Raw genomic sequence first — 57671 nt, 5'->3', positions numbered from 1 at the left:
GATGTTACAAAAGCCGAACTTATAGTGATCAACTCTGTAGGTATAAAAGCTGCCCTTCTAGTGGATAATGTGTTGGAACAATTTCAAGTTGTTCTCAAATCGTTACAAAAAAACTTTCGCAAGATCGAAAACATATCAAGTGCAACAATACTAGGTAATGGAGATGTGGCATTAATAGTGGACATTCAAAATATTGTACACAACTATGCTACAAAACAAAATGTATAGAAAGTACAATGCTCAACTAAAGGCCAATGTTTTAACAATCTTTGCAGGTGAAACCTATGTTAGTTCCAAACAGGAAATACTTTGTACTGTTCTTGGTTCTTGTGTCTCAGTTTGTTTATATGATCCAGTATCTAAAGTGGGAGGTATGAACCACTTTATGCTTCCAGAAGATAAATCCTCTAGTCTTAAAAATGAAGCTTTAGCTGGAGAATCTTTAGTCGAAAAATCCATGAGATATGGCATTACCGCTATGGAGGTACTTATCGCTGATATGCAGAAAAACGGCGCCAATCGTAATACCTTGCGAGCTAAAATCTTTGGAGGTGGTAATGTAATATCCAGAAATGCCCAGACAGAATCGGTTGGTGACAAAAATATAGGATTTGCCAGGGCCTTTCTTAAGTCAGAGTTAATAGCCATTGATAGTGAGGATGTAGGAAAAGACTTTGGTAGGAAAATATTTTTTTTAACGGGAGAAAACTCCGTATTTGTAAGAAAAGTAGGTCTGGATCAAGCCGTGGCAGAAGAACAGAACTATATGAAAAAGCTACGTGAAATAAAACGAAGTAATGAGAATGTAACACTTTTTTAAGGAATATAGTGATGTTTGAATTATCAGATAAAGATTTTGAATATATTCGAAAAAGAATTTATGACTATGCTAGAATAAACCTCACTGAAAAAAAAAGATCACTTGTTATTGCCAGACTATCTAAAAAGATCCGAAGAATGGGACTTAATAGTTTTGAAGAGTATATTCATCTTATTAAAGAAAATGAGAATGAAGGAAAAGAATTCCAGGATATGGTTGATGCTTTATCAACGAACTATTCAACTTTTTTTAGGGAAGGACACCACTTTCAGTTCCTGGAAGAGGTCATCTATCCAGGCTCAAAAGATAATTTAAAAATATGGTCTGCCGCTTCTTCTTCAGGACAAGAAATTTTCTCCATTCTAATTAGCCTAAAAGAATTTGAAAGAAATCATCATCAGAAGATAAATCATAAATTTTATGCTTCTGATGTTTCCAGTGATATTCTTCGCAAAGCATGCCAAGGCGTTTACAATCACCAGGAAGTAAAAAATATTGAACCCCATGTTAGGGAGCGATATTTTCTTAAGGGTGTCAAGAAATACTCAGACCTTGTAAAAGTTAAATCTGAGTTTAAAAAAGATATTGTTTTTTTTAAGTTAAATCTGATGGATGATGAGTATCGTTTGCCTAAAATGGATGTCATTTTCTTAAGGAATGTAATCATTTATTTCGACCGCCCTACAAAAGTAGAAGTCATGACCAAGATGTATAGGCAGTTAAAACCTGGAGGTTATCTAATATTAGGTCATAGCGAAAGTATGGCTGGATTATCAAGTGATTTTGAACTGGTGGGTAAAACAATCTACAGAAGGAGGGACTAAATGGTTAATGTACTTATTGTAGATGATTCGGCTTTGGTTCGCAAAGTTCTAAGTGAGATCATCAACTCAGTATCTGACTTTAATTTAGTTGGTACGGCTCATGACCCTATCTTTGCTATTGAGAAATTAAAGAAGCAGGAAGTAGATGTTATTATACTAGATGTGGAAATGCCACGTATGGATGGATTGACCTTTTTAGACAAACTTATGAGAGCCAAACCAACAACGGTAATTGTCTTTTCATCTCTTACAGAGAAGAATGCTGCTCTTACTTTACAGGCTTTTGAGTTGGGGGCTTTTGATGTTCTTACAAAACCGGAAAACTTATTGGACCTGTCAAACTTAAAAGATGATATTATTCAGAAGGTTCGAAATGGAGCCAGAAAAGAAGTTAAAAATAAACTGCTTAATCAATTTAGAAAGGGGCTGGAAAGCCTGGACAAGCCGGAAAACCAAAAACCAGTAAAGCTATTCACAACGAACCAAAAAACAACAGACAAAGTAATTGTAATAGGATCTTCTACTGGAGGGACTGTTGCTATTGAAGCAATATTAAAAGCTCTTCCTGTAGATATTCCGGGTATTGTTGTCGTTCAGCATATGCCTGTTCAGTATTCTGCTGCATTTGCCAATAGACTTGATTCAAAAATGGCATTAAAGGTGAAGGTTGCAGAAAATGGTGAGCGTATTATGAATGGTTTCGTTTATTTGGCTGCTGGTGAAATTCATTGCCAAATTAGAGCGAGTGGGGCCAAATATTATATTGAGATAGTGGAGGGGCCTAGGGTTAATTATCATAGGCCTTCAGTAGAACCCCTTTTTAAATCAGCTGCAAAAAATGCCGGGCCTAATGCAATAGGAATTATGTTAACTGGTATGGGGGAAGATGGTTCAAAAGCTATGCGGGAAATGAAAGACGCCGGTAGTTACAACATCGTTCAAGATCAAGATTCAAGTGTTGTGTGGGGTATGCCAGGTAAAGCTTATGAATATGGTGCTGCCTCTGCATTAGTACCATTAAATAAAATAGCTGATCATCTTTGTCGTGTTTTAAAAGGAGAAATAAAATGAGTATTGTTAAAGAACAGAAGGGTACTTATTGTTTATTAAGGGTTGATGCTCAATCCTTGTTAAATTCTGAAGCCACCCAACTAAAAGAAATAGCCCAAGAACTTATACAAGACGGTGTCACCGAAATATCCCTTGATCTTAGTAAAACCCAATACATTGATAGTTCTGGGATTGGTAAAATCTTGTTTATCAATAAAAAACTTACATCCATAAATGGCACATTTGCTATTGAAATAATAGGCAGGAAGCTTTATGAATTTTTTGATTCTCTGGCCATAACAAAAGTAATGGACATAAAAAAAGTAATTGATTCTTAATTAGAGATTTACACTGTTAATCGTTGTTTTGAGAAAATCAGCCGACTGTGCTAACCTCTGTAATTCCTCATTTGTAAGGCTTATTTGAAGGACTTGTTCAATTCCCTTTTGTGAAATAACAGCGGGTAATGCTAGAACAACGTCCTTTATTCCATAAGAGTCTTCTATGTAGACACCAACAGGAAGTATTGATTTCTCATTAACGGCAATAGCTCGAACAATTCGGTATATACTGGCGGCTATTCCATGATTTGTATTTCCTTTTTTGAGAAAGATATCAAAACCAGAATCAATCACATATTTTTCAATTTCTTCTTTGTTCAAGGAAGGAAGATTGTTGTTACTGGTAAATTGGTCAAGGTTATTCCCAAAGATATTACATAGGGACCAAGGAACAAAGCAGGTTTTTCCATGTTCACCAAAGACAAAGGCGTTGATATTCTTTGGGTCTATTTTAAATTGATTGCTCAAATGATAGGCTAAACGTGATGTGTCCAGTAATGTCCCTGAGCTCATAACCCTGTGAGCAGGAAAGGATGATTCCTTAATAGCAAAGTAAGTCACAACATCAACAGGATTCGTTACAAATATGAGAATAGATTGGGGGGTATATTTTTCCAATTGATGAACGATATCCACTACAATTCTAGAGTTTGTTTGAGCAATGCTTTCCCGGGAATCCCCTTTCTTGACCTGAGCTCCAGCAGTGATAATCACAACATCACTATTGGAACAATCTTCATAATGACCATAACTAAGTTTTGTATTCTTTGTGTAGAATAAGCTCTGTGTATGCCTGAAATCCATGATCTCTGCATAGGACTTTTCATTGTTCAAATCTACTAAGACTATCTCAGTAAAATTCCCAACATTGAATAGATAGGAAACAATGTCTGTTCCCACCATTCCAGCTCCAATGACGGATATTTTCATTAATGACTCCTAAAATGAATTTAATCTCTCCAACTAGCGATGCTAGCTTTAACATAAATCATCATTCCGTATAATACAGGTAGATAATATAGATACTCATACACTGCACCATATCTGTAAAAAAGCAATCTAACAAATGAAGGAAGTATTATGATAATCGTAGCAATAACCATTCTTTTCTGTTGCCTGTTGAATTGAAAAGCATGTTTGTCATAACCTGTTGTTGTTATATAGTATCCTTTTCCATAGAGATATACGCTCCATCCTGTAAAGATCAACATTCCCACTAAGGGGATCAAGACGGGAAATCTAATAGCTATATAACTTATGATATCACTATCCAAATTACCATAATAAAAATCCATAACAATTAAATAGCTTTGGTTTGATACAAGTAATATTAGACTGGATATGATAGCTGGAAAGGCTAATTTTGAGCGCATAACCAAAAATAAAGCAGGAGGAATAAAAATAAAAGCACTAATGAATGTGTCAAATATATAGCGGATATTATAATAGCCGTATTCATAAAAATTAGGATAGCCCTTGATTATTCTACCTATCTCTTTTGGCATAAGCTTAGAGATGGCATCTGTTACTTCTGGTGGAATAAAACTAATAAAGGGAATCAGCTTCATAATCACAAAAAGTATCAGGATGAATACATTAATAGTGAAATAATATACCGGAATTTGTTTTACTTCATTAGGATTGTGTTGGTAGGGATATTGTTGTTCTGACCTGTTAAAGTAATTATATTGATCCATTAATCTTTCCTCAATTCAAATGGGAATGAAACTTAGTATACAGGAATAGAATACCGGGAGTCATGGGGGTAAGTTTAATAATATTCATATTATATAACTTTAGGTTTATGGCTTATCCCAGGATATGTCTGTAGCATTATTTCCCTTAAGCGGAATGAAAATAAAAAAGTTTCCTACAATGACACCCTTTTCCAAAACGATATATTTAGAATCAATCTCAAGATATTCGGGAAATACTTACACTATTTTTTAATATAATTATAGTTTTTTAATCCATTGTAATACAAAGCAAATTTTGATTCAGATATTTTTTGGCATCTAATTGTTCGGTCTGGTTCTGGTGCATATATTATATACTCACTATTAGATTTGAAGATTTCCCTTAGTGATGGACTCTCTTCATAATAGCTTACTCCATCCATATAGAAATTATTTGTTGTGAATACCAATTCTATAGAATGTACATCATTAAAGCCATCAGTCCAAGTTCCAATTATCCAGTCAGGAGGGGATATTGTGTTAGTCTCATTATTTATATCGCAACTTATGGTGATGTAAATAATGAAAATCATCGGTATTAATAGTAGTTTTTTCACTTTTTTTCCTTATTCTATGTATACCAATCTATTTATTTTTAGTCTATTAATTTTTTATTATCGTAATTGTCATGAAAATAGTTTCACCTATCACCTCCTTTATTTTACTTCTGAATGGAACTTAGCTCCTTTTCTTTTTGTATATAGGAATAGAAGCCCAGGAGCAATCCGGCTAAGTCTAAATAATATTTTACCTTGTAAACCCATGATGTTATATACTTTCTTTTTGTAAAAAGCCTTCACAATAGCTTTTGCTGTTTTTTCCTGAGTGAAACTTGCTTTGCGTTCATGCCTGACCCAATGCCCCCTGGAATCCATAATGATTTTATCCTTATCATTTTGAGTAAAGCCTGGAAAGAATATAGACCATTTAACTAAAGGTTCTTCATTAATCAAACCTTCAGTTAAGGGAATAAGGGCAGACTTGAAGACACTGTAAGGGATGACATTAGGAAAACCAAACAATGAGCCTTGTGAACTAATGAACATCACTTTTGCTCTTGATTCTCTTAGGAGAGGAAGAGTTGATTGAATAAAACGGACAGGGCCTAGTAGGTTAGATACATACATTTGTTCCCAAACGGCTGTATCTGTATCCTTAAAACTCCCTCTCATTGAATGACCCGCATTAAGTATTATCCCATCAATTTGTGACCACTTTTTTGTTGCAAGATCAATAATTGATTCAATCCCCGATTTATTCGTAGCATCTGCAGCTATACCGATCACTTTTGAACTGTCTAAACTAAGTAGCTGATCTTTAAGTTGATCTTCATTTCTTCCATTAATCAGGACATTATGACCTTGTTGAATCAATAGCTTTGCCGTTTCTCTTCCAATTCCTTTTGTGGAACCTGTAACAATAATGTTCACAGTTTAAATTTCCTCCTCTCACCTTGTCAAAGGAAGTATATACTGGATTAAGGTTTTGACACACAATAAGGTAATGCCTATCTTGAATACCTTATTGAATACTTGAGGGGAGAGGAATCTAACCAGTTGTCCCCCTATCCAATTTCCTATAAACACTAGGGGGAGACTTATCAATAGTTCCATCCAGAATTGAGATAGGGCGAACCCCCAATAGATATACAATATCACTTTAAACAAATGGGTCATCATTTGACAGGCTGCCTTTGTTCCTAATATTTGTCTATTAGTAAATCCTCTATCTGAAAAGAGAGGTGCCAGTATAGGTCCTGAAGATCCAATGATTAACGAAAGCCAAGTGGATCCCATACCTACAGGGAAAAAGAAGGCATTAGATGGCTTTCCTTTAGGTTTCCATGTAATAAAAATAATGAATAGAGCGATGAAGATTTTGAGAAAGTTCTCTGGTAGATTAGGCTTAAATAGGAATCCTAGAAGGGCTCCCAGAATAGCTCCTGCTGTGTATAGACTATAATATTTCCACTTGATTTCTTTAAAGTGGATACTAACTCGAGAGATATTACTAAATAACTGTATCGTTCCATGGAGTGGGATTAAAGTATTTAGCGGATAGAAACCTAACATAACACTCAAGAGAAGAACTCCTCCTCCCATTCCGGCAATTCCTGAAATAGTTGAAGTAATCAATACCATAACGAATAACATAGACAGCTCCTGAAGGTAGTTTCTCAAAAAAATAAATATTAGTAAAATTAATAATACTTATCTGATATATTAGAATTCATTATGTATGTAGATGGTAATAGAATACAGATTTTCCATGAGATTTACAGACTAGGCAGTATCTCAAAGGCTGCAGAAAAGCTATGCCGTACTCAGTCAGCTATAAGCCAGCAGTTAAAGGTATTGGAGGATGAGTTAGGAGGTTCTTTATTTCATAGAGATAAGAAAGGCCTTGAATTAACTATACTGGGACAATCCATTATGGCAGATGTTACTGCTGTTATGTCTTCTTTGGACAGTATAAAAAGGAAGAGCATAGGATATACACAGGGGCAGGCAGGGATTTTATCCATAGGAGCCAGTGATACTTCATTTCTTTATTATTTGAAGGACCCTTTAAAACAATTTAGTCAACTCCATCCCCATATGGAGATGAAAATCATTAATAGTAAAGGGAACGATCTACTCTCAAAGATGGATAAAGGAGAGCTGGAAGCTGTTGTATTAGCCCTTTCCCAAATTCCTCAACACTGTCATGGCCTTGATTTGGGCATACGGGAAGATATATTGATAAGTAATTCAATGGTTAAAAAAAACTGGAAGGACATTGTACGAGAATCTGTTTTCATTTATCCGGATCAAAACTCTAATACACGACAATTTATTGATACTATATTACATCAACATTCCATTGTGCCTGCTAAAACCATTGAGGCAGGAAGCATTGTTGCTATCAAAAGTATGGTTGAATTAGGATTGGGATGCTCGATTATTCCCTGTATTGCTTTGGATAAAAACGATACTGGCCTATATGCCTATTCACTTAAGGGGGAGCAGGCTCGGCATTTGTATTTATTAACAAAAGCTTCTCGACCGCCTTCTCCTCCCCTAAAGGAGTTAATTAATATTTTATCAGTGGGGTAGTTTGGGTTTTAAAAGGGCATAAACCCAAACCCCAAACATGGCTGACAATATGGCAAAGAAGAAGCTATAATAACCAGCTCCCAATAAGGCATATAATGGCCCTGGGCAGGCACCTGTCATTGCCCAACCTAATCCAAAAATAGAACCACCTACTAAGTTACCTACTTTGTTAAAAGGTTTTCCTTCCAGTTTTATTGTTTCTCCTTTTATTGTTTTGAGCTTAAAAACCCTAATAATCGTAGTTGTTAAGATACCCACTGCTATGGCACTACCTATGATGCCAAACATATGAATGGATTGAAAATGAAACATTTCTTGTATGCGAAACCAGGAAACTACTTCTGCTTTAGTAAGCACAATCCCGAAAAACAAGCCCATTATAAAGAATTTTGTCAATTTCATTCCTGTCTCCTATAAACCTAGGATCATGGGAAGAATAATATGACTCATAAGAAGTCCACCAATAAAAAAGCCAATCACAGCCACAAGGGAACCGAAGTTTAGAAGACTCAAACCCATAATAGCATGTCCAGAAGTACATCCCCCCGCATATCTTGTGCCAAATCCCACTAGGAATCCTCCTCCTATTATCAAGATCAAATTCTTTAAATGGACGATTTGATCTAATCCAAAAACAGATATAGGGGATAGCCCTTTGATATCTGTAATATTCCAATTGAGTAACATCTCTTTTGTTTTTAAGGATATATCTGGTGTCTGATTACCCTTTAGAAGAATAACAGCTAGAAGGGCACCCACAATGACTCCTAATACTAGAGCTAAATTCCAGCTATATTCACGCCAATTATAACGAAGATACTCTGGTTTATGTGGTAGAGAAATAGCACAAAGGTGCCTAAGAGAGGATGATATTCCAAACTGCTTATTCCCAAGGAAAAGCAATAAAGGAACCATTAATCCTATAAGGGGGCCAGATACATACCATGGCCAAGGTTGTGATAACCATTCAATCATGACTAATCTCCTTATGATTAAATATTATTAAATAGGTTGAGATTGTCAAGAATATATATAAAAGTTGATATGAGAAGAAATAGTTCTTGAATAGAGGCTAGGGGATTGTTATCTGATCATAATAATAATATATTCCCTGAGAGGTTTTTATAAATGGAAGAAGGACTAAAACAAGAAATAACTGTACTGGAACAGATAGCACTCACTCAGGATGCCTATTACATTAAGTTGCAGAAACCTTCGCAAGCTATACCGGGACAGTTAGTATCTTTGTCTATAAAATCAGAGGAACCTTTTCGGCACTACAGCTTGGCTAGTGGAACCCAAGATGATCATTGGGGGATACTATACAAGGAAGTTGAGGGGGGATGGCTTACTCCCCGTTTGAGTCAGATAGGGGCTGGTGATACTCTATGGGTTACAGAACCTTTTGGAGAGTTTTTACTTCCTCAAGATAATAATATAATATGGATAGGTACTGGAACGGGAGTTGCTCCTTTTAGAGCATTTATTAACTCCACTATAGACAAGAACGTTACTTTTCTTCATGGGGCGCGATCAAAAGAGGATTTCTATTTTCATCAGGATTTTGCAGCTCATCTAGGTGATAATTATATTTGCTGTTCTTCTTTGGATGTTCATCCTGACTATTATCAAGGACGTTTAACCAAATATATAACAGAAGAGTTTGATCTTATTGATGGGACATATATGATCTGTGGAGCAACAGAAATGGTTATTGCTGTCAGAGAAATCCTCTTGGACAAAGGAGTTCCCTTTGATAAGATCCTGTCGGAAATCTACTTCTAAGGAGATGATGTGGAAAGATTATATGGCAAAGATATAGAAGAACTAAAGGCAATAGCTCTAGAAGCAGGTCTCAAGGCTTTTGCTGGAAAACAGTTGGCCACCTGGCTCTATCAAAAACATATTAGATCCTTTGATGATATGACCAACATATCTAAGAATGCTCGAACGTATTTACAAGAGCACTATGAATTAGGTATCTATGATCCTATCAAGGTGGATGCCAGTCAGGATGGAACCAAAAAATATCTTTATCAGGTCGTAAAAGATCATTATGTAGAAGCCGCGTATATTCCCGATGGAGAGAGGGCTACCTTGTGTTTGTCCAGTCAAGTGGGGTGTAAAATGGGATGTCTCTTTTGTATGACCGCCCGTCAGGGATTCCAGGGACATTTAGATGCCGGGGAAATCCTGAATCAGCTCCATAGTCTGCCTGAGTTTGATAACATTACCAACCTTGTCTATATGGGGATGGGAGAACCCTTGGATAATTGGATTCAAGTTAAGAAAAGCATTGATATCTTAACTTCTGATTGGGGATATGCCATGAGTCCCAGACGAATCACCTTGTCAACCATTGGAGTCATCCCTGCTATGAAGCAGTTTTTGGATGATTCTAAGGCCCATCTTGCCATCAGTATTCACAGTCCCTTCGATGATGAGAGACGAAAACTAATGCCCATTCAACAAGTTTTTCCTATTAAGGATGTTATTAAGACATTAGAAGATTATGATTGGAGAGGACAAAGACGATTATCCTTTGAATACATTATGTTTAGTGGCGTCAATGACAGTCCTGACCACGCACAAGAATTAGTCAAACTTCTAAGTCGCTTCAAAAGCCGTGTGAATCTAATACATTTTCATCCCATTCCTGACAGTCCCCTTATAGGAAGTTCACGTGATCGAATGGAAAAGTTTCAAAACATTCTTAAAGATAAAGGCTTGATGACAACAATTCGTAAAAGCAGGGGGGAAGATATCCTCGCCGCTTGTGGATTATTATCGACAAAGGAAAAGGTCAAAAAAATAGAAGTGGACTATTAAAAGTACACTTCTGTCTGTATTCTCTCTCTATCAATACCTTTGGCTACTAATATATCATAAGCCTCATAAATCATATCGCAATTACCACATAGATAATACTGTCCATCAGTGGGTAGCCTCTGATCCGATAAATATTGGGTTACCCGACCGTGAAATTGACCTTCATCACTACGGGATGTACAACTAATATAGCGATCAGTAGGATAATGACCGGCATCATAACTTTCTGATAAAAATCTAATACCATGTAATAAAGTATATTGCAGCTTCTCATCTGTATGGGCAAAGCAATGAAAAGGACTTATTCCTGTTCCTGTACTAATAAAGTAATGATGTGCTTCTGGATCCTCTTGAAGTTGAAAGAATCCGAAGGGACCGTTTATTTCCAGATCATCCCCTTCTTTCAATTTATTAAGCTTAGGAGTCACCTGTCCTTCATCAATTCGCTTAACAAGTACTTCCAGATAGTCATCTTTCGTTCCAGAATAAATGGAATACTCTCTACGATCTGGACTCCCAAAGGGTCCCACTGTTAAATGCTGACCAGGGTTAAACTCTAAGCCATTTCTTTCGAATCTTAAGACAAAGGTGTCATCACTTAGATACCTCTTCTGAAGGATTTTATGCTTCATTTTATACTCCCGGATAAATATTATCAAAAAAGTAGTAAAAATCAAGATTGGTTGGACTTGGACTGCAAAAGTCGTTATGTTAAAAGCATGTCAGATTCGATATTAAGAAAGCCGGAGTGGCTAAAAATAAAGGTAAATACCAACAAAAACTATCAAAGTGTACGTAGAAGTATACAAGAAGGGGGCCTTCATACTGTATGTCAGGAGGCTAAGTGTCCCAATCTGCATGAGTGTTGGAATGAACACAAAACTGCAACATTTATGATCCTTGGAGATACTTGTACCAGACGCTGTCGATTTTGTTCGGTAAAAACGGGCATGCCCGAAGAAGTGGATCCTCTTGAACCTGTCAGGCTAGCCAAAACCATAGTTGATATGGGAGTTCGGCATGCGGTCATAACCATGGTTGACAGGGATGACCTTAAAGATGGGGGGGCTGCTGCCATGGCTGCAACTGTCAAAGCCATAAGACGCACAAAGCATCCTGTATCTATTGAAATCCTTACAGGAGACTTTATGGCCAAAGAAGAATCTTTGGATATTATCGCTGAATCCAAACCGGATATCTTTAGTCATAACCTGGAGACTGTCAGAAGATTGACACCCCTTATTCGAAGTCGATCAGAATATGATCGTTCCTTAAAGGTTCTTAAGATGTATAAAGAAAGGGATCCTAAAGCTGTTGTTAAGAGTAGCCTTATGCTTGGTTTAGGGGAAACAAAAGAAGAGGTGATAGAAGCTCTAGATGATTTATTAGCCCATGGTGTGCAGATGGTCAACTTGGGACAGTATCTTCAACCAACAAAACAACAGATTCCGGTTAAGAAATATTGGTCTCCTGAAGAGTTTCAGGAACTCAAAGAAATAGCTTTGGCTAAAGGATTTAGACATTGTGAAGCTGGACCTCTTGTCCGATCCAGCTATCATGCAGGGGAATCCTTTGATAAATTACGTTCTCATCAGCATTAGGTCAATCTAGGTTCTTTTTCATGAGGATTGTATAGTACAAAGGTTTTGGACTGGGAATACGCAAGTATCCATTACTTCTATGGAAAGCAAGAGTTCCAGGAAAGAGGAGACTTTCCACATAAATCTCTTTCACTCCTTGGGCTTTTGCAGTTTCTTCTCGGAGGCTGTTAATTCTCCGGCCTATGCCCTGGCCTTTATAGTCAGGATCAACATTGAGGTATTTGATTTCCCATCTTTCATTCTGTACCAATAAGCCAAAAGCTATGACTTTTCCTTCTTTATTTTGACAGAAGGCTGTGTAGTTCTTACTGCAAAGGAGAGCAATTTTATCAGTTGACTTCTTAGATATGAGGTATTCTAACTCAGGGTTAGAATAGATCTCCCCATCATTACTTGAACGATAATTACGTGCCAACAGATCTGCCATTTGTTGGCAAATCTCCCTATCAACATTATTAGCCATATCGTTCAGATGATTCCATTCTGTCCATTCCAATGAGTCTATCATTCCGCTGTTCCTTGATTCTTTTTCGAAGGAAATATTCCCAATCGTATTTTGAGATAGTGGAAAATCTCTTTGGCAGCATTCGTATTACAAGCCTGATCTAATCCTTCGAATCCAGGAGAGGAATTGACTTCACAGATTTTAAAGTGGTTACCATCAAATAAAAGATCCACTCCGGCAATATCTAATCCCAATACACGTGAAGCTTCAGAAGCTAGCCATTCTATTTCAGGAGTTAGTTCATAAGCACGCACTTCTCCTCCCGCAGAAAAGTTAGCTTTGAATCCATCAGTGGTACTACTCCTTTCCATACAGGCGACAGCTCTCCCTCCCAGGGTAAAGACTCTTAAATCTCGTCCATAGCTGTCTTTTATAAATTCCTGAAGGATGATGTTTGCTTTAGGATTTGTAGCTTCTATCAATTGAATCAGATCTTCAAAGCTCTTCTTATTTTCTGATAAAAAGACTCCTTTTCCTTGTGATCCTGATAGGGTTTTGAGTATGATGGGAAACCCTATTCTGTCCTCTATTAGGTCAAAATCTACTGGGAATTTCGCTAACATAGTTTTGGGGACCGGTAAGGATTTTTCTGCAAGAATCTGTTGGGTAAAAAGTTTGTCTTTAACCAAATCAATAGGCGCAGATGAGTTGAAACAAGGAACTCCTAAACGCTCCAGGTGTCTAATGACAGCTAAGGCAAAGTAGGTCGTTCCTGCTCCCATTCGGGGTAAAACAAAATCAGGTAAAGGCTCCGTTTTTCCATCAATGAGAATACTTTTCCTATCCTCTTGTGTAACAATAAGGTCAATTTGTTCTGGTTTTAGTATACGAAGTTCAATATTTTGAAGGCTTGCTTCTGACAGAAATGATTGTATTTCATACATTTCCGGTTTGATTTCCGTTTCATTCCGTCGGTAGAGGATCCATCCTAACACTCATAATCTCCTTTAGATTCATGAGGAGATCCCATGGGAGGTGTCCTAACGACATATACCTAAAAACCCATAAGCGATCTTCCTCGCAAGAATTCCTAGGCAGATATCGTTAGCATGACGGGTCCGGCATCTGCAGGTAACTAACTTATAGGAATAAATAGCTAAAAAAGTCAATTCCTTGAGGCTTTGTTATTGTTTTATGGGATTTTTTTCAGTATAAGCATTAATAGAATGGAGAAAGAAGCACGTAAGTTCATAACAACCTTAAGTGATGGACATCAGATTGAATCTGTTATCCTTCCTATGAAAAGCTACAATACCTTATGTGTCTCTTCACAGGTCGGTTGTCAAAGGGGATGTACTTTTTGTTCCACTGCTAAGATGGGTTTTGTCCGTAATTTGACAGTTCAAGAAATCATTAACCAACTAATAATGGCACAAGAGACATATCATGTAAGCATTAGGAATGTGGTGTTTATGGGAATGGGGGAACCAATGGATAACTTTGATGCCCTTGTGAAAGCCATTCAGCTATTCTCAGACCCTCATGGCTTTAATATTCCCAAAGGACGAATCACCATAAGTACTTCTGGAGTGATTCCAGGCATTATGGCCTTAGGAAAGCTTGCCCAGGAGGGAGATCTCTTCCATAGGATTCGATTAGCCATAAGTCTAAATGCTTCCAATGATGGGATTCGTCAGAAACTAATGCCTATTAACCGGATTTACCCACTAAAGGAATTAAAAAAAGCTTTGATGGAATATCCTTTAAGAAAGACTCGTGACAAAATCTTATTAGAATATGTCATTATACCTGGGGTCAATGATAGAATTGAAAATATTCAGGAATTAAAAGAGTTTGTAGGAAACATGCCTATCCTATTAAACTTTATCCCTCATAATCCAAAATGTACCTATGAAGAAGGACATCGCTTTTTTAAATGGGCACAGGAAGCTAAGCTCCCATGCCGGATTAGAGATTCCAGAGGGCGTAAAGTAGGGGGAGGATGTGGACAACTTATTAGACCAGTGAGGAGTAATCATGTCGAATATACCAGGGAAAGATAGAGGATTAGAAGAATCCCTAGATAAATTAAAAACCTTCTTTAAGAATATTGGATTCCATCTCCAAGAAAAGAAACTCATTAATCCTGCACCAGGATTATGGTCTGTTCATCTGGAAGATCCAGATTCTAAACTCTATTCGAATGGAAAGGGAGGTTCTTCTTTGGCTTGCCTTGTGAGCGCTTATGCGGAATTCCTGGAACGTTTAGGCACTGGTTTTTTTCTAGCAGATTATCCGCATTTTGAAGGTTACTCCATCGCTTATAATGAAGAAGTCCATAGTCTTGGTGATTTTACTTTAGACCAATGTTTGAATAAAAAACTTTGGTCTTATTATGATCCTCATCATTTACTGGAACCAAAAGACCTCATTGATCCTGTATGGGATGGAGCTCCTCGTATAAGTTTACTCCCTATGTTAGATGGGGACGGTCATTCGGTAAAGGTTCCAACATCCCTTCTAAAAGAATTATATGTGTCCAATGGATTAAGTATTGGTAATTCCTCATTGGAGGCTAAAGTTCAAGCCTTAAGTGAAATATTTGAGCGTTATGTTCGTTTTGAAATCCTTAAAAATGGTTATTCTCTTCCTGAATTCCCTATAGATGAATTAAGGAAATGGGTTTCCTGGGATGATATTTCCTCTAGCTTTGATAGTCATGGTTATGAACTAAGAGTTCTCGATTCCAGTTTGGGAAAGGGCTATCCTGTTGTTTGTGTGGTATTGATTCACAAGAGCACTGGTAAGATAATGCTGAGTTTTGGTGCTCATCCTAATCCTGCTGTTGCAGTAGAAAGAACTCTAACAGAGTTAATGCAAGGTCGAGATTTTGAAAATCTTGATGATCTGGTTTGGCCCCATTCTGACCAAGAAGCCTGTAGTGATCCTGTTAACTTGGAAAGTCATTTTATCAATTCTGTAGGTCTTGTTCCTTATTCTTTTTTCAATACCAATACAAGCTTTGAATTTGAACAGTGGGGAGTTGTCGGTTCCAGAGAAGAGGAATGGAACTATCTAAGATCATGTTTGGGGGATCATAGCGTATTGTATTGGGAACAGGATATCGATGTCTTCACTTTAATAAGAATGGTAGTTCCGGGTATGTCTGAGATTTATCCCGTAGAAGATTTGTGGGATACTATTAGGGAAGAACGTCTTAGTCTGAGATCTTTCATGGCAGAACCCAAAAAGGGCCTCCTCTCCTGGGGATTGCTTCCTTTTCATCCTGATGACAGAGTTAGTGATGTGACTAATCTCCCACTAGAGGCTTGTGGACAATGGGCTTATTTAACCTTTGGAGAACTTCGTCTCATTGCGGATTTTTATGAGGGGGATACTCCTTCTCTAGAGCTTGAAACTATGGACTTTACAAGTGCAGATAATGTTATAGGCACTTTTTTTACTATATTAAAAGCAAGTTTGTCTGTTGATTCTTCAATTTTGGAAGAATTATTTCCGTCCGGTCTTATAGCACAGGTGAGGGCTCTTGTTGAACAGGGATCCTGGCCGTCCGATCTTCTTCCTCCCTTAGGCAGGACCTATAACTTATCCCGCCTACATGGAGTGAATAGAATGAGGCAAAAAATCACTTCCTATTGGCAAGCTAGAATTTAAGAGATGTTCCTATAAAGATTGACCAGGACAAGGAACCTTCTATGCTTGGGGCAGGATCTATAATATGCGTTCCTAGTTGCGCCCCAAAGAATGGTTGTTGGAGGCCTCTTTTTAGTTGGTGAGGCTCTGCATATAAGAAGGCATAGAGGCTATGAGTATTCATATCGCTAGATAAAGGTATAGTACTATGGTAGTCGAGTCCGGCGAGTATTTCATTTTCCAAAGATGTTTCTGTAAAAGTATAGGCTACCTTAGCATCATTGTAGATAATAGAATCCCGGGACTTCATAATTTTGTTTTCCATATAATTAAACATCCATTCTTTACCAGCTTCTGAGTAGTCATAATATTTGTAGCTAAAAGTGTATTGGACTGCGATAGAACCCATTTGACCTTGTAGTGATGGGGCCATCTCATAGGTCCAACCACCACCATCTTTGTGAGTTGTGTTGTCATATAAGAAATCAGAGTCCGTCCAATCAAAGTTTTTTGTCAAAGACGATTCGTTCTTATACTTTGTATTCCATGCTGTTAAAGCACTATCTGTTAAAGGACGTAATCCTCCTTTGAACTGACTTGTCCAGAAATAGTGATCGTAACCACCAGTTGCACGTATTGTAAAAAAAGCAATAGGAGTAATCTCTGCAAAAACATTGAATGAATTGACAACAAAGCCATAGGTTTCCTTAATACCTAATTTGATATTAGTCTTGTCCCATAGGATTCCCGGTTTTTGAAAAAGTGGCCATGTATGATCAAAGGTAGCATCAACTCCGGCCATTTCGTAATTATCTCCGTAGCCAAAGGCCAAGGAAAGGTCCGATTCTGACTCAGTCTTATTTTGTCCAAAGGACAAAGCTGATACTGCCGTTATAAGTACAATAAACAATAGCTTCCGCATGAATACTCCTCATTTGGTTCATAGTCTAAAAGTTTTGTTAGCTACTGGATAGATCTTTATTATAAAAAGGGTCAAAGTCTATATTTCACTATACAAAATAATATAAATGGTCAAAAATGAAATAAAAATTAAAGAGGTAATAAGATGTTAATTAAATTCATTAAACTAACACTTTGTGTTTCTGTCTTACTATTTTTCTCCTGTGAAATTGTGAATGATGATTCCGCTACTCAGACCGATAAGAGGGACAATGTAAAATCAGTAGTAGATAAACCTAGTGAAGACAAGACTAGTGAAGACAAGACTAGTGAAGACAAGACTAGTGAAGACAAGACTAGTGAAGACAAGACTAGTGAACAAGATACTTTTTCCATTAGTGGGACCATAACCATTGAATCTACTTATGAGAGATTCGATAGAAAAATTCTTTTATCAGTATTGGATATGAGTTTATATGATGATTCAACTGGAGCTTTACCTCCATCTGCAAAGACCATCTCTATTGATTATTCCGGCGAGGAATCTTTAAGTTACACAATTCCTGATTTGGAAACCGGGTCCTATTATATAATGGCAAGCATGGATGATAATCTGAATGGACAGATTGACAATGATGAATTGTGTGGGGGAGTAGGTTTCGACCCATTAACTTACACTGAAGACACTGATAATCAAGATATTTACATGGACTATTATAATAAAACAAAGACTAGTTCGGAAACATATTTATCAAGTAGGTTGAGTATTAAAAGCACTATGTCTGGTGGTGGAGGGACTAAAGATTATCATGGCAGTCGTGATGAGACTGTAGAATTAAAAGGTTCCTTTGACACCTACTATGGAGATGCTGAGCATCCAGATGAGACTATAGAAACTAATATCCATTATTGGTATATCAATGGGGAAAAAGTATCAGAAGAAGAATCTTTTCAAAAAGATTTCTTACCTGGAACATACAAGATAGAATTATTTTCTCAGAATACTGTTGGGAATAAAGATTACCAAACCCATACAGCTTATATAAGCGAGTAAGAGTAGGTCAGACCTTTAATTCAATAAGGTCTGACTTCTTTATTTTCTCCTATTCAAAATCAAAGCCACCATATTTTGTTCATAGTCTAAAAGTTTTGTTAGCTACTGGATAGAGCTTTATTATAAAAAGGGGGTAGAGCTTATATTCTACTATACAAAATAATATATATGAGTAAAATTAGAAAAAAAATAAAGAGGTAATAAGATGTTAATTAAATTCATTAAACTAACACTTTGCTTTTCTGTCTTACTGTTTTTCTCCTGTGAAATTGTGAATGATGATTCTGCAACTCAAACCAATGTGAGGGACAATGTAAAATCAGTAGTAGATAAACCTAGTGAAGACAAGTCTGGCGAAGACAAGACTAGTGAAGACAAGTCTAGTGAAGACAAGTCTAGTGATGAAGGTTCTTTTTCTATTAGTGGGACAATAACTATTGAACCTACTTATGAGAGAGTCGATGGAAAGATTCTTTTATCAGTATTGGATCTGAGCTCATATGATAGTTCAACTGGAGCTTTCCCTCCATCTGTAAAGACCCTCTCTATTGAGTATTCCGGCAAGGAATCTTTAAGTTATACTATTCCTGATCTAAAAACTGGATTCTATTATGTCTCTGCAACTATGGATGATAACAACAATGGACAGATTGACAATGGAGAGTTGATTGGATATGCAGGTTCCAAACCATTAACTTATACTGAAGATACTGATAATCAAGATATTCAGATGGACTCTTATTTCGACGCTACTTCGGAAACCTATTTATCAAGTGCGCTGAGTATTACAGGCACTTGGTCTGGTGGTGGTACTCAAGATTATCATGGTAGTAGTGATGAGACTGTAGAATTAGAAGGTTACTTTGACACCTACTATGGAGATGCTGATGAGCCAGATGAGACTATAGAAACTAATATCCATTATTGGTACATCAATGGGGAAAAAGTATCAGAAGAAGAATCTTTTCGAAAAGATTTCTTACCTGGAACTTACAAGATCGAATTATTCTCTCAGAATACTGTTGGGAATAAAGATTACCAAACCTATACAGCTTATATAAGCGAGTAAGAGTAGGTCAGACCTTTAATTCAATAAGGTCTGACTTCTTCATTTTATCCTATTCGATACCAAAACCACCATAATAGAGGTCATGATAGAAACCCTTTTGTTCTAAAAGCTGATCATGTTTTCCTCGCTCAATGATCTGGCCCTCTTTCATTACTAATATTTTATCTGCCTTTTTGATTGTGCTTAGTCTGTGAGCTATGATGAAGCTCGTACGGCCTTCCATGAGTTTAAGCATTCCTTCCTGTATGTGAATTTCTGTACGTGTATCAACACTGGATGTTGCTTCATCAAGAATAAGTATGGAAGGATTTGTTAGGATAGCTCTTGCTATAGCAATAAGTTGTCTCTGTCCCTGGCTTAGGCTAGCCCCATTTCCTGTGATTAACGATTGATATCCCCTGGGCATACGATGAATGAATTGGTGGGCATTAGCCATTTTGGATGCTTCGATGATTTCTTTCTCTGTGGCCTCCAGACGTCCATAGCGAATATTATCCATGATTGTACCAGAAAAGAGGAAGGTGTCTTGAAGTACTATTCCCAGGGACTGGCGTAGATTTTCTTTCTTTATTTTATGTATGTCCACGCCATCAATGAATATCTCTCCCTCCTGGAAGTTGTAGAACCTGGTGAGCAGATTAATAATTGTGGTTTTTCCCGCACCTGTGGGACCTACGAGAGCTATGGTCTGCCCAGGTTCTGCAGTGATACTGATCCCTTTAATAATGGGAATATCCTGCAAATAACGAAAGTGAAGATCTTTAATGATTACTTCTCCTTTTATTTCTTCCAACTGGATAGCCTCTTCAGGATCACTAAATTCTGGCTTTTGATCGAGTATCTCAAAGACTCTTTCTGCTCCCGCTAATGCAGACTGAAACATCGTATACAGTTGAGCAATCTGATTTAAAGGTCGGGAAAATTGTTTTGTATAGTTGAGGAATGCTGCTATTGTTCCTATAGAAACAACGCCCTGTATAGCTAATACAGCTCCAGCAAAAGCTGTTACCCCATAATTCAGGTTATTCATCGTATTCATCAAAGGGCCCATAATTCCCGAAGAAACATTCGCATGATGGGAAGCTTGTCTTAACTTATGGTTTGTTTCATGAAAGTTTTTAGAGATCTCGTCTTCCTTTGCGAAAGCTTTTACAAGGGAATAGGCGGATATATTTTCTTCAATCATTCCATTCAATTGCCCCAGGTAGTTCTGCTTCGCCCTAAATCCTTTTCGTGTATGAGTTCCAATCCACTTTGTTGACAGGAGAACAAGGGGGATGACTGTGATACAAATCAAAGCCAGTTGCCAATTGAGAAGTATCATAATGAGCGTTACAGCCACGATGCTCAGAAAACCTGAGATCAGATCTAAACAGCTTTGGGATAATGTTGTACTGATGTTATCAATATCATTAGTCATACGACTCATGAGGTCCCCAGAGGAGTGGGTATCAAAGTAACGTATTGTCAGAGTCTGTAATTTGGCAAAGACCTCTGTTCTGAGGTTTTTAATTGCTTTCTGAGCTATATCTATCATGAGTCTTTGTTGTAATAAAACGACAGCAGACATACTTAGGTAAGCTCCTGACATCAACAAAAGTAAGCGTCCCAATCCTGGCAAATTGATTTCGGCTATAATGTAATTATCAATGGCCTCTTTCATTAGATAGGGGCCTAATATATTTAATAAGGTGCTTAGGAACACTAAAATGATTACAATAACCAAAGGACTTTTTTCCTTGTGGAGGTAGGTGATTAATCTCTTTATTGTTCCTTTGGTGTTCTTGGCTTTTTCTTTAGGTCCGAAGTAACGCATATGTCTTCGGCCCATTGTAGGAGGTATTTGTTTATTATCTGTGCTCATTAGGCTACTTCCGTGTCTATTTGGGATTGGAATATTTCTTTATAGATATGGCTTTGGGCTAACAATTCTTCATGAGTTCCTATGGATTCAATAGAACCATCATCTAATACTATTATCTTATCAGCAGACATGACACTTGTTATTTTTTGTGCGATTAAGAGCGTTGTCTTTTTGGTCTTTTGTCCCTTTTTCAAGGCTTCTTTGATGGCATTTTCTGTTTTCGTATCTACCGCACTAGTGGCGTCATCCATGATTATGATGGATGATTGTTTGGCTAGTGCTCGCGCAATAGTAACTCGTTGTTTCTGTCCTCCAGATAGATTCACTCCCCGTTGATTAATATCTGTCATATAAGTGTGGGGTAAATCATCAATAAAATCGCTAACCTTCGCGGCCTGGGCTGATTCTTGCATGATAGGTCGGAGTGATTCTCTTTCTTCCTCAGGATAGTGATAGAGGATATTGTCTTTTATTGTTCCCGAAAGCAAAGTTGTTTGTTGGGGCACATAGGCTATGAGCTCTCTGAGGGATTGGGGATTTATCTGACTAATGTCTTGATCATCAATAGTAATGGATCCTTCATCCAGTGTATAGAAACCCAGTAAGAGCTTGGCGATAGTGGACTTACCTGAACCGGTAGCACCTAATATGGCTATTGTCTGACCAGGTTCTGCGGTAAAGCTAATCTCTTTTAATACAGGTTCTCCTTGTTTCGTGTAGGAAAAGCTAACATTTTTAAACGCAAATTGACCCTTTGTCTTTTCTAATACAGGTAGATCCTCGGTTTTTTTCTCAGGAGTATTAAGGATCTCATAGATACGCTGGGAAGAGGCTTCTGCTCGACTAAATCGAATCATTACCGAGCTCAGCATCATCAGAGAGAACAAAAGTTGTCTTAAATAGTTGGTAAAGGCTATTAAACTACCTACTTTAAGCAAGTTTGAATCTACTAACTTGGCTCCATACCAAAGGGCGAGGATGATGCCAGTATTTAATATTAATTGCATTATTGGATTCATAAAAGCCATTGTTTTAGCTGCTTTGATACTAATATCTGTCAACTCTACATTGACTGTGTGGAACTTTTCCTTTTCAAAATCTTCTCGTACAAAAGCTTTGATAAGTCGTTGGCCTAATAAGTTTTCTTGTATACGGTTGTTTAACTTGTCAATTTGATTCTGTGTTTTATAAAAAAGAGGCTGTGCTACTTTCAATAGTAAAGTCACTAAACAAATAATAATAGGTACAAAAATAAGAAAGAGAAGGGCCAGTCTTTTATTGATCATGATCGCCAGTACTAAGCTTCCTATTACTTGAATGGGAGCTCGAACCATCATCCTGATCAGCATTCCAGATGTATTTTCTATCTGGGTAACATCATTGGTCAATCTTGTTATGATATTACCTGATTCAAGCTTGTCAACTTCTTTATGTTCCAGATTGATCACTTTACTAAAAAGGTCTTCCCTTAGACTAAGTGCCACCCCTGTGGAAGCTTTGCTGGCAAAGTAAGCTGCCAAAGCTCCTCCCATAAAAGATATGATGGTAACAATTAACATTTTGCTCCCCAGGGTAAACACCAGATTAATGTTTTGCTTAGCCACTCCTTCATCTACTATCTGAGCCATAATGGTGGGAAGTAAAAGATCCATGGCTACTTCAATGACCATAGTAAAAGGGGCTAAGAGGGCATAGATCCAATACTTCTTTAGGTAGGTTATGATTAGTTTCAAATATGAACTCCTTTTTGTCTATATTAAGTAAGTCCTCAATTTTTTGCACTTGTCTATTTCAATACTTTTTTCTGTTTGATGCAATTAGGTGATTTGTTGATCGTGAGCTTTCTAATGATTAGTGTGTCAGTTAGTAGGGATGAAGTGTTGTACTCAAGCAAAAAAAATTAACTTAAGTACAACTGTATTTTATCCTAGCCTTGATATTAGGATATTTTTAGTACTCTCATAGAGTTAAGTACTGCAATCAGAGCGACTCCGACATCGGCAAAAATGGCTTCATACATGGTGGCCATACCGAATGCTCCTGCCACAAGAAAGGTTGTTTTCACTAGTAGCGCAAAAATAATATTTTCCATGACAATACGTCTGGTTTTCCTTGCTATGGATTGTGCGTCCAGTAGTTTGGTAGGATCATCGTTCATAATAACTATATCAGCAGCTTCAATAGCGACATCTGACCCTATTCCTCCCATTGCAACTCCTAAATCAGCTCTTGCTAATACAGGGGCATCATTAATACCATCACCGGCAAAGAGAGTTTTCTTCTTGTCATCCATTATTTTTTCCAATATGGATAACTTATCCTGAGGGAGAAGCTCACTATAAACGCCATCAAAACCCAGTTCTTTACCCACAGATTCGGCGATTTGCTTTTGATCACCACTTAACATGAAGATCGATTTAATACCTGTTTTTCTCAGATCTGACGTAAAGTTTGTCATATTGTCTTTAATCTCATCAGCAATATATAGGCTTCCTAAATAGTCTTGCCCATAACAAACGTGAACAACAGAACCAGGGAAGTTTTTATCCCATTCGGATATAGCTATGTCTTTGCTTTCAAGTAATCTATGGTTTCCTACTAAAAGCTCTTTGTTTTCCAGTATTCCCGTCATACCAAGACCGGGAATTTCCTTAATATCAGATATTACATGATCTGATAATGAACCTTCCCATTCTTTTATAATAGATTGTGCGATTGGGTGTGTCGAGTATTGTTCTAATAGGGCTGCCATTTCCAGAGTTTTGGCACCCTCGACTTTTACCACCTTGAAGTTTCCCTTTGTCATAGTCCCTGTTTTATCAAATACGGCGGTGTCTATATTGTTGAGAGCTTCCAGGTAATTGCCACCTTTGATCAGGATCCCTTTTCGACTGGCAGCTCCAAGTCCGCCAAAGTAACCTAAGGGCACACTTAATACAAGAGCACAGGGACAACTGATAACCAGGAAAATCAAAGCTCTAGATATCCATTCCTGGAAGCTACCTAGTCCTAATACGCTTGGTATGATCGCCACAGCTAAAGAGGCAAAAACAACAAAAGGGGTATAATATCTAGCGAATTTAGTAATGAACTGTTCTGTCTTGGCTTTCTTGGAAGTGGCACTTTCTACCAAATTAAGTATACGTGCAACAGTTGAGTTTTTGAAAAGCTTTGTGACTTCAATAGTAATAGTGGAATCTAAATTTATACATCCGCTGAGTACTTCATCATTAATTGTCTTGTAACTTGGCAAACTTTCCCCTGTCAGTGCAGAAGTGTCTAATGTTGAGTTTCCTTCCCGTATGATTCCATCAACAGGAATCTTCTCCCCTGTTTTGACAATAATTTTATCAGCTAATCTTAATTCAGAGGGATCAACCTTTTTGATACCTTCATTTGTGATGAGGTTGGCAAAGTCGGCTTTTATATTGAGAAGAGCCTTGATGCTATCTCTACTTTTGTCGACGGCATAATCTTGAAAAGCTTCTCCCACTTTGTAAAAAAGCATAACAGCCACAGCTTCTGTGTATTCACCAAGGATAAAGGCCCCTATAGTCGCTACGCTCATAAGAAAATTTTCATCAAAGACATTACCCTTTGTTATGTTTTTGATGGCTCGTAGAACAATATCTCCGCCGATCAGAAGATAGGCCATCACAAACAAGCCTGTATTGATAACTTGTGAAAAAACAGAGAGCTTGGCCAGAACCAGGATTATGACTCCCAGTATTAGAGGTATATGTTTAGTGATCTTAAAAGGTTTTGTTTTCTTTATTTCCCCGGAATTATACCAGTCTACATAGACCCCTTCTTCAATCTTATCCACTTCCTTCTGTATATTTTTCTTTAAATCTTCTTGGGGAAGTTCTGAATGAAGGGTCAACTTTTTTGTTGTAAAATTGAATTGAACATCCTTTAGATATTCTTTGGTTTTGAGGGACTCTTCTATTTGAGCTGCACAATTAGCACAGTTAAGGTTTTGTAATTCTAATTCGACCATAACATCACCTCCTTAATCTTTGATGTGTAATCTGGCAATGTCGATAATAGATTCGATATGGGCATCGTCAAGATTGTAGTAGATCATTTTTCCATCTCTTCTTGTTTTAACAATCCTGCTTTTTTTTAGTAAACGTAGTTGGTGAGACACTCCGGATAATGATATTTCCATGAGAGCGGCCAAGTCTCCTACGCATAATTCTTTTATTCGTAATGCTGCAACAATGCGCATTCTTGTAGGGTCCCCTAGTATTTTAAATAATTCTGATATGTCAACGATGTCATCTTCAGGAATGAGCTTATCCTCAACAAAATCTACATTCTCCTTGTTAACACAACACTCTGTTTTCATATAAACACCATCCTTAACACTTGAACAGTTGCTCAAGTGTTGTATGTATGATAACACAAATATAAAAAATGGCAATACCCCTTTTAAGAATTCTATAGGTGTTAATTGATAGTTTATAGCAATATATAGCTTCGATATAAACAATTTCACAAGAGAGATAATAGATAGTATATATAGAGTGTAATGAAGGAGAAACAAATGGAAACAGTGAAAAAAATGAACAGTTATTTGGCGGATTTAGCAGTTATGAATGTGAAGCTTCACAATCTACACTGGAATGTAGTAGGAAAGCAATTTGTAAGCATTCACAAGTTCACAGAAGAGTTGTATGAAGACCTTTTTGAAAAGTATGATGCAGTAGCAGAAGAATTAAAAATGCTTGGTGAGATACCTGCCAGTACAATGGTAGAGTACCTTAAGATTACTGATGTTAAGGAAGAATCTCCCAGGGCATTTACTGTAGAGGAGGTCTTGGATCATTTAGTATCTGACTTAAATATACTCAAGACAAAGGCTCTCCATATAAGGAAATCAGCTTCAGAAGAGGATAGTTTTGCTGTTGCTAATATGATGGAGGACCATAGTAGTGAATACAACAAGAATTTATGGTTTCTTAAAGCCATGTTAGCCGCTTAAAAATGATATAACCTTTGGCCCTCCTTGCTTCTTATGGGGTAAGTGAGGGTCATACTACTTTCTTTAGCTCCGTAGCAAAGGAGGTTAATCCTGAGTTTTTGAGCATCACCAGTTTTTGAAGTTTGTCGTTATAGTATTTCTTAAGACAGTGGCTTGCCCCATGACTGACGCAATCCAAAGCACAGACAACGACATCAGCACTACATGTTAAATTCTTAAGATAATGAAAGGATTGTTCCAGACCTCCATCATGATGAGTAAATTCTCCATTCATAGATTCCACCAATGATTTGCAATAGGGGATCATTGATAATCTCCCTCCTACTAACAAAACCTTTTTACCTTGTAGATCAGAATTACCAAAAATAGGACAACTTTCTTGACAGGAGGATTCCTTCTGTTGGCTTTGAGACCATTCCAACTGTAAAAGCTTATTATATTCTTCCATACTTAGAAGAGTTTCTTTGTATTGAGCTAATTTGTCTTTAAGATGTTGGTTATGTTTTTGACTAAGAGCTAATTGAGATTCTAAATCATTATTAGTCTTAACTTCTTGGTTCAAGTCCGTTAAGGTACGGACTTTATTCTTAAGATTCTGATTTTCAATTATCAATTCCTCTTTATGACAAAAATATTCATTTCGTTCTTTTTGTAATCGATTAAGGCTTGTTTTTAGTTCTTTAATGTCTTCAAGTGTTTTTGATAACTCTGTTTTAAGGGAGATTCTTTCTAATTTGTTTTTCTGAATGTCCGCCCCTGCTTTGTGGGACATCATGTGGACTTCTCCGAAAATAACTTCCTTAATTTTTTCCGTGCAATGGGGATGGGATAATAAGGACCAATACGCCCCTGCAATGTCTCCCCTTTGAAAGGACTCTTCCCAAAAAAAGAGAAGATCATTCTCATTATCGATTCTCATAGATTGAAAGAGAGGAGCTGCAAATTTTTGATTTAACTTGTTTGTTATTTTACCATTGAGCTTTGAATTCTCGCCGAGGCATTTTACCGCTTCACTGTGTATTTGATAATCGGTGTAATCCTTTAGATCTACCTTGTAGGTCTTTTCTAGTAAGCTTTTCGTTTCTCCGATGGAGAGGCAGGTTCCGATGATAGAACAATGAAAAGTTCTATCTATATCTAAAATATTCTTTCTTCTCATGTATTGTCTCTATATTGTTAATCTGTATTAATTATAGGGATTCCTTTGAGAAATTGTCAACTATAAAGAGATGATGATTTTTTTGGTAATATTGATTATTATAGAAAGGAAGGATAATAATGAGGAGGTACAAAGTGTTTTTTTCTAAGAAAAAATATGATTTGGAAGTATCCGTTAAGGATATGTCCTGTGCTCATTGTGAATTACATGTTGGTCAAGCTATTGAAAAACTGAAAGGAGTCAAGAAGGCAGAGGCCAATAGAAAAAAAGAAAAAGCCTATGTGACATTTGAGAACGGTCAGTCTGTTGATCCTCAGACGGTGGTTGATGCTGTTAATGCTACAGGGTATAAGGCTAGCTTGATCTAATACTAAAGTCTGCCCTATTCCTATCCACTATTAGAGGAACAGAGCTTTCATTTATACACACAGTAATTAGATCGATTTTACTGGCAATTCTATACCACATATCCCTTTAATGAGCTTGGCCAAGTCCTCTATGAGTAGGCTTTTAGGATGGGTTGTCCTGTAAAAGAGGCCGATATTCCGTTTAAAGTCAGCTCCACTCACTTCTTTGTAGCGTATTCCTTTTTCTGGAAAATCAGGAATAGCCATGCGGGGAATGAGTGTGATCCCTGAGCCCATTCGAACCATTTGACGTAAAGTTTCTATACCAGTAGCTCTGAATTGCTTCCTTTCTTCAGCTCCATAGCGATAGCAAATTTCTATGGCCTGATCCCTAAAACAATGTCCGTCGTTGAGTAATAGCATATTTTCCCCATTCAGATCGTCAGGATAAATCTCTTCTTTTTGACTCCAGGAATGCTTTTCTGGAAAGGCAGCCCAGAAACTTTCTGAGAACAAAGGGATTTCTTTCATTCCCGGGATGTCTTGAGGAAGAGCAAGAAAGGCTATGTCCAATTCACCATTCTGAAGTTTTTGAATGAGATAGTTACTCTGCTCTTCCAATAGGTGAACCTGAACATGGGGAAACTCTTCAGTAATAGGCTCGCTTAGGCGGGGGAATAACCAAGGTCCCAGAGTGGGGAAGATGCCGATTTTCAGGATTCCCTGATAGGGGTCTTTTAGCGATTCCGCACAGCTTTGCAGTTCTTGCACATTGGCTAATATCTTTTTTGCAATGGGTAAGGCTTCCTCACCAAAGGCTGTAAGAATGACAGAACGGGTATTCCTTTCAAAGAGTGAACTTCCTAATTCTTCTTCTAATTTTTTTATTTGTCCACTTAAGGTCGGTTGGCTAACATAGCATTCTTCTGCAGCTATTCTAAAATGACCGGACTTCGCTACAGCCACGAAATATTCAATGTCTCTTAGATTCATAGTATTTCCTTATTGATAGATAATATCGAATAAACTGATAAAAATAAACGATTTCACAAGCTTTTTAAGAAATGATAAATATGAATCATCAATTAATTAAAGAGGAGTTCACATGGAAACGATCATTAATCAAACATTAACAGAGTTTACTGTTCAAGCCTATCACAAAGGAGAATTCAAAACTTTTACCGACAAGGATGTCCTCGGTAATTGGGCTATATTCTTTTTCTACCCAGCAGACTTTTCTTTTGTTTGTCCTACAGAATTAGGAGAAATGGCTGACAAGTATGATGAATTTCAAAAGATGGGTGTGGAAATCTATTCTGTAAGTACAGACACACATTTTGTCCACAAAGCATGGCACGACACTTCTGATACTGTTGGGAAGATTCAGTATCCTATGTTAGCTGATCCCGCAACAGTTCTGTCAAAAGCATTTGGTGTTTTTATCGAAGAAGAAGGACTTGCTTACAGGGGAACTTTCCTTGTTAATCCTGAAGGTCAGATCAAATTAGCAGAAATCAATGACAATGGAATTGGTCGTAATGCAGATGAATTAATGCGGAAAGTACAGGCCGCACAATTCATAGCTGCCCATCCTAATGAAGTCTGTCCTTCTAGCTGGAAGCCAGGAGAAGCGACTCTTGAACCGGGCTTAGATTTGGTTGGTAAGATTTAATTAAACAGCTATAGGAGGTCAACATGAAGCAAGAATTAATGGATCAATTAAAAGTCCACTTTCAAAGTTTGGAATCCTCCATCACTCTTCAGCTCTATTCTAGCAAGCATGACAAACAAGAAGAGCTAAAGACTATGTTATCTGAGGTGGCCTCCTGTTCGCCTCAGATACAAATGGTGGAAGTTCCTGATTCCAAAGAAGTCCCTAGCTTCACCATCTTAAAAGAGGGGGAATATCTAGGGATTACCTTTCAGGGCATCCCCGGAGGGCATGAGTTCACAAGCCTTATTTTGGCGATTTTGAATGTGGACAATAAGGGGAAGTTACCAGACCAGGGTATGATAAACCAAATAAAAGCCTTAAATGGCCCGGTAAAGATCCGAACTTATATTAGTTTATCCTGCACTAATTGTCCTGAGGTCGTTCAGACTCTTAATTTATTCGCCTATCTGAATCCCTTAATTGATCATACTATGATTGATGGGGGATTGGTTCAGGATGAAATAGCTTCCCTGGGGATATTAGGAGTTCCTGCTGTCTTTATCGGTGAGGAATTGATACATTCCGGGAAAGCCGGACTGGTAGAGCTGTTGTCCGTATTACAAGAAAAACTTGGCTCAAAGGCTGGCTCAGAAGAAGCACAAGAATATGAAGAGCTGGATGTGGCTATCATCGGAGGAGGGCCTGCTGGCTGTGCGGCAGCTATCTATGCTGCCAGGAAAGGACTAAAAACAGGTATCATAGCTGGACGAATAGGGGGGCAGGTCAATGATACTAAGGATATAGCAAATTTAATATCTGTTCCCCTAACGACAGGCTCCTCTTTAAGCCATGCCCTTCGTCAGCATAGTAACGACTATGATATAAGTTTGTGGGAAAACCGGACCGTTTCTGCTTTGGAAGTGGGAGCTGTACATAAAATCAAAACATCCATCAATGAAACCTTTTCTGCCAAACAAGTGATTGTGGCTACCGGTGCCTCTTGGCGGAAAATGGGAATCCCCGGTGAAGAAGAATACATTGGGAAAGGGGTAGCTTTCTGTCCTCATTGTGATGGTCCTTTCTTTAAAGGGAAAAAGGTAGCCGTTATTGGTGGGGGGAATTCTGGTGTTGAAGCTGCGATTGATCTGGCCGGAATCTGTTCCCATGTTGTATTGATCGAGTTTGGAGAGGCCTTAAAAGCAGACACCGTTCTGGTTAAAAGAGCGGAAAGCTTGAAAAATCTTACCATAAAAGTGAATACACAAACTCAGGAAGTGCGCGGCGATGGTTCTAAGGTGACTTCACTCATTGCAGAAGATAGAACGAGTCATGTTCAGGAAGAGCATATTCTGGATGGTGTTTTTGTTCAAATTGGATTGATTCCTAATAGTAAGAATCTATCAGATGAGATTGAGAAAAACAAATTTGGTGAGATTCTTGTGGATAAGAAAGGCAGGACTAATCTAAAGGGCATCTATGCCGCTGGTGATGTAACAGATGTGGCTTATAAGCAAATTGTCATTGCCATGGGGGAAGGAGCCAAAGCTTCATTAGCTGCGTTTGAGGACAGCATACGGCAATAATTAAATCTTAATCCACATTGGATTTTAAGGGTTAAGATATTCTTTATATCTAATATAAAGCCATCTGTTTTATTACAGGTGGCTTTTGTTTATATAAGATATCCGCTAGGGCGAACAAGAAAAATTTAAGTCACAGTAAAAAGTAATAAGTTTGTCTGAGTTTCTTGTAGACCTAGGACCTACTCTGATCAATATAAAAGCTCAGACCTTTTAGGCAAAAAAGTCTGACAAAAATGGGTAAAAGGTCAGACAAAACAGGTAAAAAGGTCTGACGTTTTTATAAAAAAAGAACTGTCACTTAGGAAAGCGACAGTCCCCTTTATTAGTATATAACAATGAACAAAATTAAATAGCAGAAGTATAGAGTTCTTCCACTTTGTCCCAATTGATTACAGCAAAGAAGTTTTCAATATATTCGGGTCTCTTGTTCTGATAGTTAAGGTAATAAGCATGTTCCCATACATCCAAACCTAGAATGGGGGTATCACCTAAGCTAAGAGGACTATCTTGGTTTGCCGTTGAGTAGACTTTAAGTTTTTTGTCGCTTCCTACGACTAACCATGCCCATCCAGAACCAAATCTGGTAGCTGCTGCTTTAGAAAAAGTGTCTTTAAAAGAATCAAAACCACCTAGTTCTGAATCAATGGCTGCCTTAACCTTGCCTACAGGAGCTTTGGCTCCCTCTTTGCTGAGGATCTGCCAGAATAGACTATGATTAGCATGTCCGCCTCCGTTATTCTGAACCGCTGTTTTAATATCAGCTGGTAGCTTGCTTAAGTCGCTTAGTAAATCTTCTATAGATTTTCCTGCTACAGATGATCCTTCTACAGCAGCATTTAATTTGCTAACGTATCCTGAATGGTGCTTTCCGTGGTGTATTTCCATAGTTTTAGCATCAATATGTGGTTCCAATGCATCAAAGGCATAGGGTAATTCGGGTAAAGTAAAAGCCATTATTATTCTCCTTAATTAATGTTTATTCTCTATTCTGAAACTAATAAATATTATCAAAATGGTCAAATTAATCTTTATCAATTAATTAAGGTATTTTGTTCATTATTATTGGAATTAGTAAGTATTTGTAATGTAGGTATTAAGGGTGAGGGGAGATAGCACAGAGTGTCTTTAAATCTCTGTGCTATTATTTGATTTTCAGCTTATAGGAAGGTTTTAATGCCTTCTTCGAAGGAAGTTGGTGTAGATCCAATTAATGTTTCCAAGTCCTTAGAATAGGGGGACAAATTCCCTGCATTAATAGTCTTTTGGATTTCCATGACGAACCAGATTGTATTGTCATCAAGACCAGCTTTCTTCAGGCCTTCATTCATGTCTTCCAGGGATATATCGACAGACTTAATGTCTTTGTTTCCTATCTTGCTTAAGGAGACTGCCATATCTTGATAGGTCATATTTAGTCCTGTTAATTCATAAATCTTTTTTGAATGACCTTCTGTTGTCAGTACTTTTACAGCCGCCTTCGCATAATCTGATCTAGTGGCCGGACTGAATGATTGACCATTGGAAGCGGATATCAGCTGTCCTGTTTCTAATGCTTGTTGAGCATCTTGTAGGAAGTTTTCAATGTACCAGTTATTTCTTAGTAGTACATAGTCTAAGCCGGATTCCTTTAAGGCTTGTTCTGTGGCTTTATGTTCTGGTGCTAGAAAGCTTGTGGAATTATCAGCATCAGTAATACTGGTGTATATTACTTGTTTTACACCAGCCTCTTTTGCTGCATTGATGGCGTTTTTATGTTGATCTGTTCTTTTACCCACTTCACTGCTTGATATGAGTAGTAGTTTATCAGCACCTGTGAAAGCTTTAACTAGAGAGGCTTTGTCTTCATAGCTTCCGTATTGTGGTGTTAGACCTAATTCCTTTAGTGTCTTAGCTTTTTCTTCAGATCTGGCTAGTGGCAATATAGATTCTGGTTTGATACCAGCCTCTAATAGATGTTTAATTACAAAGTTTCCCAGTTGACCTGTTGAACCGGTAATAGCATATGTCATTGTATTCTCCTTATTAATAGTAAGTACTTACTATAATATAGTGCTAACAAATAGTAAGTGACAAGTTATTTTTTTTAATGTATCTTCTAATTAGGATATTTTTTATGAAGAAAGAAGAATTTGATTACAATGTGTTCTATGAAAAATGTATCTCCAGGGGATATTTTGAACAAATTACCAGCCGTTGGGCTGTCCTTATATTAGCTAAGCTTGGGGAAGGGGAGTTCCGTTTTCGTGAGTTATACCGGGCTATTCAGGGGATAAGTGAAAGAATGCTGTCCAAAAATCTCAAGTCATTGGAGCAACTTAAGTTAGTCTATCGTAGTGAGGCTAAAGATGATTCCAACAAAGTGACTTATGGATTAAGTGAATCAGGTAAAAGGCTATCTCAGTCTCTCATGGCTTTCATTGAGCAATTATACACAGAGCTGGATAATATGTGATTGGATCAGGTTCTAGCTTTTATTGTATCCCCTGATGGCAAGGGAAGCTAAGGCCTCTTATGAAAAGGGCCTTAGAAAATCAAGTTATTGTCCATTCTTTGAATAAGCGGCTTCAACAGCGTCTTTCTGTGATCTCCACCATTGTTCATTATTCTTGTACCATTCTATGGTTTTACTTAAACCTTCTCTAAAATCAGTATGAATAGGTTTCCATCCTAATTCTGTCTGTAATTTAGAAGAATCTATTCCATAACGTCTATCATGACCTGGGCGATCCTTGACATGATCATAGGCATTTCCAGGTTGTCCCATCAATTCCAGGATCATTTCCATTACGGTTTTATTATCCTTTTCCCCATCTGCTCCAATAAGGTAGGTTTCACCAATCGTTCCTTTGGTAAGTACTAACCAAACGGCTCGTGAATGATCATCTGTATGAATCCAATCCCTAACATTCTTTCCCTCGCCATATAGTTTGGGTTTAATGCCACAGAGAATATTAGTAATCTGTCTGGGAATGTATTTTTCGATATGCTGATAAGGACCGTAATTATTAGAACAATTGGATATAGTTCCTTTAAGGCCAAAAGACCGTATCCATGCTTTTACTAACAAATCAGATCCTGCTTTGCTGGCAGAGTAGGGGCTTGAGGGATTATAAGGAGTGGTTTCCGTAAAGATTTCTCCCGGCCCTGTCCCACTATGGGGCAATTCTTCACGTAAAGGTAAATCGCCATAGACTTCATCTGTTGATACATGATGGTAACGAACATTGTATTTTCGACAAGCTTCCAATAAGACATAAGTCCCTACCAAATTAGTATGGATAAAAGGATAGGGGTTCTCAAGGGAATTATCATTATGGGATTCAGCTGCATAATGGACAACGGCATCGGTTTCCTTGACAAGACTATCCACTAAGTCTACATCGGCAATATCTCCCTTAACAAAGGTAAACCTATCTTCGGGAAGACCTGAGAGATTCTCTTTATTCCCTGCATAGGTTAATTTATCCAGTACAGTCACATGTATATCTGCATGGTTTGTTATCAGGTAGTGGACAAAATTGGAGCCAATGAATCCTGCTCCCCCGGTAACGATTATTTTCTGCATTTACTTTCCTTATTTTTACTAGGTCAAATATCTGACAATGCTATTCTACAGGGAGAAAGTCTGATCAGGCAACCGTCTTTTAATCTGTTGTAACAGACTTGGCCAAGTTGCGTGGTTGATCCACATCTCTCCCTAGATGATTGGCTATATAATAGCTAAGCAGTTGAAGTGGAATAACATTCAATAGCGGCATTAGAACTTCTTCTGACTGTGGTACAATAAAATAGTCATCTGCCAATGTTTTTATTCTATTATCCTGAGAATCGGTAATGACGATTATTTTTCCCTTTCTTGCTTTTACTTCCTGCATATTACTTAAGGATTTTTCGAAGGTTTCCCCTTCTGAGACAATGAATACACTAGGTGTCTTTTCATCCACTAAGGCGAGTGGGCCATGTTTAAGACCTCCAGAGGAAAATCCTTCTGCATGGATATAGCTAATTTCTTTTAACTTAAGCGCTCCTTCCAGGGCAATAGGATAGTTAAGGCCTCTTGCCAAAAAGAGAAAACTACTGGCTGAAGAATATTTTTCTGCTATCTGTTTGATTTTATGAGCCTGATCCAGAATCTGTTGTACCTTGGCTGGTATATCAGATAGGGCTTTGACTAGAATTTTTCCATAACTTATGGGTACATCTTTTTTTCGTCCTAAGAGCAGCGCTAATAAGGTTAGTGCCATTATTTGTGCAGTAAAGGCTTTTGTACTAGCTACGGAGACTTCCTGGCCTCCATGGGTATAGACTCCCCCTTCTGTAAGACGAGCCAGGGTTGACCCTACCACATTAATGATACCCAGGACTCTTCCCCCTTTATTTTGGATCTCTTTTACTGCTGTGATCGTATCCGCCGTTTCACCTGATTGACTTATGGCTAAATAGAGAGTGTTTTTCTTTACAATGGGATTACTAAAACGTAATTCTGAGGCATCAAGAACTTGTGTCGGTATGCGTGCAAGACGTTCAATGATTTGGGATCCCACCATACCGGCATAATAGGCTGTTCCCATTCCAATTATGTGTATATTTTCTATATCAAAGAAGTCTCGAGTGTCTAAATTTAACCCCCCTAGTTTAGCAGAGCCAAATTCTGCTTGCAAACGTCCCCCTTCTCCCATGGCTCTGCTTAGAGAACGAGGTTGTTCAAATATTTCCTTGAGTAAAAAGTGATCAAAACCTTCTTTGCTGATTGTCGTACTTTGGGCATCAATAGTTTCAGGTTGTTTGAAGACTTCCTTATAATGTCTATCCAGAGTTTTGTATTCTTTTGCTTTGACAACAATCATATCCCCATCATCAAGGTAGATTGCCTGTCGTGATAATCCAATAAAGGCAGAGGCATCGGATGCTAGAATACTTTCTCCATCACCTACCCCTAGAATCAGGGGAGAGCCATTTCTAGCGCCAATAAGAATATCAGGATAATCCTTAAAGAGAGCAATAACACCATAAGTGCCATCAATTCTGTCGAGAGCTTTTTGTACAGCGACTTCAGGATCCTCGTCCAGATAGTAATCAATGAGATGGGCCAAGACTTCAGAATCTGTATCACTAGAAAAGCTTATGCCCTTTTCTATGAGTTCCTCTTTTAAGGAGGTAAAGTTATCGATTATCCCATTGTGTACTATGGCAACCCTTTCTTTGTAGCTAATATGGGGATGGGCATTGGTATCACTAACACCCCCATGGGTTGCCCATCTTGTATGACCAATTCCTAAGGGAGAGTTCAGCTTCTCTGGAACCTCTTGAATGAGATTTGCCAGTTTTCCTTCTTTCTTATAGATTTTAATTTTTTTGTTAGTGAGAATACTAATTCCAGAAGAATCATAACCTCTATATTCTAGTTGTCTTAGTCCTTGCAATAGCACAGATGATGCTTTTCGTGGTCCCAGATATCCAACAATTCCACACATGTTGATTGAACTCCTTATCCGTAAATAATGCGGCGAATTTGCCTTGTAGTGAGGGGATTACCTAAAAATAGACGTTGTTCTATCTCTTTATGAATAAGATCGTAGATTTCATTATTTTTGAGCCCATCCTTTTGAAGTTCATAATGACGTCTCTGGATATATTCCTCCTGATTCTCTGAAAAGTACTCCAAGATATCTCCTATAAGATTCTTCATTTGAGTTTTATCCAGAGGATAGGATTCTAATAGATAGGTTAAGTATTCCTCATGCATAATCTTTATATAGACCTATTAACTGAGAAAAGCAATAAATGTGGAAAAATCTGCCCGATAATGGGCAGGTTATAGGATTTCTTTTAGTTCTTCTTTTGAAAAAGAGTATTCCGAACCACAATTATGACAGTTAAGGACTAAGGGGAATGGTCCTTGAGTCGATATTTCTTTTTTATCTTTCTTAGGTAAGCTTTTGAGAAAGGAGCCAAATCTGTCCTTCGAACAAGGGCAGAAGAACTCTATAGGTTTGTTGCCGATGATTTGGGGGGAGAAATGCTTAAAGTCTTCAAACAATATGTTTACCACGTCTTCCCCATTAGCCATTTGTTTGGCTATGGATATTTTATCAAATAAAAGGGAAGTTATTTCATCCAGCCTTTCTTGACTTGTTCCGGGCATAGACTGTATTAAAAGTCCTCCTGCAGAACTTACATTTCCTTCTTTATCAAAAAGAATGGACAGTTCAAGTGCTGTAGGTAATTGTTCACTTTGTGTGAAATAGTAGGCTAAATCTTTGGCTATTGAACCATATTGCAGTTCTACAGTACCAGTGAATGGCTGGGAATCTTCAGAGACATATTTGGTAAAGGATAAGGTCCCCTTACCTATAAAAGGGCTTGTATCAAAACTTTCCAGTTCCTTGTCTAAGGGAATATTGTCGTTTTTTAAGTACCCACGTACATGTCCATCATAATTGGATTCAACAAATATTCCTTCAACAGGACCATTGCATTTCACATCAAAAGCGACTCTATCTCCTCCTTTTAGGTTTGAAGTCAATAAAGCACCTGCTAAATAGGATTGTCCAAGAATCAATGTTTCCAGGATTCCCAGGTTGTGGTTTTCTTTCATTTCACGAATCATAGCAGTCCCATGAACTATGGCACCTCTGAATTGTCCTTTATCAAGAAAGAAATTGAACATTTTATCCTCGTTATGCTGAGGATCTTCATAGCGTCTAATCATGGTAATCAAAATACTTGACCCCCTCTCTTAAGTCAACAAGAAAGGGGGGTAAGGAAGAAAAGTAAATTTATATGTCTAAATCAATTCGTACAGGACAATGATCTGAACCAAGAACTTGATTATATATGAGACAATCCTTTACTTTTGAAGAAAAAGATTGATTAACACAATGATAGTCAATACGCCACCCTATATTTCTCTCTCTGGCATTCATTCTGTAGGACCACCATGTATATTGGTGAGGTTCTTTGTTAAATAACCTGAAAGTATCTACATATCCCGCTTCCAGGAATTTGTCCATCCAAGCCCTTTCTTCAGGTAAATAACCGGGGTTCTTTACATTACTTTTTGGATTCGCCAAATCAATAGGTTTGTGTGCAATGTTATAATCGCCACAAATGAGCACATTTTTTCCACTGTTGACAATATTGGATGCATATTCTAACACGGCATCCAGATAAGCTAATTTATAATCAAGTCTCTTTCCTTTTTCTTGGGAATTGGGAAAGTAACTGTTAATCAAAATGTAATCTGTAAAATGAAGGGCTTGAAAGCGACCTTCTGAATCAAATTCTTCAATACCCAAATTCTCTACTTTTTGAGGTTCTTCTTTTGTATATGCTACAACACCTGAGTAACCTTTTTTTACCGCACTTGCCCAATAGGTATGATAGCCCTGGCGATTAAGAAAGTTTTCTGTTAACTGTTCTGGTTGGGCTTTTGTTTCCTGGAGAGCCAGAATATCTGGATCTATTTCATCCATCCAATCAAATAGACCTTTTTTTTCGGCAGCTCTGATTCCATTAACGTTCCATGTGTATATACTTTTCATATAGAAAAAGTAAGGTAAAAGAGGGATCTTATCAAGCTAATAAATTTCTCTTGCCAACCTGTTTATGTGTCCTTTAGAATTAGGTGTATTTTTGTCAGAAAATAAAGGGAGTAACTATGATCAAATGGGGAATCATTGGAGCTGGACGTATAGCTCATCTATTTGCTGAGAGTTTAAAATATTCAAAAACAGGTGAACTGTATGCGGTTGGTTCCCGTTCACTAGAAAAAGCCGAAGAATTTGCTGGTAAATATGGCGTTGGGAAAAGCTATGGTAGTTATGAGGATCTCCTTAGGGATCCTGAGGTTAATGCTATCTATGTGGCTACTCCACATAGCTTTCATAAGGAAAACACTTTGTTGTGCCTTAATCATGGTAAACATGTTTTATGTGAGAAGCCTTTTGCTATTAATCATGCAGAATCTCTTGAAATGATTAATTTGGCAAAAGAAAAGGGTTTGTTTTTAATGGAAGCCTTTTGGTCTCGCTATATACCTGGATTAATTGAAGCTAGATCAATAATCCAGTCTGGTAAGATTGGAAAAGTAACAGATTGTGAAGCATCTTTTGTTCTTGATCACGATGGTGATGTGGAAGATCGATTATTAAATAAAAAATTAGGCGGTGGTGCTTTATTGGATATGGGCGTTTATCCTATCAATATAACCCAATGGCTCCTTGGTACTATATCATTAAAAGATCAAAAAGCTGTCATAGGTAAAACTGGTGTTGATATTGACGATGATCTTATAACCAGCTACGAAAGTGGGGCTCGGGGAAAATTACACTTTGATATGCATACTCCTTTTGAAGCTAAAGGAAAGTTCATTGGAACGGAAGGGACTTTAGAAATCGTTTCTCCCTTGTTTAAGCCTCAAGAGTTAATTATTACACAAGATGGTAAATCTCAACATCTTAAATACCCATTCGATGGACCAGGGTATCAGTTCGAAGCAGATCACTTTGCAGAATGTCTAGAAAAAGGATTATTGGAAAGTCCTGAAATGACACATGAAGAAACATTACAAATCATGAAATTTATGGATGATACTAGAGCAAAATGGGGCTTAGTCTATCCTGGTGAGGAATAATTTTTTAATCTTAGTGTTCCTGTTATTATTAACAGGAACACTTAGTGCTGTAAATGAAAATCCCATAAATGGTGTAGGTCTACAGTTTCGAATTACTCCTGATATTTTGGTCAGTGAGGATGCTTTCTGGGCAGAAGTCGACAAGCATACTGCTGAGGTCCTCTCTGAAAATAAGAGAATACGTTTCGTTATCTTTCCAGAATATATTGGTGTTCTCTATAGTTTGGCCAAGTATCAAATTTATTGGAAAGAGGCTAGTACATTTCAAGAAGCATTTGAGCTCATTTCTAAAGAGAAGCAATATTCTAGTATGAGAGAATTCTTTATTGATACTAGTGTAGACGTCCAAACAGAATGGAACCATTTTGCAAAATTAGCAAAGAAATATAATGTCTATATATTGAGCGGATCCTATTTCCATTATGACAACGAACACCATAAGTTAACAAACAGAGGGACTGTATATACTCCTGGAGGTGATGTTCTCTATGAGCAGGATAAAGTATACCTTACTCCTTTTGAAAAAGATATTTGCAATTTAGATCCCGGAAATATTGCTGATGCTCATTCCTTTTTGATTGATGATAAACTTGTGTCTTTTACAATATGTCGGGATACTTTTTTTGAAGAATGGGAAGATCAATTCCCTAATCCTGATTTATGGATTGATATTAAAGCCAATGGTGAAATTTATGGTTCTGAACAAAGAGATCTTTTTGAGAGGGCATTACCTGCTAGAGTTAAATCCTCTGGAACTCCTGTTGGTGTAACGGTTTGTTTAACTGGATATTTCCTGGATTTCCTTTGGGAAGGGGTTAGTCGTGTGGATGTTCCTTTCCTGGCTGGACCTGTTCAACAAGCTAGTTCCTCTTCGGGAAATGATGTTATTAATTTTATCTTTTAACCATTGAGTTTATCATCGGCTTGAGATTGGTCAAGGGACGAAATATTATCCTCTGGAAAAATTGAGTTTGTTCATATGAACTATACTGAAAGGTAAGATCTAAACAATCAAAGCTGTATATTGGATCGTTAATTGCTGTTGCCAAAGTTAAGTATTGTTATTAGAATAGCGCCCTTATGAAATATATGGGATTAGATTTTGGAACCTCAAATTCTGTGGCTGGTTTTGGCATAGATCAAGAAGTTAGTGTTGTACCTATCGATGATCAAGGTAAAGGTGTAATGCCTAGTACTTTATTTTATCATACAGATTTAGAGACTTATTTTTTTGGTAATACTGCTAATAATATGCATAAGATAGGAACCTCAGGACGTTATCTGAAGTCGTTAAAAAGTATTTTAGGCTCTTCTCTTCAAAACCATCAAACCCGTATTGGTTCTAAAGAGATCCCCTTAACCCAGTTGATTGCCATTTATATTAATAATATTAAAAACAAAGTGGAAGCTCATTATAATAGTCCCATTGATTCTGTTGTAGCCGGTCGTCCGGTTTTTTATTCTAATGTAAGCAGGGAAGTTGATAAGGCCTCTGAACGGGCCTATGAGGATATCTTAAGATCAATTGGTTTTAAAAATATCTTATTTGAATACGAACCTATCGCTGCGGCCTATAGTTATGAACAAGATCTTCAGGAAGAGACTCTAGCACTGATAGTAGATTTGGGTGGGGGAACTTCAGATTTTTCGTTAGTAAGACTTCACCCTAAAATTGATAAAAAGGAAAGGGCTCAGAACATCCTGGGTTATCATAGTGTTCATGTAGCAGGAGATGATTTTGATAGGGAAGTAAATCTGGCTACTATCATGACCCATCTAGGATATAAAAAGAACATGGATAATGGTAGACCTGTTCCTCATTGGATTTATACAGAGCTGTCTACATGGGAAAAGATCAATCTTTTTATGCAAAACAACTCTAATCATATGCTATTGGATGAATTGACAAAACAACAAAAAAACAAAGTAGATTTCATAAATTTAAAATATGTCGTTGATAATCAACTGCCCTACTATTTATTAGGAGCCTCTGAGCAGGTCAAAATTGGATTATCTGGTGATAATGAAATTCATAAAGAAATAAAGTTGTTCAATCCGGCCATTAATATTCAATGGAATATAGATCAATTTAACAACGCCATTAATCATTTAAGTGAAAAAATTATACAGGCTCTGGAAGAAACATTACGACAAGGTGGGGTCACCCCTAAAGATGTCCGTACCATCTTTTTTACTGGCGGAACATCTCAAATTCCTTTAATACGAGATCGGATACTCAGTTTATGTTCCCAATCAAAGGTCATAGAAGGGGATACCTTTAGTAGTGTTGGACACGGATTAACATTAAAGGCAAGAGAGTTATTCGCTTAGCTTTATTTCTGCCTCTTCCCAAGTGAGAAGACAATCTTCTAAGTCTTTATGTAGTTTTTCTAACTCATCTTGAATTTCTCGACTTTTAATGGGGTCTGAATATATCTCAGGACTTGCTAGACTCTTCTCCTTATCTTGAATAACAAGTTCTATATGGGAGATTTTATTTTGTGAATCTTCGGATATCCGTTCCCATTTTTTGCGTTCCTTCTTCAATTCTTTCTGTCTTAAATGTTCTTCTTTCCCTGATGATAAATCTTCTAGAGTGGATTTTGATTCCTGAACTAACTCAGACCTAGTCGTCTCGCCTTTGGCTTCTGCCTCCAGACGATATCGATAATACTGATAGTCTCCAGGAAATAAACGAGGACCATTTACTGATAATTCCAGTACAGAAGTGGCTAGTTTTTCAATAAAGTACCTATCATGACTAACAAACAATAAGGTTCCCTCATATTCTTTTAAGGCTTCCAGGAGTACGTCTTTACTGGTTAGATCTAAATGATTAGTCGGCTCATCCAAAATAAGGAGGTTTGCAGGACTTAGTAAAAGCTTAAGTAGGCTTAACCTGCTTTTTTCTCCACCAGATAACACTGAAACCTGTTTAAAAACATCGTCACCTTTGAATAAAAAAGCACCCAGTAAGTTACGAAGTTGAGGTAACATACTGGTTGGACTTGAGCTTTCCAGTTCTTCTAAAATAGTATTTGATGGTTTTAATTTATTTTCATGATCTTGACTGAAATAACCGATTTTTACATCAGTTCCCCATTTAACGGTACCTTGGAAGTTTGTGTCCTCACCAGCTAAAATCCGCATTAAAGTAGACTTTCCTGCACCATTAACACCAGTTATAACCAACTTCTCCCCTCGGGTTAGATTTAAATTGACATCGACTAAAACTTTGTGGTTTCCATAGGATTTATTCAGATTTTCCAAATCTAATACTTGCTTGCCTGAATGTGGAGGAGGAGGAAAATGAAAATGTATGGGAATCATTCCTTCTGGTATTTGAATAAGTTGGATTTTATCTCGTTGTTTTATACGGCTTTGTACCAACTTTGCTTTACTGGCATTATATCTAAATCGACTAATAAAATCATCGAGCTTTTGTAACTCCTCCTGTTGTTTCTCATATTCAGACATAAGAGATTTCAGTTCTTCTTCTCTTTTACTCTGATATTGGGAGTAGTTTCCTTTGTATATCTCCAATCCACCATGAAAAACTTCGATAACTTGATTTACACATTGGTCAAGAAAGTGTCTATCATGACTAACCAATAGAAATCCTCCCTCATAAGCTGAAAGAAAACTTTGGAGCCAATCTTTTGCCTCTATATCTAAATAGTTAGTTGGTTCGTCTAAAAGAAGGAAATCTGGATGTTCAAGCAATACCTTGGCGAGGGCAATACGCATTTGCCAGCCACCAGAGAAGGAAGCCGCTTCTTTATTATAATCATCGCTCTTAAATCCTAAACCATTTAGGATAGTACCAATGGATTGATCTTTTTCATAATACCCGCTGTGGAGAATGGTTTCTTGGAGGTTATGATGGTCCAGAATCAACTGGGACTGTTTGTCTGGATCCTTTTCCGTTGCTAGTTGCTCTGCTATTTTATGGGCTTGTATCTCAAGCTCTTTATAGAAACTATAGGCTTTCTCCGTTTCTTCCCACAGAGAAAGACCGTTTTCTGCTTCTAAACCACCTTGTGGTAGATATCCTAATCTAAAGTCTTTTGATAATGAGACCGTTCCTGAATCGATGCTCACTATCCCAGCAACGATTTTTAGTAAAGTTGATTTTCCAGCTCCATTAGCACCAGATAGGGCAGATTTAACCTCTTTTGATAGTTGGAGAGATACCTCTTTTAATATATCCCTATCACCAAATGCTAGAGAGACTTTAGTTAATTGGATCACTTATTGCTCCGAGTAGTTAAAGAATACAACTGTGGGACTAAAAGCTTCATCATAGATCATATCCCCTCGCATATTTTTATTAGGGACATAGACGAGTTGGATTCCTGATGACGTATAGTTAAACATAAACACAACAGATTTAGATCCTGTTAAACTATCAAAATTAAGGGTCATTGCCCCTTGATAGTTGTGTTTCATTTGGGAAGAGAGGAAGACATCAAAACGCACAAAGCCTTTTCCTGTTAACCCCTGTGGTATAACGTCTGGTACTAGTCTGTTATAGTCTTGCCAGTTGAATTGATTATTATCATCAAAAACAAGGGTTCCATAGGCTGTACTTGTAAGTAATTTGCCCTTGCTAATTAGTGTATTATATTCTACCTGTCTTCTTGTTTTTTCTTTTAGGATTATTTCCTGTATATCTTGGTCTGTACGTATGAATACTTCTGAATATTCTCGACCATTATAATTATACTGAACACTTATTTTTTTATCCCCATAAAACCTTATTTGTATTTTGGTTCCCATTGCCGCGTAATGGCTATATCCTAATTTCGCTATATCCGTATATTCTTCTGTTAAGCTTCGATTGGGCAGAACAATAGAAATTTGTTTTGTATCACGTAGTGGAAAGAGGCCATATTCAGGTCTAAATTCATTTAAATCAATGGTTCCCTGATTCATCATGGAAAGAAAATATTCTGGTCTCCAAGTATTATTCAGGAATGTTTCAACAAGTGGGTTTGCTTCTTTTTCCTCTACGATGGCTTCGGCATTAGCATCATTTGTATACGGTTTTAAGTAGGATCCATAAGTCCAACCAGTATAACCATCTTCAGTTAACACATAGAACCAATATTCATCAAAAGAGCCAATCTTTTCCTTCTCCTTAGATTGTCCTATGACTTTTACTTCTTGATTTTCTCTAAGTTTGTAAACACGTTCAGAGTCTGCTCTTTTATCATCTCTTATAGCGTGCCCGGCTTTCTCACTTATTCCATAGTAGCTTATATAGGGAGTGAATTGCTTTTTATAGTCTTTAGCCTCTTGTTCTTTTTCAGAAAAATGAATTCGCCATTTATCAAGTTCATATTCATCTTTTGAAGAGGGTTGCATTACTGTATAAGTATCTCTTATGTTACTTTCTCTAAGAACCCAAACATATGATCCTGTTGGAAGAACCTCTTCATTGTCAGACCACAAAATAACACCATAACCAATTTTACGTGGTCCACAGGAGTTTAATGTTAATAGAAGTCCTAATAGTATTAGGAAAGTATAAGATGATTTCTTTATTCTCACTTGTCATTACCTTTTTCGTAAGTTAATCTCTGACGGGTAGTATATCAAGGGTTTTCTAATTGGAAAAGGTGATACCAAAAGGTAAGGTGAATGTGAAAGAAAAGATAATTGAATTGATGAAGTTATTAGTATCAACACCAGCTTATGATCCTCAAGCAGGTGGCACAGGTGAATTTGAAAAAGCTGAGAAACTGAAACAATATTTAATAGGTCATGGCTTATTAAATATAGAGGAATGGCCTTGTACAGATAAACATGTTCCTTCAGGAATTCGTCCTAATTTTGCTGTCACCTTACCAGGAAGTCCACTTGAGGGACCCACGTTATGGATACTTTCTCATTTAGATGTTGTTCCTCCTGGAGACTTAAGTAAATGGAATCAGGATCCCTTCTCTTTATATATTGAAGGTGACACTCTTATCGGTCGAGGGGTTGAAGATAATCATCATGGCTTAGTTGCCTCTGTAATGGCCGCTTTGGAGATTGTGACTAAAGGTCAAAAATTGAAATATCGAACAAAGTTACTTTTTGTATCAGATGAAGAAGTAAGCAATGAATTTGGTATTCTGCATGTATTGAAACAAAAAGGTGTTTTTAATTCATCTGATATGGCTTTAGTTCCAGATGGTGGTAATCCTGAGGGTAATGAGATTTGTATTGCTGAAAAAGGGATACTCTGGCTTAAAATATCTGTGAAAGGAAAGCAATGTCATGGTTCCATGCCTGATGAAGGTATCAATGCTCTGGCTGAAATATCACAAATTATCCATAATCTAAAGTCAGGGCTTGAATTAAACTTCCCAAATACCAATGATCTTTTTAATCCAAGTAGAAGTACTTTTGAACCTACAAAGCTTGAGTTTCCTGATGTTAGTATAAATACTATTCCCGGGGAAATGGCTGTCTATTTTGATTGTAGAATTTTACCTGAATATACTATCGAGCAAGTTATGTCCTGGATCCATTCTCATCTAGATCATGAAGGGAAAACTTTAAAATCAAGAGTTGAAGTTTCAATATTTGATTCCGTAGCTGCTTCCTCAACAGCCAGTAATGCTTTAATTGTTCGAGAGTTAGGTTCTGCTCTATCTCAGATGGATATAGAACCAAAGTTAATTGGTGTGGGGGGGGGAACTGTTGCCAGTTATTTAAGAAGAGAGGGGATTGATGCAGCCGTTTGGTCAACTATTGCTGATTCTGCTCATCAACCAAACGAATACACTTCCCTCAAATCCATTGTTAAAGATAGTGAAATTATTGTGAAGCTCTTAACGCAAGAATGAATGCTCCAGTAATACCAGCTAAGTCTTCTAATTGTGGTGGAACTATCCAGTTCGATAGATCTCCTTTCAAATGAGGATGTGAAATATAATCAGCGGCTTTCTTTTTTACTAGTTCTCTTACTTTAGTAAAAAGATGCCTTTGATGCATGACTCCCCCACCAAGGATGATTTTTTCAGGACTTAAAATCATCAATAAATTGGTTAATCCCTGTGCTATATACTCTGCCTCTAGATTCCATGCTTCATGGTCTGATGGAAGATCTTTGCCTGGCATATTCCACCGTCCTTCTAATGCCGGACCTGCAGCTAAGCCTTCCCAACAATTTTCATGGAAAGGACACGTCCCCTTATAGTTATCATTGTCAGCCTTAGTAATAAGCATATGACCAACTTCTGGGTGAATTAATCCTTGGAGAGGTTTTCCATCGATGACAATACCTCCACCAATACCCGTACCGATAGTTAGGTATATGAAGTTGTGACAACCTTTAGCAGCCCCCCATTCTCCTTCCCCTAGTGCGGCACCGTTGACATCAGTATCAAATACCATCGGTATTGGGAAATGCTCCTTCATTGTTCCAATAAAGTCTGTATTTTGCCATCCTTTCTTTGGTGTTGAAGTGATATATCCATAAGTATCCGAAGTCAATACAGGATCTAGTGGTCCGAATGAACCAATTCCCATTGCTGATATTTTCTGTTTTCTTTTTTCTTCTTGTTCTTTGAAGAATTGGATTGTTTTTTGTAGGGTATCTTTAGGATTCGTTGTTGGGAATCTGACTTCTTCCAGGATCTCATTTGGACCATGCCCAACTGCGCATACGAATTTTGTTCCCCCTGCTTCTATAGCTCCATATAAAGCTGACATTAATTCTCCTTTTCTTCAGTTTGATCAAATATTATAAGGACTCGACCCTGTTCAAAAATTTTATTGGCGAGTTTATCTTGTCGTATTTGGCGTACTGTTCTCTCTGGTATTACCAAATCAGTATTGTTGATACCATATATTTGAGTGGCAATAGTATATATTGGTTTTGAACCTATTCTATCATAGTATATATCCAAATTATCTAAATTGTTTGTTATTCCTACAACGCCCCATTGATTAACAAATTGTTCTTTAGTCATCCCCGGTTCATAGAGGATTTTGCCTTCATATGTCATTAACTTAGGATATAAACTTGGTTTATAACTAGCTTGAAAGGTCGATCCATATAAAGGTAGTTTCCCTTTGACATATATTACCATTCCCGTATATTGATCTGTCGGGGACCATTTAATATAAGATGGGGGAATCTGTTTGTGTTCTTTTATAGGGAAAGCCTTTGATAAATAGGGATAAAAAGGGAGCTTATATCTTAATTCAACAGCACTAAAATCTGGGAATAATCTTGATTGTACTAATTCTGTTTTAACAGCAAGTTCTGGTAATAATGATAAATACTGAGGATTATTAATGATCAATTCAGAATAGTTTGTTTGGGAATCAATAGTAAGCCCGGAAAGGCTATGTGATAAGTACATAGGTAAATCTTCATTGACATTATCTTCTGCTAATTGTTTTTGCATAGGAAGAAATCCATTTTCTTTATTCAGCACTTCTACAATTGTTATTTCTATTGCTTGTTTCTCCCAATCTATAGAACTAGTTATATTTTGTGTCCATGAATTCAGTGTGATAAAGACAAATAGATAGATAAAAGTTATTTTATTTAGACACAAAATATTACTCCTAAGGGACTTTTAGCTTCCAACCAATTTTTATAACATTTGTTGTGTTAAGATTATTTATTTTCCTTAGTTCCTCTATAGAAATCCCCCGAGATTGAGAAATACTCCACAGAGAATCTCCTGCCTTAACAGTGTATGTTGCTCCTGGGACCTCTTTATAAGAGGCAAAACTTTTGATAACACCAGTGTAAGTAGGTTTGTCTTTAAGATTAGGAATTAGGATTTTTTGCCCTAATTGCAATCTTCTAGGATTTAAACCTGTATTATATTGATAGAGCATCCCCAAAGTTATGTCATAATAATCGGCAATTTCGCTCAAAGTATCACCTGATTTTATTCTATATACATTAAAGGGGATCATTTCTGTTGAGTTCTGTAATAATTCATTGATTTTGGAGGAATAACTCTTAGGTACTTTTAGGAAATAGGTTTTAACAATTGGTGGAGTTATATGAAAGGATAGCTCACTGTTTAAGCTCTTTAATTCCTTGTAAGAGGCTCCTGATTTTTCCGACAAAATACGTAAATCAATAGCTTTTGTGACTTCTATTGGTGTCCAGTTCGTTTCTGTATTCCAGTTTGGTTGTATTTGATATTTCATTTTATGGCTTGCAATGTAGGATACCGCTAAAAGTTTAGGGATATAGTCTCTGGTCTCAATTGGTAATGCACCAATATCGGCTAGATGCCAATAATCATTGCTATTGTTTTCTTTTATGATACGTTGGATTCTACCTAAACCAGCATTATAGGCCGATAATGCTAATAACCAATCTCCTGTATGAGCATAATTGTATTTTAGAGTTTTCATGGCGCTTAAAGTAGCTTGATAGAAGTCTCTTCTCTGGTCAATCCATTCATTAATCGTTAGACCAAAGAGGGTCCCTGTTGATGGAATAAATTGCCAAAGACCTGCCGCTCCTGCATGACTAGTTGCTATGCTTCTATAGGCTGACTCTATAACAGGTAGATAGGTCACTTCGGGAGGTATTCCATTTTTTTCGACTTCTTCTTGAATAAATGGTAATAGGGGTTCTGCTCTCTTAAGAGCTCTTTTTACCCACTCTAATCCTTCACCTTGTCCGTATTTATTTAGGTATTTGACAGTTCGAGGATGATCGATCCCTTGTAATGATAATGGTTTCGTTTGATTCTGTATAAAGTAGTCTTCTGGATTGCGTCTATAGACATCAGCAAATAATGAAGTAGCTTGTGTTATTACAAAAATAAGAATTACAATTTTTCGCCAAAATATATACCGGCCCATTCCCACCTTCCATTTATTTCTGGATCTTTTGGATAATCTACTTTCTGAAAATAGAGATACCAAATTGGTATACGGTAATACCACCCTTCTGATCTTAAGTATACTTCATTTTGATTACTGTCAACATCAAGAGTATTTGAAAATCTTACAGTTGAATAACCTGAAGATAAACGGCTTTTTCTTAAAAACTCTAATAAGAAATCATGGGCATTGAAGTCTTCATCATGACCAAGTAAAGAATCTTTGTGTTCCCAGGTTTGTGCAAAAAAACTGGATTTGGATCTATATCTATCTAAAGCTGATATATTTTGACGCCATACAGCGTTTTTTATATTATCGATTAATGTATCAATGTTATTTGTCGTCCAGCTCTTATCAGAATTATAGAAAGCCACTTTTTCTCTAATCTTCTGATTAGCTAAAGGATTCCCATATATAACAGTATTAGGATATCTGAGAAAAATAGAATAGTACTTGATCGCAGAATCCCATTCTCCTAATTCTTCTAGTGTTTGGGCCAAATAGAATGAAGTCTGACCTGGATTACCTGTCAAATCAAAATTTAAATCGAGATCAACATAATATTTTTTTCTAACATAAGGGTCTTTTTCTGAACTACTGAGACTTTCCAGCAATGTTTGATGAAGTTTCTTGTCTTTGATCACCATATCAGGATAATTCATTAAAGCCTGTCTATAATAGTAGTTTGCGAATGGGGCGTTACCCATTTGTTCATAGCTTTGACCAAGAAGGTATAAATAATATCCGTTATAGTAATCTTCTGGATTGTGGCTCAATTGATTATTAATTAATTGGGTTACCTCACTCAATGAATTGTTTTTCTGTAACTTATCAACTAAGGACATGAGAATGTAAAATCTTGTTTCTTCTGTTTGATTATCTTGATAAAGCCTTTGGTTCATCTCTTTCTTGAGACTTGGAGAGATAGGTTCATTTTTCGAATCTTGTGATGAACAAGATAGAAATAGCAATGAGAATGATAAAAAGGCATAGGTTATTTTCATAGTTCAACTCATGGTGAGTTTATCATGAGGTCCTATCTAAAACAAGTGGAGATCCTGTTATCTAAGCTTGATAGTGCTGTAGGGTTTTGTTATATTGATAACAAACCAAATTGCTTATTGATTAAAGGGTAGACAATGGAAAAGAATAAATTCAAAAGCATTCCCACAATGCTGATATTAGGTGCTGCTGCTTTGATTTTAGGAGTAGCTTTTTTAGCTTTTTCATTGGGGTCTTTACCGAATATAGGAGCTTTTTGGCCTGTTCTAGTCTTTCTGTCTGGACTATTTTGTTTGAACTGGGGATATTTTAAATCAGATAGAAAGGAATATATCTTTATTGGTTTTGCAGGGTGTTTTATTGGTGTTATGGCCTTGCTAAACAACACTATTTTGCCACATTGGAACATTAAAAATGTATGGCCAATATATATGGCTCTAATAGGAATCTCTATGGTTCCATACGCCTTGGCCTCTAATGAAAGTGCCAGAATATCAATACTAATACCATCGTTAGTGATAATTTTTTTCTCATTACTATTTATACCCTTTAGTTTTGGTTTCGTCGAAATATCCTTTGTGTCTTTTGTTATCAAGTGGTGGCCTATTTTACTTATAGGTTTCGGGTTGATCATCATTATTGCCTACTTTGTTAAAGAGCATAGCTCTTATAAAGATGATCAGAACTAAGTACTTTTTATTGCTTCTTCTTCTTACCAGTTGTACTAGTCAGCAGCAACTAGTGGATTTGAATAATGTATTAGATCAAAGTCAAGGTGATGTATCAATCCTGCAAAATATTCAACCGCGGTTAGTATTAGGCACTATTAAGGATCTTACTTGGTCAGAAGAACAATTATTAAAAAAGAGAAATGATCCATATGCCCAGAATTTACTATATGTCATGCAGGAGATTAGAGCTATCCTTTATCCTTGGGATGGGTATGCACGTCCATATTCTCTTACAGGAGATAATCCTCTTATTTCATTCTTCAATCAGATTAGAAGTGGTACAATTCCTACGAATTTAGGACCAGAATATAGCCTTATTTATTTAAATTTTGCACCTCTTGCTGTTTTATATACAGATAGTCCTAATGTTTTACTAGATGCAGATGATTTATTAATTAGTGCTGATTTGGCATGGGGAGATTCTTTTGTTATTCCATTTTTACGAGGGGTTATTCAATATAAGTTGAGCAATACTAGAGAAGGTTTAAGAGATATAAATATTGCATTGAATCTTAATCCTTTGAGTCAGGGTACCTATTACAAAGCATTGATCCTTATCGAATTAAAGGAATTTGAATCTGCTAAAGTTGAATTAGAAAATTTAGAAGAAAAGTATCCCAATCAACAATCTATAAATTTATTAAGAGGAAGGTTGGAATATTTTTTGGGTAATTATCAAAAAGCAATTGATATCTATAATAAGGTTATTCAACTACCATTAGAAGATCAATATCGTAAAGCTGAATCTTTTGGTTTTATCAATCAGATGTCTGAAGGTATAACATACATGGATTCCATTTTAAGTAGAAATATGCCTTTAGAGTTTTGGATTTTGTACAATGATTATCAAAAAAGAATTAACATTCAACCTGAAGAAAGATTGAGTTATCTAAGTTTGGCTATGGATGCATTCCCTCTTGAAAAAAAATTCCTAAATGAATCTTTAGATATACTTTTTGATTTAAAAGATCGAGAAAGGATAAAAGGGTTACTACAAATTAAAGGTAGTATATTAACAGATGTAGAATTGGCTTCCAGAAGGTTTCAGTTGGCTATCCTGAATGATGATTGGAAGTCCGCAGTTTTATATGCTAAAGATTATCCCGATATAGTTCCTGATGATTTCCCCTATGAATGGGAGTTGTTGGCCGCTCAACAAAATTGGAGTGGAATAGTTCGTTTATCACGAAATAAATCTGTTTCTTTGTCTCATTTACAATCTTATTGGACTGCTTTATTTGAAACAAATAATTTGTCCAGACTTGAAGTAGATCTCAAATCTAGAACACCAAATAGCAATTGGCCCTCAGAATTACATAGTGATTATTTATACTACTCTTTTTTGTTTGTTAATACCGAATCAGAAAAGCTGAATTTATTGAATAATAGCTTAAGCTATAATCCCATTAATATAAAAACACTATCTGCATTAGCAGAAATCTATTATCTAAAGGACGATAAATTTCATGCTAAATTTTATATGAAACAATTAGTCTTGTTAGATAGAAAAGATAATAAGTGGAAAAGGTTGTTAGAGACATGGTAAGGCATACTGCAGTAACTATTTTATTTTTAATTCTAGTAGGTTCACTTTCGGCAGAAACATCTTTGGAAGAATACAAATCATATTTGGGGAATGACCTTGCAAGTGTAATAAATGACATGGGTACACCTATTAAAGTATTACCTAGACGAGGTTCTGTTCCAGAAGAAGATGACTGTGTTTTTTTATACGATAATAATCTTCAACTTGGAATTTACACTGATCATGTATGGAAAATTAGTTTCACTGTTAATTCAATAGATGAAGCTGAAAGTCTTATTAAAAGCGATCCCTATCAACGTCTTTTATGGGAGAAGGGTGCAAGTAAAGTTTATCAATTAAAAGGCAATGGTTTTCCTATAAGATTACAAGTGCATAAAAGGGACGACGATATATGGATTCACATCTATAGGGGGGATCTCTGAAATGTCAAAGGTATGTCTTACATTAACCGGAAAAAGTATAGAAGAGAATAATAAACTAATAGAAAGCTACAGATCATATATAGATATGGCCGAACTCAGAATTGATCTTCTTAATGAGTACAACAAAACAGAAATATTGGATTTTGCATCAAAAATTGGACTTGAATTAATATTGACCTATAGACAAAAACGAGATGGGGGCGCATGGGCTGGGGAGGAATCTATAAGACGGTCCAGGTTGTTTGAATTACTAGAGTATCCATGGGCATATGTTGATTTGGAAGAAGACTGTCATTGGCCTGAAGGGGAGCGTAAGATAAATAGTAATGGTTCCAAGATCATTCGTTCTATACACGATTTTAATGGTTTACCAAAAGATTGGGTTGAAAGATTAAAGCACCTCGATGCTGATATTGTGAAAGGCGCCTTCTATCCTAAAAGTTATAAAGAGTTAGCTAGATTTTACCAAGAAGCGAAGCTATTAGATAATAGATGTAAAATACTACTAGCTATGGGTGATATCGGTTTTTCTACTCGTATATTAGCAGAGCGTTTAGGCTCGTTGTTAACATTCGCATCGGGAGGCAAAACCCTTGGTGCTCCAGGCCAGATAAATCCACAAATTTTATGTGATGTCTATAATTTCAAAAGCCTTAATGGAGATGAAGTAATTAATGGAATAATTGGTAATCCTGTTATGCATTCCCAGTCTCCCGTAATACATAATGAAGCCTATAGAGTTGAAGAAAGACGAGCTATATACATTCCTTTTTTTGTGGAAGATATAAAAGACTTCTGGTTTTTTGCAAAGGAGATGAGAATTAATGGCCTAAGCGTTACTATTCCCTTTAAAGAAACAATAATGAAGGAAGTGCATAGTTTAGATCTTCAAGAGGATGTCAAAGCAATAGGTGCTTGTAATACTTTGTTCTCTAATAGTGATGGTGAGAAGTGGTCGTGTAGGAATACTGATTGGGCTGGTTTTCTCTCACCACTACTAGAGGAAATTCAAAATCTTAGAGGAACTAAAGTTGCTGTAATTGGAGCTGGTGGGGCCGCAAAAGCCATTATTTACGCTTTAAAAAAAGAGGGGGCTAATATTTGTATTTTTAATCGAACCATAAGCAAAGCCAAACAATTAGCAGACCAATTTGATTGCCATTGGTCACCCTTGTCTGAAGATGAATATGACAAATTAGAAGAATACGGAAGCATAATTATTCAAACTACTTCTGTAGGTATGCATCCTTGGGAACAAGAGACTCCCATCCCTCACTATTCTTATAAGGATATACAAATAGCCTATGATATAATATATGTTCCTGAACAGACTATATTTCTAAAAAATGCTGTTAAACATGGTGGCACGATTATTAATGGATATAAAATGTTAGTCGAACAGGCTAGAGAACAACATCAGTTATTTATGGGATGATCCATTTTTACAAGCTGTATACTAAGCCGCTTCTAACTTTTCTAACTAATGAGATTTCACTCAACTTGTACATCACTTCTTCGTTACCTGGGAGTTTCACTCCTGTTATTTCATAGTCTGTACCTACTTTTCTTAGACGTTGAGCATGAAATAAAAATCTTTCCCTTCCTAATCTCATCTGAAATTCAAGTATATCTCTGGATTCTTTTATACTCTGATTGATAAGTGAAAGTTTCCCTTGGAAATCTAGCCCTCGAGCCTCCCTCTTAACTATTTTTACTGCTTTCTCATTAATTTGCGCTGGTACTAATATGAGCCTACGCTCAAGTCTTGATTCCAGTTCTCGTTGTTTGTCAGAAGGTATTTTTTGATGCTTCAAATATTGTGAGAAGTATTCACTATCGTATTGATTGACAGGTAATGATGTTTCTTGCCAACTATATTCAATAGGATTCTTTAATTGCTGAGCTTTCATTGTTGTTAATCCTGAAACACTCTTGGGTGCTGTTTCTCTTTGGATAGGTTGTTTTTGATTACTTAGTATTTCTAAAGCCTTTTTCCACTGATTAACATTTTTACTACTCATTAAAAATATGCCAGTTCCAAGTCTTTTTAGGATACTATTTTTTATTTCTGGATCATTTTCTATTAGTCTCAATCTGTCTTCTGTAATACAAAGAACAATTCCTTCATAAATTTGAATTGATTCATAACTATTTCCCCATTCTAATAGGGTTGATTCTATCATTGGGTTTAAAGGTAGTGGCTCTGTCAACTTTTTTAAGTTTTCAATAATATTCTCAATTTTACAGTCCCGACTCAATGCTAATAGTACTTTATCCTTAGATATTTCAAATAATGGCATAATATCTACGTTCTTAATAACAGCAAAATCTAATACATAAGATATTAATTCAAAACATAATCCAGGAGGTAGTCTCATCTCCAAATTGGCCTCAACAATAGCCGAGCCTGGATAGTTTTCATCATTGGGAATCAAATAAGAGCTGTTTAGCTGATATCCATTCGCCACTTCTTTCAAAATACCATAACTTAGTAAACATGTAAGTGTTTTATTTACATCGATACCTTCTAGGAATAGGTGCATTAAATTTATGATCCCCTCAAAGTCTAGTATTCTATCAGTTGGGAGGCTCTGAATAAAATTCTGAAGGTTATTAACTTTCTCCATTGTTGGATTCTCTGTAATTCCTGCTGAAAGATAATAGTAATACCTTGATTGGTGGGATAGATCTTTGATCGTTAATAATTCTTGTTTATTTACAGTAATGTTTCCATTATCAAATTTAATCCAATTACTATTTATACAAGAATCCATAAGATGTATAAGAACTTTGTTAGTTGTCTTTAATTGATGAGAAAGCGATTCAAGCCACTTTTTTTTCCATGTACCATCAATTTTTAGGGGAGATTCGCCATCTATCAATGTTAAAAAACCAAAAATAAAATAGTCATTCAAAAGCACACTTTGACTATATATGGGTTTGGCAACAGTGGAACTACACAACCAATTGATACTTAAGTAAGGTTGTATCTTATCGATTAGTAGGGGATTTAATCTATACTGTCCTTGATCATCAGAATATATCAACAAACGTTCTTCCATATTGATAACTTGGTGATGTATCTCCAAAAAAGACAATTGAGATTGAAAAAAGAGAGACATAGTATTTAATGATGGTTTTGAATGATAGGCGATAACTGTTAGTACTTTGAGGTCTGTTTCATTAAGCATAGAAATAATATTATCTTGCACTGATTCTTGTAATAAGAACGATTGAATTTGTTGAATCATTTTATGTTTATTGAAAGGGGTCTGAAGTTCTCCTAGATAACAGCGCATAATATCAAAGAAAGTACTATCCGGGAGTAATAGTAGATTCGTCTTCCAATGGTCGATATTTATATTGGTCAAATTAACTCCTTAGTATCCCAAAAATCAATCTTATATTTATATCCCTGCTCTGCTAAAAACTTTTGTCGATTCATTCCATATGTTTCTTCAATAGTGTAGCGACTAATTATTGTGTAAAAGAAACTGTTTTTTTCTTTGGGGCGAAGTATTCTACCAAGACGTTGTGCCTCTTCTTGTCTAGATCCAAAAGAACCTGATACTTGTATTGCTACTGATGCATCTGGTAGATTAATTGCAAAATTAGCCACTTTTGATACAACAAGAACTCTAATCTTTCCTGCTCTGAAATTGTTGTATATAACTTCCCTTTCTTTATTCGAGGTTTTTCCTGTGATTAAAGGAGCTTTCATATATTTAGCTATAGCTTGAAGTTGATTTAAGTATTGTCCAATAATTAATATAGAATCTTCTTTGTGGTTGTCCACAAGATTTTTAACGATAGGAATCTTATACTGATTTTCGGCTGCAATCCTATATTTCTTTCGTTGATCACTAATGGCATATATTGGCTTTTCTGTTTCTGGTAAATCAATTCGTATTTCGTAGCAATTGGCCTCAGCAATAAAGCCCTTAGCTTCTAATTCTTTCCATGGAACATCATATCTTTTAGGACCTACTAAACTAAAAACGTCTTCCTCCGCTCCATCTTCTCTAATTAGTGTAGCGGTCAGGCCTAATCTTTTCATAGCTTGTATCTCAGCGGTTACTCTAAAAACGGGAGCAGGGAGAAGATGGACTTCATCATAGATTACTAGTCCCCAGTTAGCCTTTAGAAAAATATCAAAATGAGGAAAATCACTTGTCTTATCCTTTCTCCATACTAATATCTGATAAGTAGCTATAGTAATAGGTTTAATTTCTTTTTTATCACCAGAGTATTCACCAATATGCTCTTCTGTAAGATCTGTTTTATCTAGTATTTCATCAATCCATTGATGAACTGATGCTACATTTGGCGCTAGGATCAGAGTTTTTGTTTGATATCTTTCCATAACGGATAGACCTATGACAGTCTTTCCTGCACCACATGGTAATACCATAGTACCAAATCCATTTCCTGGTTGTTCCATTCCATAAAAACTATCTCTTGCTTCTAT

The 57671-nt window shown here is 36.7% G+C and carries 58 protein-coding genes (2 of these 58 running past the window's edge); 25 read left to right on the top strand and 33 right to left on the bottom strand.

Translation table 11 applies throughout. The annotated features are described in order from the left end of the window. The 5 genes in view from K345_RS0112110 to K345_RS0112090 are tightly spaced (at most 11 nt apart) and all read left to right on the top strand, a layout consistent with a single transcriptional unit that may run on beyond the window. Window positions 1–228, top strand: the 3' portion of a protein-coding gene (locus tag K345_RS0112110; protein WP_028974379.1) for a chemotaxis protein CheA. 1812 nt of this gene lie to the left of the window's left edge; 228 of the gene's 2040 nt are visible here — the last part of the coding sequence; its start codon lies beyond the left edge, outside the window; its stop codon occupies window positions 226–228. Next, window positions 221–820, top strand: a complete 600-nt coding sequence (locus tag K345_RS0112105) for a chemotaxis protein CheD (RefSeq protein ID WP_028974378.1) — start codon at window positions 221–223, stop codon at window positions 818–820. The genes K345_RS0112110 and K345_RS0112105 overlap by 8 nt, the downstream gene beginning before the upstream one ends. An 11-nt stretch (window positions 821–831) precedes the next feature. Beyond that, window positions 832–1644, top strand: a complete 813-nt coding sequence (locus K345_RS0112100) for a CheR family methyltransferase (protein WP_037572150.1) — start codon at window positions 832–834, stop codon at window positions 1642–1644. Further along, window positions 1645–2715 (top strand): protein-glutamate methylesterase/protein-glutamine glutaminase, encoded by a 1071-nt coding sequence (locus tag K345_RS0112095; RefSeq protein WP_028974376.1) that lies wholly within the window; start codon window positions 1645–1647, stop codon window positions 2713–2715. It begins immediately after the preceding gene. Further along, the gene (locus K345_RS0112090) at window positions 2712–3032 is read left to right on the top strand and encodes an STAS domain-containing protein (protein ID WP_028974375.1); all 321 of its coding nucleotides are present in this window, start codon (window positions 2712–2714) and stop codon (window positions 3030–3032) included. The genes K345_RS0112095 and K345_RS0112090 overlap by 4 nt, the downstream gene beginning before the upstream one ends. Here K345_RS0112090 and K345_RS0112085 read toward each other — a convergent pair whose 3' ends face one another. From K345_RS0112085 to K345_RS0112065, 5 genes are all read right to left on the bottom strand, one after another. Then, window positions 3033–3965, bottom strand: a complete 933-nt coding sequence (locus K345_RS0112085; protein ID WP_028974374.1) for an L-lactate dehydrogenase — start codon at window positions 3963–3965, stop codon at window positions 3033–3035. A gap of 20 nt (window positions 3966–3985) precedes the next feature. Further along, window positions 3986–4732, bottom strand: a complete 747-nt coding sequence (locus K345_RS0112080; protein ID WP_028974373.1) for a hypothetical protein — start codon at window positions 4730–4732, stop codon at window positions 3986–3988. Between the two features lie 242 nt (window positions 4733–4974). After that, a complete protein-coding gene (locus K345_RS0112075) occupies window positions 4975–5328 on the bottom strand; it encodes a hypothetical protein (RefSeq protein WP_156888393.1) in 354 nt (117 codons plus the stop codon). 99 nt (window positions 5329–5427) lie between these two features. Then, window positions 5428–6201, bottom strand: coding sequence for an SDR family NAD(P)-dependent oxidoreductase (locus K345_RS0112070; protein WP_028974371.1), 774 nt, complete (start codon window positions 6199–6201; stop codon window positions 5428–5430). 18 nt (window positions 6202–6219) lie between these two features. Next, window positions 6220–6924: a sulfite exporter TauE/SafE family protein gene (locus tag K345_RS0112065; protein ID WP_028974370.1), complete on the bottom strand. Its 705-nt coding sequence runs from the start codon at window positions 6922–6924 to the stop codon at window positions 6220–6222. Window positions 6925–7005: 81 nt separating this feature from the next. On the opposite strand from K345_RS0112065, the gene K345_RS20925 reads away from it, so the two are divergent. Beyond that, on the top strand, window positions 7006–7866 hold the full coding sequence (locus K345_RS20925) for a LysR family transcriptional regulator (RefSeq protein WP_037572146.1): 861 nt from the start codon (window positions 7006–7008) through the stop codon (window positions 7864–7866). Here the strand turns inward: K345_RS20925 and K345_RS0112055 are convergent. Both K345_RS0112055 and K345_RS0112050 read right to left on the bottom strand, forming a co-directional pair. Beyond that, complete coding sequence (locus K345_RS0112055; RefSeq protein ID WP_028974369.1) at window positions 7855–8268, bottom strand: DUF6691 family protein; 414 nt, start codon at window positions 8266–8268, stop codon at window positions 7855–7857. The two genes, K345_RS20925 and K345_RS0112055, sit on opposite strands and share 12 nt — an antisense overlap. A 9-nt stretch (window positions 8269–8277) precedes the next feature. Then, window positions 8278–8841 (bottom strand): YeeE/YedE family protein, encoded by a 564-nt coding sequence (locus K345_RS0112050; protein WP_028974368.1) that lies wholly within the window; start codon window positions 8839–8841, stop codon window positions 8278–8280. A gap of 153 nt (window positions 8842–8994) precedes the next feature. On the opposite strand from K345_RS0112050, the gene K345_RS0112045 reads away from it, so the two are divergent. Both K345_RS0112045 and rlmN (K345_RS0112040) read left to right on the top strand, forming a co-directional pair. Next, complete coding sequence (locus K345_RS0112045) at window positions 8995–9651, top strand: ferredoxin--NADP reductase (RefSeq protein WP_028974367.1); 657 nt, start codon at window positions 8995–8997, stop codon at window positions 9649–9651. Window positions 9652–9660: 9 nt separating this feature from the next. Next, window positions 9661–10695: a dual-specificity RNA methyltransferase RlmN gene (gene rlmN / locus K345_RS0112040; RefSeq protein ID WP_028974366.1), complete on the top strand. Its 1035-nt coding sequence runs from the start codon at window positions 9661–9663 to the stop codon at window positions 10693–10695. Here the strand turns inward: rlmN (K345_RS0112040) and K345_RS0112035 are convergent. Further along, the gene (locus tag K345_RS0112035; protein WP_053228268.1) at window positions 10692–11327 is read right to left on the bottom strand and encodes a ferredoxin--NADP reductase; all 636 of its coding nucleotides are present in this window, start codon (window positions 11325–11327) and stop codon (window positions 10692–10694) included. The two genes, rlmN (K345_RS0112040) and K345_RS0112035, sit on opposite strands and share 4 nt — an antisense overlap. On the opposite strand from K345_RS0112035, the gene lipA reads away from it, so the two are divergent. Further along, the gene (lipA, locus tag K345_RS0112030; RefSeq protein ID WP_083963752.1) at window positions 11319–12296 is read left to right on the top strand and encodes a lipoyl synthase; all 978 of its coding nucleotides are present in this window, start codon (window positions 11319–11321) and stop codon (window positions 12294–12296) included. The genes K345_RS0112035 and lipA overlap by 9 nt on opposite strands. Before the next feature lies 1 nt (window position 12297). On the opposite strand, the gene K345_RS0112025 is transcribed toward lipA, so the two are convergent. Next, window positions 12298–12804 (bottom strand): GNAT family N-acetyltransferase, encoded by a 507-nt coding sequence (locus K345_RS0112025; RefSeq protein ID WP_028974363.1) that lies wholly within the window; start codon window positions 12802–12804, stop codon window positions 12298–12300. Next, the gene (locus K345_RS0112020) at window positions 12801–13736 is read right to left on the bottom strand and encodes an ATP-grasp domain-containing protein (protein WP_028974362.1); all 936 of its coding nucleotides are present in this window, start codon (window positions 13734–13736) and stop codon (window positions 12801–12803) included. Before K345_RS0112020 ends, K345_RS0112025 begins: the two co-directional genes overlap by 4 nt. A gap of 231 nt (window positions 13737–13967) precedes the next feature. Here K345_RS0112020 and rlmN (K345_RS20920) point away from each other — a divergent pair, with 231 nt between their 5' ends. Together rlmN (K345_RS20920) and K345_RS0112010 are read left to right on the top strand one after the other, a co-directional pair. Beyond that, complete coding sequence (gene rlmN / locus K345_RS20920) at window positions 13968–14804, top strand: 23S rRNA (adenine(2503)-C(2))-methyltransferase RlmN (RefSeq protein WP_053228267.1); 837 nt, start codon at window positions 13968–13970, stop codon at window positions 14802–14804. After that, on the top strand, window positions 14779–16416 hold the full coding sequence (locus K345_RS0112010; RefSeq protein ID WP_028974361.1) for a YcaO-like family protein: 1638 nt from the start codon (window positions 14779–14781) through the stop codon (window positions 16414–16416). Before rlmN (K345_RS20920) ends, K345_RS0112010 begins: the two co-directional genes overlap by 26 nt. Here K345_RS0112010 and K345_RS0112005 read toward each other — a convergent pair. After that, window positions 16406–17317, bottom strand: coding sequence for a hypothetical protein (locus K345_RS0112005; RefSeq protein WP_028974360.1), 912 nt, complete (start codon window positions 17315–17317; stop codon window positions 16406–16408). The two genes, K345_RS0112010 and K345_RS0112005, sit on opposite strands and share 11 nt — an antisense overlap. A gap of 144 nt (window positions 17318–17461) precedes the next feature. On the opposite strand from K345_RS0112005, the gene K345_RS0112000 reads away from it, so the two are divergent. Further along, window positions 17462–18349: a hypothetical protein gene (locus K345_RS0112000; RefSeq protein WP_028974359.1), complete on the top strand. Its 888-nt coding sequence runs from the start codon at window positions 17462–17464 to the stop codon at window positions 18347–18349. Between the two features lie 205 nt (window positions 18350–18554). Further along, a complete protein-coding gene (locus K345_RS0111995) occupies window positions 18555–19418 on the top strand; it encodes a hypothetical protein (RefSeq protein WP_028974358.1) in 864 nt (287 codons plus the stop codon). Between the two features lie 49 nt (window positions 19419–19467). On the opposite strand, the gene K345_RS0111990 is transcribed toward K345_RS0111995, so the two are convergent. The 4 genes from K345_RS0111990 to K345_RS0111975 all read right to left on the bottom strand — a co-directional run bounded on the left by K345_RS0111990 (window position 19468) and on the right by K345_RS0111975 (window position 25633). Further along, on the bottom strand, window positions 19468–21282 hold the full coding sequence (locus K345_RS0111990) for an ABC transporter ATP-binding protein (protein WP_211227884.1): 1815 nt from the start codon (window positions 21280–21282) through the stop codon (window positions 19468–19470). After that, window positions 21282–23015: an ABC transporter ATP-binding protein gene (locus K345_RS0111985; protein ID WP_028974356.1), complete on the bottom strand. Its 1734-nt coding sequence runs from the start codon at window positions 23013–23015 to the stop codon at window positions 21282–21284. The genes K345_RS0111990 and K345_RS0111985 overlap by 1 nt, the downstream gene beginning before the upstream one ends. Before the next feature lie 206 nt (window positions 23016–23221). Beyond that, window positions 23222–25282, bottom strand: a complete 2061-nt coding sequence (locus tag K345_RS0111980; protein ID WP_028974355.1) for a heavy metal translocating P-type ATPase — start codon at window positions 25280–25282, stop codon at window positions 23222–23224. Window positions 25283–25294: 12 nt separating this feature from the next. Further along, window positions 25295–25633, bottom strand: a complete 339-nt coding sequence (locus K345_RS0111975; protein ID WP_028974354.1) for an ArsR/SmtB family transcription factor — start codon at window positions 25631–25633, stop codon at window positions 25295–25297. A gap of 198 nt (window positions 25634–25831) precedes the next feature. Here K345_RS0111975 and K345_RS0111970 point away from each other — a divergent pair, with 198 nt between their 5' ends. Continuing rightward, window positions 25832–26269 (top strand): Dps family protein, encoded by a 438-nt coding sequence (locus K345_RS0111970; RefSeq protein WP_028974353.1) that lies wholly within the window; start codon window positions 25832–25834, stop codon window positions 26267–26269. Window positions 26270–26318: 49 nt separating this feature from the next. On the opposite strand, the gene K345_RS0111965 is transcribed toward K345_RS0111970, so the two are convergent. Beyond that, complete coding sequence (locus K345_RS0111965) at window positions 26319–27428, bottom strand: DUF2325 domain-containing protein (RefSeq protein WP_028974352.1); 1110 nt, start codon at window positions 27426–27428, stop codon at window positions 26319–26321. A gap of 134 nt (window positions 27429–27562) precedes the next feature. On the opposite strand from K345_RS0111965, the gene K345_RS20915 reads away from it, so the two are divergent. After that, window positions 27563–27796: a heavy-metal-associated domain-containing protein gene (locus tag K345_RS20915; protein WP_028974351.1), complete on the top strand. Its 234-nt coding sequence runs from the start codon at window positions 27563–27565 to the stop codon at window positions 27794–27796. A gap of 66 nt (window positions 27797–27862) precedes the next feature. Here the strand turns inward: K345_RS20915 and K345_RS0111955 are convergent, their stop codons facing one another. Continuing rightward, the gene (locus tag K345_RS0111955; protein WP_028974350.1) at window positions 27863–28768 is read right to left on the bottom strand and encodes a LysR substrate-binding domain-containing protein; all 906 of its coding nucleotides are present in this window, start codon (window positions 28766–28768) and stop codon (window positions 27863–27865) included. 112 nt (window positions 28769–28880) lie between these two features. Between K345_RS0111955 and ahpC the strand changes: the two genes are divergently transcribed. Together ahpC and ahpF are read left to right on the top strand one after the other, a co-directional pair. Further along, window positions 28881–29447: an alkyl hydroperoxide reductase subunit C gene (gene ahpC, locus K345_RS0111950; RefSeq protein WP_028974349.1), complete on the top strand. Its 567-nt coding sequence runs from the start codon at window positions 28881–28883 to the stop codon at window positions 29445–29447. 23 nt (window positions 29448–29470) lie between these two features. Then, on the top strand, window positions 29471–31012 hold the full coding sequence (ahpF, locus tag K345_RS0111945) for an alkyl hydroperoxide reductase subunit F (RefSeq protein WP_028974348.1): 1542 nt from the start codon (window positions 29471–29473) through the stop codon (window positions 31010–31012). Between the two features lie 345 nt (window positions 31013–31357). On the opposite strand, the gene K345_RS0111940 is transcribed toward ahpF, so the two are convergent. Together K345_RS0111940 and K345_RS0111935 are read right to left on the bottom strand one after the other, a co-directional pair. After that, window positions 31358–31966, bottom strand: coding sequence for a superoxide dismutase (locus K345_RS0111940; protein WP_028974347.1), 609 nt, complete (start codon window positions 31964–31966; stop codon window positions 31358–31360). Between the two features lie 203 nt (window positions 31967–32169). After that, window positions 32170–33021 carry an SDR family oxidoreductase gene (locus K345_RS0111935; RefSeq protein ID WP_028974346.1) on the bottom strand — a complete coding sequence of 284 codons (852 nt, stop codon included), beginning with the start codon at window positions 33019–33021 and terminating at the stop codon, window positions 32170–32172. A gap of 104 nt (window positions 33022–33125) precedes the next feature. Here K345_RS0111935 and K345_RS20910 point away from each other — a divergent pair, with 104 nt between their 5' ends. Then, window positions 33126–33464 (top strand): winged helix-turn-helix transcriptional regulator, encoded by a 339-nt coding sequence (locus K345_RS20910; protein ID WP_053228266.1) that lies wholly within the window; start codon window positions 33126–33128, stop codon window positions 33462–33464. An 84-nt stretch (window positions 33465–33548) separates the two neighbouring features. Here K345_RS20910 and rfbB read toward each other — a convergent pair whose 3' ends face one another. From rfbB to K345_RS0111905, 5 genes are all read right to left on the bottom strand, one after another. Then, window positions 33549–34577, bottom strand: a complete 1029-nt coding sequence (gene rfbB, locus K345_RS0111925) for a dTDP-glucose 4,6-dehydratase (protein ID WP_028974345.1) — start codon at window positions 34575–34577, stop codon at window positions 33549–33551. A gap of 79 nt (window positions 34578–34656) precedes the next feature. Further along, entirely contained in the window at window positions 34657–36486 is a 1830-nt protein-coding gene (gene glmS / locus K345_RS0111920; protein ID WP_028974344.1) for a glutamine--fructose-6-phosphate transaminase (isomerizing), read from the bottom strand. A 14-nt stretch (window positions 36487–36500) separates the two neighbouring features. Next, window positions 36501–36758: a hypothetical protein gene (locus K345_RS0111915; RefSeq protein WP_028974343.1), complete on the bottom strand. Its 258-nt coding sequence runs from the start codon at window positions 36756–36758 to the stop codon at window positions 36501–36503. 69 nt (window positions 36759–36827) lie between these two features. Further along, window positions 36828–37724, bottom strand: a complete 897-nt coding sequence (locus tag K345_RS0111910; protein WP_028974342.1) for an Hsp33 family molecular chaperone HslO — start codon at window positions 37722–37724, stop codon at window positions 36828–36830. A gap of 67 nt (window positions 37725–37791) precedes the next feature. Continuing rightward, a complete protein-coding gene (locus K345_RS0111905; protein WP_028974341.1) occupies window positions 37792–38556 on the bottom strand; it encodes an exodeoxyribonuclease III in 765 nt (254 codons plus the stop codon). A 116-nt stretch (window positions 38557–38672) separates the two neighbouring features. Here K345_RS0111905 and K345_RS0111900 point away from each other — a divergent pair, with 116 nt between their 5' ends. From K345_RS0111900 to K345_RS0111890, 3 genes are all read left to right on the top strand, one after another. Next, a complete protein-coding gene (locus K345_RS0111900) occupies window positions 38673–39647 on the top strand; it encodes a Gfo/Idh/MocA family protein (protein WP_037572138.1) in 975 nt (324 codons plus the stop codon). After that, window positions 39637–40551, top strand: a complete 915-nt coding sequence (locus tag K345_RS0111895; protein WP_169714810.1) for a carbon-nitrogen hydrolase family protein — start codon at window positions 39637–39639, stop codon at window positions 40549–40551. Before K345_RS0111900 ends, K345_RS0111895 begins: the two co-directional genes overlap by 11 nt. Before the next feature lie 176 nt (window positions 40552–40727). Then, window positions 40728–41978 carry an Hsp70 family protein gene (locus tag K345_RS0111890; protein WP_083963750.1) on the top strand — a complete coding sequence of 417 codons (1251 nt, stop codon included), beginning with the start codon at window positions 40728–40730 and terminating at the stop codon, window positions 41976–41978. Here K345_RS0111890 and K345_RS0111885 read toward each other — a convergent pair. Further along, window positions 41967–43898, bottom strand: a complete 1932-nt coding sequence (locus K345_RS0111885) for an ABC-F family ATP-binding cassette domain-containing protein (protein WP_028974337.1) — start codon at window positions 43896–43898, stop codon at window positions 41967–41969. The two genes, K345_RS0111890 and K345_RS0111885, sit on opposite strands and share 12 nt — an antisense overlap. Continuing rightward, window positions 43899–45200 carry an SH3 domain-containing protein gene (locus tag K345_RS0111880; RefSeq protein WP_028974336.1) on the bottom strand — a complete coding sequence of 434 codons (1302 nt, stop codon included), beginning with the start codon at window positions 45198–45200 and terminating at the stop codon, window positions 43899–43901. Window positions 45201–45268: 68 nt separating this feature from the next. On the opposite strand from K345_RS0111880, the gene K345_RS0111875 reads away from it, so the two are divergent. Beyond that, window positions 45269–46483 (top strand): M20 family metallo-hydrolase, encoded by a 1215-nt coding sequence (locus K345_RS0111875; protein ID WP_245584626.1) that lies wholly within the window; start codon window positions 45269–45271, stop codon window positions 46481–46483. Here the strand turns inward: K345_RS0111875 and K345_RS0111870 are convergent. The 5 genes from K345_RS0111870 to K345_RS0111850 form a co-directional block, all read right to left on the bottom strand. Continuing rightward, window positions 46455–47351 carry an ROK family protein gene (locus tag K345_RS0111870; protein ID WP_028974334.1) on the bottom strand — a complete coding sequence of 299 codons (897 nt, stop codon included), beginning with the start codon at window positions 47349–47351 and terminating at the stop codon, window positions 46455–46457. The two genes, K345_RS0111875 and K345_RS0111870, sit on opposite strands and share 29 nt — an antisense overlap. After that, window positions 47351–48205 (bottom strand): hypothetical protein, encoded by an 855-nt coding sequence (locus tag K345_RS0111865; RefSeq protein ID WP_028974333.1) that lies wholly within the window; start codon window positions 48203–48205, stop codon window positions 47351–47353. The genes K345_RS0111870 and K345_RS0111865 overlap by 1 nt, the downstream gene beginning before the upstream one ends. 10 nt (window positions 48206–48215) lie before the next feature. Further along, window positions 48216–49481 (bottom strand): LysM peptidoglycan-binding domain-containing protein, encoded by a 1266-nt coding sequence (locus tag K345_RS0111860; protein WP_028974332.1) that lies wholly within the window; start codon window positions 49479–49481, stop codon window positions 48216–48218. Then, on the bottom strand, window positions 49448–50506 hold the full coding sequence (locus K345_RS20905; protein WP_053228264.1) for a hypothetical protein: 1059 nt from the start codon (window positions 50504–50506) through the stop codon (window positions 49448–49450). The genes K345_RS0111860 and K345_RS20905 overlap by 34 nt, the downstream gene beginning before the upstream one ends. A gap of 89 nt (window positions 50507–50595) precedes the next feature. Further along, window positions 50596–51141 carry a hypothetical protein gene (locus K345_RS0111850; RefSeq protein WP_028974331.1) on the bottom strand — a complete coding sequence of 182 codons (546 nt, stop codon included), beginning with the start codon at window positions 51139–51141 and terminating at the stop codon, window positions 50596–50598. A 38-nt stretch (window positions 51142–51179) separates the two neighbouring features. Between K345_RS0111850 and K345_RS0111845 the strand changes: the two genes are divergently transcribed. Genes K345_RS0111845 through aroE form a run of 3 tightly spaced genes read left to right on the top strand, consistent with a single transcriptional unit; the run spans window position 51180 to window position 54638 of the window. Further along, the gene (locus tag K345_RS0111845) at window positions 51180–52781 is read left to right on the top strand and encodes a tetratricopeptide repeat protein (RefSeq protein WP_028974330.1); all 1602 of its coding nucleotides are present in this window, start codon (window positions 51180–51182) and stop codon (window positions 52779–52781) included. Then, complete coding sequence (locus tag K345_RS0111840; protein ID WP_156888390.1) at window positions 52754–53203, top strand: hypothetical protein; 450 nt, start codon at window positions 52754–52756, stop codon at window positions 53201–53203. Before K345_RS0111845 ends, K345_RS0111840 begins: the two co-directional genes overlap by 28 nt. Before the next feature lies 1 nt (window position 53204). After that, complete coding sequence (aroE, locus tag K345_RS0111835) at window positions 53205–54638, top strand: shikimate dehydrogenase (RefSeq protein ID WP_028974328.1); 1434 nt, start codon at window positions 53205–53207, stop codon at window positions 54636–54638. A gap of 7 nt (window positions 54639–54645) precedes the next feature. On the opposite strand, the gene K345_RS22420 is transcribed toward aroE, so the two are convergent. Together K345_RS22420 and K345_RS0111825 are read right to left on the bottom strand one after the other, a co-directional pair. Further along, window positions 54646–56574, bottom strand: coding sequence for a hypothetical protein (locus tag K345_RS22420; RefSeq protein ID WP_053228263.1), 1929 nt, complete (start codon window positions 56572–56574; stop codon window positions 54646–54648). Further along, window positions 56571–57671, bottom strand: the 3' portion of a protein-coding gene (locus K345_RS0111825) for a DNA repair helicase XPB (protein ID WP_028974327.1). The gene runs 582 nt beyond the window's last position; 1101 of the gene's 1683 nt are visible here — the last part of the coding sequence; the start codon falls outside the window, past its right edge; it ends in the stop codon at window positions 56571–56573. Before K345_RS0111825 ends, K345_RS22420 begins: the two co-directional genes overlap by 4 nt.

The sequence above is a fragment of the Spirochaeta cellobiosiphila DSM 17781 genome, from assembly GCF_000426705.1.
Lineage (GTDB): Bacteria > Spirochaetota > Spirochaetia > DSM-17781 > DSM-17781 > Spirochaeta_E > Spirochaeta_E cellobiosiphila.
The sequence above is the reverse complement of the archived record's forward strand: the minus strand, read 5'-3'. Positions and strand labels throughout refer to the sequence as shown.

What these genes read in the sequence shown, in the direction of transcription:
- K345_RS0111970 (WP_028974353.1), top strand. Translation starts at nt 25,832, where the DNA reads ATGGAAACAGTGAAAAAAATGAACAGTTATTTGGCGGATTTAGCAGTT.
- K345_RS0111955 (WP_028974350.1), bottom strand. Translation starts at nt 28,768, where the DNA reads ATGAATCTAAGAGACATTGAATATTTCGTGGCTGTAGCGAAGTCCGGT.
- K345_RS0112090 (WP_028974375.1), top strand. Translation starts at nt 2,712, where the DNA reads ATGAGTATTGTTAAAGAACAGAAGGGTACTTATTGTTTATTAAGGGTT.
- ahpF (WP_028974348.1), top strand. Translation starts at nt 29,471, where the DNA reads ATGAAGCAAGAATTAATGGATCAATTAAAAGTCCACTTTCAAAGTTTG.
- K345_RS0111870 (WP_028974334.1), bottom strand. Translation starts at nt 47,351, where the DNA reads ATGTCAGCTTTATATGGAGCTATAGAAGCAGGGGGAACAAAATTCGTA.
- K345_RS0111845 (WP_028974330.1), top strand. Translation starts at nt 51,180, where the DNA reads ATGATCAGAACTAAGTACTTTTTATTGCTTCTTCTTCTTACCAGTTGT.
- K345_RS0112000 (WP_028974359.1), top strand. Translation starts at nt 17,462, where the DNA reads ATGTTAATTAAATTCATTAAACTAACACTTTGTGTTTCTGTCTTACTA.
- K345_RS0112095 (WP_028974376.1), top strand. Translation starts at nt 1,645, where the DNA reads ATGGTTAATGTACTTATTGTAGATGATTCGGCTTTGGTTCGCAAAGTT.
- K345_RS0112055 (WP_028974369.1), bottom strand. Translation starts at nt 8,268, where the DNA reads ATGAAATTGACAAAATTCTTTATAATGGGCTTGTTTTTCGGGATTGTG.
- K345_RS0112005 (WP_028974360.1), bottom strand. Translation starts at nt 17,317, where the DNA reads ATGCGGAAGCTATTGTTTATTGTACTTATAACGGCAGTATCAGCTTTG.
- K345_RS0112065 (WP_028974370.1), bottom strand. Translation starts at nt 6,924, where the DNA reads ATGTTATTCGTTATGGTATTGATTACTTCAACTATTTCAGGAATTGCC.
- K345_RS0111965 (WP_028974352.1), bottom strand. Translation starts at nt 27,428, where the DNA reads ATGAGAAGAAAGAATATTTTAGATATAGATAGAACTTTTCATTGTTCT.
- lipA (WP_083963752.1), top strand. Translation starts at nt 11,319, where the DNA reads ATGCTTCATTTTATACTCCCGGATAAATATTATCAAAAAAGTAGTAAA.
- K345_RS0111990 (WP_211227884.1), bottom strand. Translation starts at nt 21,282, where the DNA reads ATGAGCACAGATAATAAACAAATACCTCCTACAATGGGCCGAAGACAT.
- K345_RS20910 (WP_053228266.1), top strand. Translation starts at nt 33,126, where the DNA reads ATGAAGAAAGAAGAATTTGATTACAATGTGTTCTATGAAAAATGTATC.
- glmS (WP_028974344.1), bottom strand. Translation starts at nt 36,486, where the DNA reads ATGTGTGGAATTGTTGGATATCTGGGACCACGAAAAGCATCATCTGTG.
- K345_RS0111850 (WP_028974331.1), bottom strand. Translation starts at nt 51,141, where the DNA reads ATGATGATCAACCCGAAACCTATAAGTAAAATAGGCCACCACTTGATA.
- rfbB (WP_028974345.1), bottom strand. Translation starts at nt 34,577, where the DNA reads ATGCAGAAAATAATCGTTACCGGGGGAGCAGGATTCATTGGCTCCAAT.
- K345_RS0112100 (WP_037572150.1), top strand. Translation starts at nt 832, where the DNA reads ATGTTTGAATTATCAGATAAAGATTTTGAATATATTCGAAAAAGAATT.
- ahpC (WP_028974349.1), top strand. Translation starts at nt 28,881, where the DNA reads ATGGAAACGATCATTAATCAAACATTAACAGAGTTTACTGTTCAAGCC.
- K345_RS0112050 (WP_028974368.1), bottom strand. Translation starts at nt 8,841, where the DNA reads ATGATTGAATGGTTATCACAACCTTGGCCATGGTATGTATCTGGCCCC.
- aroE (WP_028974328.1), top strand. Translation starts at nt 53,205, where the DNA reads ATGTCAAAGGTATGTCTTACATTAACCGGAAAAAGTATAGAAGAGAAT.
- K345_RS0111995 (WP_028974358.1), top strand. Translation starts at nt 18,555, where the DNA reads ATGTTAATTAAATTCATTAAACTAACACTTTGCTTTTCTGTCTTACTG.
- K345_RS0112045 (WP_028974367.1), top strand. Translation starts at nt 8,995, where the DNA reads ATGGAAGAAGGACTAAAACAAGAAATAACTGTACTGGAACAGATAGCA.
- K345_RS0111860 (WP_028974332.1), bottom strand. Translation starts at nt 49,481, where the DNA reads ATGGGCCGGTATATATTTTGGCGAAAAATTGTAATTCTTATTTTTGTA.
- K345_RS0111915 (WP_028974343.1), bottom strand. Translation starts at nt 36,758, where the DNA reads ATGCATGAGGAATACTTAACCTATCTATTAGAATCCTATCCTCTGGAT.
- K345_RS0112080 (WP_028974373.1), bottom strand. Translation starts at nt 4,732, where the DNA reads ATGGATCAATATAATTACTTTAACAGGTCAGAACAACAATATCCCTAC.
- K345_RS0111975 (WP_028974354.1), bottom strand. Translation starts at nt 25,633, where the DNA reads ATGAAAACAGAGTGTTGTGTTAACAAGGAGAATGTAGATTTTGTTGAG.
- K345_RS0112025 (WP_028974363.1), bottom strand. Translation starts at nt 12,804, where the DNA reads ATGATAGACTCATTGGAATGGACAGAATGGAATCATCTGAACGATATG.
- K345_RS0111940 (WP_028974347.1), bottom strand. Translation starts at nt 31,966, where the DNA reads ATGGCTTTTACTTTACCCGAATTACCCTATGCCTTTGATGCATTGGAA.
- K345_RS0111980 (WP_028974355.1), bottom strand. Translation starts at nt 25,282, where the DNA reads ATGGTCGAATTAGAATTACAAAACCTTAACTGTGCTAATTGTGCAGCT.
- K345_RS20925 (WP_037572146.1), top strand. Translation starts at nt 7,006, where the DNA reads ATGTATGTAGATGGTAATAGAATACAGATTTTCCATGAGATTTACAGA.
- K345_RS0111905 (WP_028974341.1), bottom strand. Translation starts at nt 38,556, where the DNA reads ATGAAAAGTATATACACATGGAACGTTAATGGAATCAGAGCTGCCGAA.
- K345_RS0112105 (WP_028974378.1), top strand. Translation starts at nt 221, where the DNA reads ATGTATAGAAAGTACAATGCTCAACTAAAGGCCAATGTTTTAACAATC.
- rlmN (WP_053228267.1), top strand. Translation starts at nt 13,968, where the DNA reads ATGGAGAAAGAAGCACGTAAGTTCATAACAACCTTAAGTGATGGACAT.
- K345_RS0111900 (WP_037572138.1), top strand. Translation starts at nt 38,673, where the DNA reads ATGATCAAATGGGGAATCATTGGAGCTGGACGTATAGCTCATCTATTT.
- K345_RS0112035 (WP_053228268.1), bottom strand. Translation starts at nt 11,327, where the DNA reads ATGAAGCATAAAATCCTTCAGAAGAGGTATCTAAGTGATGACACCTTT.
- K345_RS0111935 (WP_028974346.1), bottom strand. Translation starts at nt 33,021, where the DNA reads ATGACATATGCTATTACCGGTTCAACAGGTCAACTGGGAAACTTTGTA.
- K345_RS0112085 (WP_028974374.1), bottom strand. Translation starts at nt 3,965, where the DNA reads ATGAAAATATCCGTCATTGGAGCTGGAATGGTGGGAACAGACATTGTT.
- K345_RS0111890 (WP_083963750.1), top strand. Translation starts at nt 40,728, where the DNA reads ATGAAATATATGGGATTAGATTTTGGAACCTCAAATTCTGTGGCTGGT.
- K345_RS20905 (WP_053228264.1), bottom strand. Translation starts at nt 50,506, where the DNA reads ATGAAAATAACCTATGCCTTTTTATCATTCTCATTGCTATTTCTATCT.
- K345_RS0111910 (WP_028974342.1), bottom strand. Translation starts at nt 37,724, where the DNA reads ATGATTAGACGCTATGAAGATCCTCAGCATAACGAGGATAAAATGTTC.
- K345_RS0112010 (WP_028974361.1), top strand. Translation starts at nt 14,779, where the DNA reads ATGTCGAATATACCAGGGAAAGATAGAGGATTAGAAGAATCCCTAGAT.